This is a genomic window from Nitrosovibrio tenuis (assembly GCF_900109785.1).
GTDB lineage: Bacteria > Pseudomonadota > Gammaproteobacteria > Burkholderiales > Nitrosomonadaceae > Nitrosospira > Nitrosospira tenuis_A.
This window is the reverse complement of record NZ_FOBH01000011.1, coordinates 1-57,671: the sequence shown is the minus strand read 5'-3', so window position 1 is coordinate 57,671 and position 57,671 is coordinate 1. Positions and strand designations below refer to the sequence as shown.

Annotated in this window: 53 protein-coding genes and 1 tRNA gene (1 of these 54 running past the window's edge); 24 read left to right on the top strand and 30 right to left on the bottom strand. The window is 52.8% G+C overall.

The features are described from left to right. On the top strand, nt 1-457 hold the final stretch of the coding sequence (gene alr, locus BMX00_RS11940) for an alanine racemase (RefSeq protein WP_090829240.1). The gene continues 623 nt to the left of window position 1, outside the view; only the last 457 of its 1,080 coding nucleotides appear in the window; its start codon lies beyond the left edge, outside the window; it ends in the stop codon at nt 455-457. A gap of 103 nt (nt 458-560) precedes the next feature. Here alr and BMX00_RS11935 read toward each other — a convergent pair whose 3' ends face one another. From BMX00_RS11935 to BMX00_RS11900, 7 genes are all read right to left on the bottom strand, one after another. Next, nucleotides 561-1,367 carry a peptidylprolyl isomerase gene (locus tag BMX00_RS11935; protein WP_090829239.1) on the bottom strand — a complete coding sequence of 269 codons (807 nt, stop codon included), beginning with the start codon at nt 1,365-1,367 and terminating at the stop codon, nt 561-563. Between the two features lie 12 nt (nt 1,368-1,379). Further along, nucleotides 1,380-1,670 carry a BolA family protein gene (locus BMX00_RS11930; protein ID WP_090829238.1) on the bottom strand — a complete coding sequence of 97 codons (291 nt, stop codon included), beginning with the start codon at nt 1,668-1,670 and terminating at the stop codon, nt 1,380-1,382. Continuing rightward, the gene (locus tag BMX00_RS11925; protein WP_090829237.1) at nt 1,667-1,969 is read right to left on the bottom strand and encodes a YciI family protein; all 303 of its coding nucleotides are present in this window, start codon (nt 1,967-1,969) and stop codon (nt 1,667-1,669) included. Before BMX00_RS11925 ends, BMX00_RS11930 begins: the two co-directional genes overlap by 4 nt. Beyond that, the gene (locus BMX00_RS11920; RefSeq protein ID WP_090829236.1) at nt 1,969-2,514 is read right to left on the bottom strand and encodes a septation protein A; all 546 of its coding nucleotides are present in this window, start codon (nt 2,512-2,514) and stop codon (nt 1,969-1,971) included. Before BMX00_RS11920 ends, BMX00_RS11925 begins: the two co-directional genes overlap by 1 nt. 430 nt (nt 2,515-2,944) lie before the next feature. Then, nucleotides 2,945-3,352, bottom strand: a complete 408-nt coding sequence (gene msrB / locus BMX00_RS11915; RefSeq protein WP_090829235.1) for a peptide-methionine (R)-S-oxide reductase MsrB — start codon at nt 3,350-3,352, stop codon at nt 2,945-2,947. Between the two features lie 69 nt (nt 3,353-3,421). Then, the gene (locus BMX00_RS11910; RefSeq protein ID WP_090829234.1) at nt 3,422-4,642 is read right to left on the bottom strand and encodes a DUF2863 family protein; all 1,221 of its coding nucleotides are present in this window, start codon (nt 4,640-4,642) and stop codon (nt 3,422-3,424) included. Nucleotides 4,643-4,933: 291 nt separating this feature from the next. Then, nucleotides 4,934-5,206 carry an antibiotic biosynthesis monooxygenase gene (locus BMX00_RS11900; protein ID WP_245728033.1) on the bottom strand — a complete coding sequence of 91 codons (273 nt, stop codon included), beginning with the start codon at nt 5,204-5,206 and terminating at the stop codon, nt 4,934-4,936. Between the two features lie 159 nt (nt 5,207-5,365). Between BMX00_RS11900 and BMX00_RS11895 the strand changes: the two genes are divergently transcribed. The 3 genes from BMX00_RS11895 (at nt 5,366) to BMX00_RS11885 (ending at nt 7,862) form a co-directional block, all read left to right on the top strand. Beyond that, nucleotides 5,366-6,328, top strand: coding sequence for a GlxA family transcriptional regulator (locus BMX00_RS11895; protein WP_090829273.1), 963 nt, complete (start codon nt 5,366-5,368; stop codon nt 6,326-6,328). Nucleotides 6,329-6,595: 267 nt separating this feature from the next. After that, nucleotides 6,596-7,015 (top strand): hypothetical protein, encoded by a 420-nt coding sequence (locus BMX00_RS11890; RefSeq protein ID WP_177171856.1) that lies wholly within the window; start codon nt 6,596-6,598, stop codon nt 7,013-7,015. A 106-nt stretch (nt 7,016-7,121) separates the two neighbouring features. Further along, nucleotides 7,122-7,862 carry a DUF2490 domain-containing protein gene (locus BMX00_RS11885; RefSeq protein ID WP_090829231.1) on the top strand — a complete coding sequence of 247 codons (741 nt, stop codon included), beginning with the start codon at nt 7,122-7,124 and terminating at the stop codon, nt 7,860-7,862. Nucleotides 7,863-8,028: 166 nt separating this feature from the next. On the opposite strand, the gene BMX00_RS11880 is transcribed toward BMX00_RS11885, so the two are convergent. The 6 genes from BMX00_RS11880 to BMX00_RS11855 form a co-directional block, all read right to left on the bottom strand. Beyond that, nucleotides 8,029-11,208 carry an efflux RND transporter permease subunit gene (locus BMX00_RS11880; RefSeq protein ID WP_090829230.1) on the bottom strand — a complete coding sequence of 1,060 codons (3,180 nt, stop codon included), beginning with the start codon at nt 11,206-11,208 and terminating at the stop codon, nt 8,029-8,031. A gap of 14 nt (nt 11,209-11,222) precedes the next feature. After that, nucleotides 11,223-12,755, bottom strand: coding sequence for an efflux RND transporter periplasmic adaptor subunit (locus BMX00_RS11875; protein ID WP_177171855.1), 1,533 nt, complete (start codon nt 12,753-12,755; stop codon nt 11,223-11,225). 35 nt (nt 12,756-12,790) lie between these two features. Continuing rightward, a complete protein-coding gene (locus tag BMX00_RS11870; RefSeq protein WP_090829229.1) occupies nt 12,791-14,200 on the bottom strand; it encodes a TolC family protein in 1,410 nt (469 codons plus the stop codon). A gap of 171 nt (nt 14,201-14,371) precedes the next feature. Next, nucleotides 14,372-14,749, bottom strand: a complete 378-nt coding sequence (locus tag BMX00_RS11865; RefSeq protein WP_090829228.1) for a hypothetical protein — start codon at nt 14,747-14,749, stop codon at nt 14,372-14,374. Nucleotides 14,750-14,841: 92 nt separating this feature from the next. Beyond that, on the bottom strand, nt 14,842-16,689 hold the full coding sequence (locus tag BMX00_RS11860) for an alpha-amylase family glycosyl hydrolase (RefSeq protein ID WP_090829227.1): 1,848 nt from the start codon (nt 16,687-16,689) through the stop codon (nt 14,842-14,844). Between the two features lie 149 nt (nt 16,690-16,838). Further along, entirely contained in the window at nt 16,839-17,216 is a 378-nt protein-coding gene (locus tag BMX00_RS11855; protein WP_177171854.1) for a cupin domain-containing protein, read from the bottom strand. A 469-nt stretch (nt 17,217-17,685) separates the two neighbouring features. Between BMX00_RS11855 and lon the strand changes: the two genes are divergently transcribed. Beyond that, complete coding sequence (gene lon, locus BMX00_RS11850; protein ID WP_090829226.1) at nt 17,686-20,061, top strand: endopeptidase La; 2,376 nt, start codon at nt 17,686-17,688, stop codon at nt 20,059-20,061. 31 nt (nt 20,062-20,092) lie between these two features. Here lon and BMX00_RS11845 read toward each other — a convergent pair whose 3' ends face one another. From BMX00_RS11845 to ppa, 3 genes are all read right to left on the bottom strand, one after another. Continuing rightward, nucleotides 20,093-20,812, bottom strand: a complete 720-nt coding sequence (locus BMX00_RS11845; protein ID WP_090829225.1) for an intradiol ring-cleavage dioxygenase — start codon at nt 20,810-20,812, stop codon at nt 20,093-20,095. Nucleotides 20,813-21,059: 247 nt separating this feature from the next. Next, nucleotides 21,060-21,671: a GNAT family N-acetyltransferase gene (locus tag BMX00_RS11840; protein ID WP_090829224.1), complete on the bottom strand. Its 612-nt coding sequence runs from the start codon at nt 21,669-21,671 to the stop codon at nt 21,060-21,062. Nucleotides 21,672-21,863: 192 nt separating this feature from the next. Next, nucleotides 21,864-22,412: an inorganic diphosphatase gene (gene ppa / locus BMX00_RS11835; protein ID WP_090829223.1), complete on the bottom strand. Its 549-nt coding sequence runs from the start codon at nt 22,410-22,412 to the stop codon at nt 21,864-21,866. A gap of 77 nt (nt 22,413-22,489) precedes the next feature. Between ppa and BMX00_RS11830 the strand changes: the two genes are divergently transcribed. Both BMX00_RS11830 and BMX00_RS11825 read left to right on the top strand, forming a co-directional pair. Further along, complete coding sequence (locus tag BMX00_RS11830; protein ID WP_245728032.1) at nt 22,490-23,320, top strand: alpha/beta hydrolase; 831 nt, start codon at nt 22,490-22,492, stop codon at nt 23,318-23,320. Nucleotides 23,321-23,357: 37 nt separating this feature from the next. Beyond that, a complete protein-coding gene (locus tag BMX00_RS11825) occupies nt 23,358-24,020 on the top strand; it encodes a glycerophosphodiester phosphodiesterase (RefSeq protein WP_090829222.1) in 663 nt (220 codons plus the stop codon). 249 nt (nt 24,021-24,269) lie between these two features. On the opposite strand, the gene rpmE is transcribed toward BMX00_RS11825, so the two are convergent. The 4 genes from rpmE to BMX00_RS11805 form a co-directional block, all read right to left on the bottom strand. Continuing rightward, nucleotides 24,270-24,494 (bottom strand): 50S ribosomal protein L31, encoded by a 225-nt coding sequence (gene rpmE, locus BMX00_RS11820; protein WP_090829269.1) that lies wholly within the window; start codon nt 24,492-24,494, stop codon nt 24,270-24,272. 141 nt (nt 24,495-24,635) lie between these two features. Continuing rightward, nucleotides 24,636-25,895 (bottom strand): transcription termination factor Rho, encoded by a 1,260-nt coding sequence (gene rho / locus BMX00_RS11815; RefSeq protein ID WP_090829221.1) that lies wholly within the window; start codon nt 25,893-25,895, stop codon nt 24,636-24,638. A 139-nt stretch (nt 25,896-26,034) separates the two neighbouring features. Further along, nucleotides 26,035-26,361: a thioredoxin TrxA gene (gene trxA, locus BMX00_RS11810; RefSeq protein WP_090829220.1), complete on the bottom strand. Its 327-nt coding sequence runs from the start codon at nt 26,359-26,361 to the stop codon at nt 26,035-26,037. 280 nt (nt 26,362-26,641) lie between these two features. Further along, nucleotides 26,642-28,339, bottom strand: a complete 1,698-nt coding sequence (locus BMX00_RS11805) for a glutamine--tRNA ligase/YqeY domain fusion protein (RefSeq protein WP_090829219.1) — start codon at nt 28,337-28,339, stop codon at nt 26,642-26,644. A gap of 37 nt (nt 28,340-28,376) precedes the next feature. Here BMX00_RS11805 and BMX00_RS11800 point away from each other — a divergent pair, with 37 nt between their 5' ends. The 4 genes from BMX00_RS11800 (at nt 28,377) to hemB (ending at nt 32,074) form a co-directional block, all read left to right on the top strand. Beyond that, entirely contained in the window at nt 28,377-29,432 is a 1,056-nt protein-coding gene (locus BMX00_RS11800; RefSeq protein ID WP_342707158.1) for a biotin--[acetyl-CoA-carboxylase] ligase, read from the top strand. Beyond that, the gene (locus BMX00_RS11795) at nt 29,429-30,217 is read left to right on the top strand and encodes a type III pantothenate kinase (RefSeq protein ID WP_245728031.1); all 789 of its coding nucleotides are present in this window, start codon (nt 29,429-29,431) and stop codon (nt 30,215-30,217) included. The genes BMX00_RS11800 and BMX00_RS11795 overlap by 4 nt, the downstream gene beginning before the upstream one ends. A 6-nt stretch (nt 30,218-30,223) precedes the next feature. Beyond that, nucleotides 30,224-30,931, top strand: coding sequence for a ribosome biogenesis GTP-binding protein YihA/YsxC (gene yihA / locus BMX00_RS11790; protein WP_090829218.1), 708 nt, complete (start codon nt 30,224-30,226; stop codon nt 30,929-30,931). Between the two features lie 138 nt (nt 30,932-31,069). Next, nucleotides 31,070-32,074, top strand: a complete 1,005-nt coding sequence (gene hemB / locus BMX00_RS11785; protein WP_090829266.1) for a porphobilinogen synthase — start codon at nt 31,070-31,072, stop codon at nt 32,072-32,074. A gap of 108 nt (nt 32,075-32,182) precedes the next feature. Here the strand turns inward: hemB and BMX00_RS11780 are convergent, their stop codons facing one another. The 7 genes from BMX00_RS11780 to cysK form a co-directional block, all read right to left on the bottom strand. Beyond that, nucleotides 32,183-34,507 carry a penicillin-binding protein 1A gene (locus tag BMX00_RS11780; protein WP_090829217.1) on the bottom strand — a complete coding sequence of 775 codons (2,325 nt, stop codon included), beginning with the start codon at nt 34,505-34,507 and terminating at the stop codon, nt 32,183-32,185. A gap of 238 nt (nt 34,508-34,745) precedes the next feature. Next, entirely contained in the window at nt 34,746-35,126 is a 381-nt protein-coding gene (locus BMX00_RS11775; protein ID WP_090829216.1) for a SirB2 family protein, read from the bottom strand. 2 nt (nt 35,127-35,128) lie between these two features. Beyond that, complete coding sequence (locus tag BMX00_RS11770; RefSeq protein WP_090829215.1) at nt 35,129-35,608, bottom strand: hypothetical protein; 480 nt, start codon at nt 35,606-35,608, stop codon at nt 35,129-35,131. A gap of 286 nt (nt 35,609-35,894) precedes the next feature. Further along, entirely contained in the window at nt 35,895-37,364 is a 1,470-nt protein-coding gene (locus BMX00_RS11760; RefSeq protein WP_425433898.1) for a dihydrolipoyl dehydrogenase, read from the bottom strand. Nucleotides 37,365-37,477: 113 nt separating this feature from the next. Beyond that, nucleotides 37,478-38,263, bottom strand: a complete 786-nt coding sequence (locus BMX00_RS11755) for a tetratricopeptide repeat protein (protein WP_245728030.1) — start codon at nt 38,261-38,263, stop codon at nt 37,478-37,480. 358 nt (nt 38,264-38,621) lie between these two features. Continuing rightward, nucleotides 38,622-39,584, bottom strand: a complete 963-nt coding sequence (gene epsC / locus BMX00_RS11750) for a serine O-acetyltransferase EpsC (RefSeq protein ID WP_090829212.1) — start codon at nt 39,582-39,584, stop codon at nt 38,622-38,624. Continuing rightward, complete coding sequence (gene cysK, locus BMX00_RS11745) at nt 39,581-40,558, bottom strand: cysteine synthase A (protein ID WP_090829211.1); 978 nt, start codon at nt 40,556-40,558, stop codon at nt 39,581-39,583. The genes epsC and cysK overlap by 4 nt, the downstream gene beginning before the upstream one ends. Nucleotides 40,559-41,031: 473 nt before the next feature. Between cysK and aroA the strand changes: the two genes are divergently transcribed. The 7 genes from aroA to BMX00_RS11705 all read left to right on the top strand — a co-directional run bounded on the left by aroA (nt 41,032) and on the right by BMX00_RS11705 (nt 47,641). Further along, nucleotides 41,032-42,345 (top strand): 3-phosphoshikimate 1-carboxyvinyltransferase, encoded by a 1,314-nt coding sequence (gene aroA / locus BMX00_RS11740; RefSeq protein WP_090829264.1) that lies wholly within the window; start codon nt 41,032-41,034, stop codon nt 42,343-42,345. A 29-nt stretch (nt 42,346-42,374) separates the two neighbouring features. Then, nucleotides 42,375-43,067, top strand: coding sequence for a (d)CMP kinase (gene cmk, locus BMX00_RS11735; RefSeq protein ID WP_218141551.1), 693 nt, complete (start codon nt 42,375-42,377; stop codon nt 43,065-43,067). A 323-nt stretch (nt 43,068-43,390) separates the two neighbouring features. Next, nucleotides 43,391-45,109 (top strand): 30S ribosomal protein S1, encoded by a 1,719-nt coding sequence (gene rpsA / locus BMX00_RS11730; protein WP_090829209.1) that lies wholly within the window; start codon nt 43,391-43,393, stop codon nt 45,107-45,109. Between the two features lie 9 nt (nt 45,110-45,118). Then, on the top strand, nt 45,119-45,403 hold the full coding sequence (locus tag BMX00_RS11725) for an integration host factor subunit beta (protein WP_090829208.1): 285 nt from the start codon (nt 45,119-45,121) through the stop codon (nt 45,401-45,403). 171 nt (nt 45,404-45,574) lie between these two features. Further along, nucleotides 45,575-45,826 (top strand): LapA family protein, encoded by a 252-nt coding sequence (locus tag BMX00_RS11720; protein ID WP_342707157.1) that lies wholly within the window; start codon nt 45,575-45,577, stop codon nt 45,824-45,826. 94 nt (nt 45,827-45,920) lie between these two features. Continuing rightward, nucleotides 45,921-46,655, top strand: coding sequence for an orotidine-5'-phosphate decarboxylase (pyrF, locus tag BMX00_RS11715; RefSeq protein WP_090829206.1), 735 nt, complete (start codon nt 45,921-45,923; stop codon nt 46,653-46,655). 398 nt (nt 46,656-47,053) lie between these two features. After that, a complete protein-coding gene (locus BMX00_RS11705) occupies nt 47,054-47,641 on the top strand; it encodes a CBS domain-containing protein (protein WP_090829204.1) in 588 nt (195 codons plus the stop codon). Nucleotides 47,642-47,772: 131 nt separating this feature from the next. Here the strand turns inward: BMX00_RS11705 and BMX00_RS11700 are convergent, their stop codons facing one another. Beyond that, nucleotides 47,773-48,150, bottom strand: a complete 378-nt coding sequence (locus BMX00_RS11700; RefSeq protein WP_090829263.1) for a dihydroneopterin aldolase — start codon at nt 48,148-48,150, stop codon at nt 47,773-47,775. A 106-nt stretch (nt 48,151-48,256) separates the two neighbouring features. Here BMX00_RS11700 and plsY point away from each other — a divergent pair, with 106 nt between their 5' ends. After that, nucleotides 48,257-48,889 carry a glycerol-3-phosphate 1-O-acyltransferase PlsY gene (plsY, locus tag BMX00_RS11695; RefSeq protein WP_090829203.1) on the top strand — a complete coding sequence of 211 codons (633 nt, stop codon included), beginning with the start codon at nt 48,257-48,259 and terminating at the stop codon, nt 48,887-48,889. 218 nt (nt 48,890-49,107) lie between these two features. Here plsY and tsaD read toward each other — a convergent pair whose 3' ends face one another. Then, on the bottom strand, nt 49,108-50,160 hold the full coding sequence (tsaD, locus tag BMX00_RS11690; RefSeq protein WP_090829202.1) for a tRNA (adenosine(37)-N6)-threonylcarbamoyltransferase complex transferase subunit TsaD: 1,053 nt from the start codon (nt 50,158-50,160) through the stop codon (nt 49,108-49,110). 164 nt (nt 50,161-50,324) lie between these two features. Here tsaD and rpsU point away from each other — a divergent pair, with 164 nt between their 5' ends. From rpsU to BMX00_RS11665, 5 genes are all read left to right on the top strand, one after another. Further along, a complete protein-coding gene (gene rpsU, locus BMX00_RS11685; RefSeq protein ID WP_004179462.1) occupies nt 50,325-50,537 on the top strand; it encodes a 30S ribosomal protein S21 in 213 nt (70 codons plus the stop codon). 94 nt (nt 50,538-50,631) lie between these two features. Further along, a complete protein-coding gene (locus BMX00_RS11680; protein ID WP_090829201.1) occupies nt 50,632-51,078 on the top strand; it encodes a GatB/YqeY domain-containing protein in 447 nt (148 codons plus the stop codon). A 185-nt stretch (nt 51,079-51,263) separates the two neighbouring features. Next, nucleotides 51,264-53,072 (top strand): DNA primase, encoded by a 1,809-nt coding sequence (gene dnaG / locus BMX00_RS11675; protein WP_090829200.1) that lies wholly within the window; start codon nt 51,264-51,266, stop codon nt 53,070-53,072. Nucleotides 53,073-53,366: 294 nt separating this feature from the next. After that, a complete protein-coding gene (rpoD, locus tag BMX00_RS11670; RefSeq protein WP_425433900.1) occupies nt 53,367-55,382 on the top strand; it encodes an RNA polymerase sigma factor RpoD in 2,016 nt (671 codons plus the stop codon). 36 nt (nt 55,383-55,418) lie between these two features. Continuing rightward, a tRNA-Ile gene (locus BMX00_RS11665) sits at nt 55,419-55,495 on the top strand. 973 nt (nt 55,496-56,468) lie between these two features. On the opposite strand, the gene BMX00_RS11660 is transcribed toward BMX00_RS11665, so the two are convergent. Beyond that, the gene (locus BMX00_RS11660) at nt 56,469-57,548 is read right to left on the bottom strand and encodes an SIR2 family protein (protein ID WP_090829199.1); all 1,080 of its coding nucleotides are present in this window, start codon (nt 57,546-57,548) and stop codon (nt 56,469-56,471) included. Nucleotides 57,549-57,671: the final 123 nt, after the last annotated feature.

Sequence of the window (57,671 nt, the reverse complement as noted above, 5' to 3'; positions counted from 1 at the left end):
AGACTGGGTGCGTCCCGGCATCATGCTTTATGGCGGATCGCCTTTTGCCGATAGGACCGCGGCCGAACTGGATCTGCATCCCGCGATGACTGTATCGAGCAAGATTATTGCGGTGCAAACTCTTAAGTCAGGTGAAGGGATTGGGTATGGTCATGCTTTTCGCGCTGACCGGCCAATGCGCGTCGGCATTGTTGCGGGTGGCTACGCCGATGGGTATCCGCGCCATGCTCCGACGGGCACACCCGTACTGGTTAACGGCAGGCGCACCCGTATCGTTGGACGCATATCCATGGATATGCTGCATGTCGATCTGAGCGGAATGGACGATGTAGCTGTGGGCAGTCCGGTGACACTCTGGGGCAAGGGACTGCCTGTGGACGAAGTGGCGCAAGCTGCGGGTACTGTAGGCTATGAACTGCTGTGCGCCTTGGCGCCGCGAATGCAGATCGTCACATAGGAGATTTTTAGAGGGGGTCTCTGGATGTTCCGATGGCAAACAAGCTAAAGGCCGGTTCCAGGCTGTGACGCCCGAAATCATTCAGAGACCCGGTTCCGAAACATTACTCGACTTTCGCCTTGGAACGCAGATCCGTGACGTATGTGGCAAACTGCCGTTGCAATACACGTTGTGCCAGATTCTGCTTGATTTCCTCGAATGGGGGAATTTTCAGGGGGCGCACATCATCCAACCGGATCACATGCCAACCAAATGGGCTTTTTACCGGTTGTTCGGTAAGTTTGCCCTTGCTCAGTTTGGTCAAGGCTTCTGCGAACGGCTGGACGTAGCTTGCGGCGGGACTCCAGTCCAGTTCGCCACCCTTGCTCTTGCTGCCGACATCCAGCGATTTCTCCTGAGCAATCTTTTCAAGCTTTTCCCCTTTCTTAATGCGGGCGATGATATCCTTGGCTTCTGCCTCGCTTCCAACAAGGATATGATGAGCTTTGTATTCCTTGTCGCCCATCTGAGCTTTTACCGCGTCATATTCCTTGTGCAACTCTTCATCGCTAACGGGGTGGCTCTTCACATAATCAATCTGATATGCCCTGACTAAAGCCGTCTGACGGGCGATGTCGAGCTGGGCGGCAAAATCAGGGTCCTTGTCGAGTCCTTTTTTCATCGCGTCCTGTGCGATGACTTCCTCGGATATGAGATCATCACGTAAAGCCTTCCGGGCTTCAGGTGTATCCGGTTGCCCTTGGGCGACCCGCGCTTTCATTATAAATTCGAGCCGCGACTGAGGGATTGTCACGCCGTTCACTTTGGCCATGGTCGAGGGGGACGCACCGGTTTGAGCCTGAACAGTTGTTACAGCAAGCAGGCCGGAAACACCCAATGCCGCGAGTTGAGCAATTTTTTTAAAATGCATAGGACTTCCTTGTCAATGAGTCGGAATCAAATCAAATTCTTCGGGAGTATACGCCTTTAAGCTCAGCGCGTGAATATTCTTATGCATCATCTCGCGCAGCGCATCGTAAACCAGGCGATGCCTCGCTAGCGATGACTTGCCAGCAAATTTCGGTGAAACAATGGTGAGAAGGTAATGTCCACCGCCAGTCCTGGCGCCCGCGTGCCCGGCATGCCGGGCGCTCTCGTCCACAATCCTGATCTGCTGCGGCTCAAGAATGGCGAGCTTCTGGGTGATCAATTCGACAGTGCTCGTTGAATTCATGCCGGCATGATTTTTTTGAACGGCTTGACTGTCAATTTGGCATAAACACCCGCAGTGGCATACGGATCGGCCTCCGCCCATTGGCGCGCTGCTTCCAGCGATTCGAATTCAGCCACGATCAGACTTCCTGAAAATCCCGCTGGACCTGGGTCGGGGCTATCGATTGCGGGATATGGTCCTGCCAGGATGAGGCGTCCTTCCTCCTGCAAGGCATTGATTCGCTCCAGGTGGGCGGGCCGAACGGGCATCCGTTTTTCCAGGCTGTCAGCAACATCTTCTCCATTTATCGCGTACAGCATCAGGTTTCCTTATCCTCCTTGTCTTCCATATATTTTGCGAGCATCAATCCTTGCAATAAGATAAATGCCAGCATTAGTCCCATGAAGCCGAACAGTTTGAAGTTGACCCAGGTTTCAGTGGAGTAATTGAAAGCGACGTAGAGATTGGCTCCTCCCATCAGGGCAAAAAAGCCAGCCCAACTGGCATTCAGACGTGTCCATACCGGCTCGGGCAGGGCGATCTGCTCTTTCATCATGACACGGATCAAGTTCTTCTTGAAAACCGCCTGGGCCGACAGCAGCGCGACGGCAAACAGCCAGTAGAGTACCGACGGCTTCCATTTGATAAATGTTTCATCCTGCAGAATCAGGGTTGCACTGCCAAAAATCACGATAATGACGAGGCTGACCCACAGCATGGTATCGACCTTGCGGTGGCGAAACCATACCCAGCCGATCTGGCCAAAGGTGGCAGCAATGGCGACAGCTGTGGCAGCATAGATGCCATAGATCTTGAACGTGACAAAAAACAGGATTACCGGAAAGAGATCAAATAAAAACTTCATAGATACCGAACAGTTCGAGCTAGGGAACCTCTGAATAAGTCCACGTGGGCGCTACGGCGGCTTTCCGGGATGGGATGCGCGAAAGGCGCCGAAGCGAATGGTCGATCCCCTTCGCCAGGAGCCTGACAAAGCAGACCGCCCGCAAAGCCCCGTCCCTTCGGGTTGCGGCAAAATCTGATGCTCACTGCGTTGCACTCTTTGGCATCGTAGGCCTGGCTACGACCTGCGTCATGCGCCTTGTGATCATTCCGATTTTACCAGCAACGCGCCCCGCGAGGACTTGTTGAGAGGTTCCTGGGGATTAATGCAGCAATTATGGCGGTTACTCATGGAAAAAGCTATTGAGCCCCGGGATTCGGGCGAACGAAAGCGCATTGGAGCAGCTAAAAAGGTTCATGATATGCCGCGGGGGTATCGCCGGGGAAGCTATCTACGCTTTATCGGGTTGACGATCGAGCTGGAGCGAAGCGGAGTTGATGCAGTAGCGCAAGCCGGTCGGTGCAGGGCCGTCGTCGAATACATGTCCCAGATGCGCGTGGCATCGAGCACACACGACTTCAGTTCGTCGCATGAAAAAGCTGTGGTCTTCCTCCGCGGCAACATTAGCCGGATCGATGGGTTGCCAAAAAGAAGGCCAACCCGTGCCGGAATCGAACTTGGTATTTGAGTCGAATAACGGGGAGCCGCAGCAGGCACAGCAGTATATGCCGGCATCATGGCAGTTCCAATATTCTCCGGTAAAGGCAGGTTCCGTGCCTTTTTCACGGCATACATAATACTGTTGTGGCGTAAGCTGTGTTTTCCATTCCTGCTCAGGTTTAATAATCTTTTCGGCCATAATAACTTTTCCGTCCAGAAACGATGCACGTTTGATTCTGTCGTCTTTCCCTTAATGCAAGGTACATATTCAATGCAGGTGTACCGGTACCAATTCACCTTCCTCGGGAAATTCCGCATGGACTACTTCTCCTTCCGGGTTTGGAAAGAGCGGTGCGCCACAATCCTCGCAATACTCCAGGGGAAAGCGATTTTCCAGCAGGGTCATCTCAGTTACACCACACTCTCTTAAGGTTGCTTCAATTTGCGTTACGGTATCAGTATTCTCATCTTCATCCCCGACTAGCGCCCAGACGAGCCCGTACAGCACATTATCACGGTTCCTGAGGGTGAAGCTTACGCGGTATTCCTCCAGCCATTGGTCATAAAAAGGCGCAACTATCGCGCGCAGCCCGCCGGGAGAAATATTCAGGGTCGATTGCAGAAAATCAACGGTCGCATGCATGGAATAAGGCCGGGCAAGGCGATCGGCCATCCGCCACGCTGAAAAAAAACCGTCGGGGCTGAGCACTTCAAATGCGCATCCCGGGAAAAGCGGCCGCATGGCTTCAGTACTCTGAGTCTGCCACGGAGCCAATAATTCTTCCTTCCAACGCCTTGATTCCATCAAGTTGCCGGTCCTTCTGCTTTCGGTTGCTCCGTCAGCCTGCTGCCAGCGAAACATCGGCATCCCCTGTAATACGGCGATTGCCCCGAGTACATATCGGGTATCCGATAGGAAACGCCCGGTTTCGGCCAGATTACGGGGGTTCATATGCAATCCGGGTTCTCCGGCCAGCGCTGCTGTCCATAGCTTCCCAGCCAGTTCATGTGTAAGGTGGTATCCGCGCGGCAGCTGGTCGGGACTGAAGAGACAATCCGCCAGCACAAACTGGGCATTTGCCACCAGTACGTGTGACTGGAGCTGGATCCTGAGATTGGCGAGCACGGTTTCCGTTATAGGCCCGGAAGGGATTGAGAAGCGCGACCATGTCAGTAGCGGTATCGCGAACATCAACACATCGTAACCACGTTCGCCGCGCGTAACGGTACCACATTCGATCGCGGCTTCGATGGCGTAGATGAACTCGCCATAAGCGACGGGATCGGTTTCATAAAGCTGATCCAGAGCCGCTTCAAGATTCTGATCGTCACCCGTACGCAATTGCGTGCGTATTTTTACAGCCAGCCGGTTCTCCCAGAACGCATCCTCGATACGACTGCCTGAAGCGGCAAGCCCTACCGCCAGTCGGTAAAGCTCCTGAACTACCCGGGGGGATTTCGTGCGATGGGGGGCGCGAAGCTTTTTCATGAATTGCCGGCGCGTAATGATCGATCAAACATTTTATCCTAAATCCCCCCGATGCAAGGAAGATCTGGAATTATTGCCCAGTATTGCTCCAACATATCCATTGAGTTTGCAGAGCAGACCAACCCACGAAGGACAACAAGAGTTTCAGGTCGCGGAAGCGTTACTGGTCACGGCAGACTGCCAAACAATCGGGCACGGCCGAATCGGACCCGGTGGAACGGCTTCCTTCAAGGCCTCCTTGCCCATGTAAAGATAGCGAACCAGGCCATTAATATGATTGATCGGATTGCACTACGGACGCAGACTCTTTTTTGCCAGAGGGTCAGGCACGAAGCTTCGCGGCAAGCACGTCACATGCTCGATTTGCGGTGCTTCGGCCAGTAAATCAGCTGCATTAGCCATCAGTGCGGCAGCGATAGGGCCGGACAAATGGGCAGAACAGCCTGATTCATCGGCGAATGCATCAAAAATGCCGAAAGTCGATGGGCCCAGACGCAGAGCAAACCAGACCGGGGTGGCGGCTTCCTGATTTGCCAGTGCAAGACCCTTTTCAAGAAAGCTCATTACATCTGCTTCTCTTCCTGGCTTGGCCTGTACCGCACAAACAGAGCAACTTTTACCATGATTATTTCCCTTCCGTGGTTGAACAGCGGACTAAGACTTTAGAGGGTCCGCCAGCTTTTGCCAAATGGCAGGATCGATAAATTTGATATAATTCTCGCCATGCGTATTCACGTCCTTGCGCTCGACGGGGCTTTTGATACCGGCCTGGCGACTATCCTTGATACTCTAAGCATCGCGAATGATCTGGCAGCCTCCGCGGGTGCTGCGTCGACTTCTTTCGAAATAACTGTCACGGGTGTTCGCCGTAATGTCCGTACAAGCCATCGGCTATCGGTGCCTGCCGTGCCTGTAGGACGATGTGGCCGTCCGGATGTGGTTTTGATTCCCGCGCTCGGCGCGAAAACGCCCGAAACCTTGCAACCGGCGCTCGAGCGCCCTGATATAGCTGATGCTGGCGCATATTTGCGCGAGTGGGCTGAGGACGGTGTCTTGATAGGAGCCGCCTGTACGGGCACATTCGTTCTTGCAGGCACTCTCCTTCTCAATGGGCAAAGTGCCACTACATCCTGGTGGCTTGCTCCCCTGTTCCGCAAGCATTATCCTGGTGTCAATCTGGAAGACTCGCGCATGGTAGTAAGTTCATCCGGTTTTGTTACCGCAGGCGCCGCGCTTGCTCACGTTGATCTTGCGCTATGGCTTATCAGACGCGGCAGCCCAACCCTGGCAGCGTTAACTGCCCGCTTTCTATCGATCGAGCCGCGTTCGTCGCAGGCGGTTTTTGCGATTTCCGATCACCTTATGCATAGCGACCCACTGGTCGAGCGGTTTGAGCGCTGGGCGCGGCATAATTTGGCCAAAGGCTTCTCGCTGGCCGATGCAGCGAGAGCAACAGGTACCAGCGAGAGAACGTTATCCCGCCGATTGCGAGCAGTACTGGATAAAACGCCGCTTTCGTATTTTCAGGATCTGCGCGTCGAGCGCGCCGTACATCTTTTGCGGACGAGCACCGATAGTATCGATCTCATTGCTTCTCAGGTCGGTTATGCTGACGGAGCGACATTGCGTGTCCTTCTCCGGCGCAAGGTCGGCCGCGCTGCAAGCGAGCTGAGAACGCGGTACTGATCAATCTAATTCTCCGCGTCGTCTTCTCGTTGATATATCCTTTCCATTACCCATGAAACGGGCACGGATGGCCTTGGAGCGCGATCATGGCATCCCTGGATTCGAGTCTCCTTCACTGGGTCGCCGTTATGCGGAGAAAATAAAATCATGAGAATCCAGCCTCTAGGTTTCATAATGACGGGATTTAGTCTGCTTATCTTGTCTCTATTTTTTTTATACCCCGCATTTGCCAGGGAAGGCGTCGAGGTTTCGGTCAAAGAGATTCCCATGAGAGCCTTCAAATACCTTCAAACGCACTACCCTGAAGCAAGCAAAGTAAAATACTTTATGGAGCTTGATGAGGCTGGCAAAACGAGATACGAAGTCAAACTAAAATATAAAGGCGACAAATTTGACCTGACATTTGATAGTTCAGGGGGAATTATTGAAGTGGAAAAAGAGATTGACTGCGCGGTCATTGAAGACGCTGCTCATCATAAAATCATTGATTATTTCAATAGTAACTTTACCCGCTACCACATCTATAAATGCGAAGAAGTCGCTTCAGGAGGGGAAATTTTTTTCGAAATAAAATTAAGGGGAAAACGACCTGACGGGGAGCATTTTTTTGAGGCTTTTTTCACCCGGGCGGGAGATTTAAAAGAAATAACAAAGGAAGAGGTGCCGAGTCTTCCGATACTGAATTAATGGCGCTCAGCAAAGCGGGGTTGCGTACCAATTGACATGAGCTTTTTCTTCAGTTAAACCTCATCAGTCGCCTGCATGCTATTCTCATAATGAAATACAGGTATTCATGATTATCTTCAGGATGAAAATTGTCATTATTTTCATCCTGCTTATACATGTGGATATTTCCCGGGCCGGGGACGCGAATTTGGTCGGTGTTCTGCCTGCAATTTCTCAGACAGGCAGGGTCACCGATGTTTTTGACTACAATTTATTCGTCTCCACCACTCTGAACGCCACGGACCGGACCGTTGATGGAAGACGCTTTCCCGCCCGGGATATTCAGTCCTATTTTCAGCCCAGCCTCATCTATAAATACAGCCCGCAATTGAATTTTGCTGTTGCGTATGTATATCAGCGCACGGATCCTTTCAATAACGATTCAACAAACGAAAACCGGATATTCCAGCAGGCTATCTTCAGTACTCCTGTTTTAATGGGAAATCTCTATCAGCGGGTTCGTTTCGAAGAACGGTTCGTTACCAACAACCGGACTCATGAAACACCTCTATCAACGCGGCTCAGATATATGGTTGGGTATAACCTTCCGTTGCAAGGCGAGAGGCTCGATCCGGGCGAATTTTACGTGAACACTTATAACGAGTTTTATTTCAGCACCTCAGGACAACGAAATGCTGTTTATAGCGAGGACTGGCTATATGGCGGTATCGGTTACAGTACAGGACACATGGGAAATATTGAAATAGGGCCAATGCTGCAAACCTCCGTTATCGATACGTTCGGACACAGAAGAAACCTTTTCTTGTTACAAGTCCTCTGGAGCACAAATTTCGATATTTTTAGATGACGATATCAAGTGAGCAACGCTACGGCATGATGGCGATGTGTCCTTGCCCCCTCGCCGAACCAGGCTCGATAACATAAGAAAACATAGGCAGCGTGTATGCAATGGAGCAAAGGCTCCTACATGAGTTTAAAGAGTATATGCATTGCGACACTTGCCCGTCTGCCCCTCACACAGGTCCAACACCGCTGTTTGCGCTATTCCTTCCGTGGACCAGGCGATATAGAACCGGGAGTACCAGCAGAGTCAGTACGGTGGACGACAATATGCCTCCGATGACGACTGTCGCCAGCGGGCGTTGCACTTCCGCACCCGTTCCGGTGGCCAGCGCCATGGGAACGAACCCGAGGGCTGCCACCAGCGCCGTCATCAACACGGGGCGCAAGCGGGTGAGGGCGCCATTATGAATGGCATCATCCAGCGTCAGGCCTTGCGCTCGCAGGTCCCTGATAAACGCCAGCATGACCAAGCCGTTCAGTACTGCTACGCCGGAGAGGGCAATGAATCCCACCGCAGCGGAGATGGACAAAGGGATACCACGCAGCCACAAAGCCAGCACTCCACCGCTGAGCGCGAACGGAACTCCGGTAAACATAAGCAATCCATCGCGGATATTTCCGAACATCGAGTAAAGCAGGATAAAGATCAGTCCGAGAGCGAGCGGGACCACAATTTGAAGGCGCTGAGCAGCAGAAATCAATTGTTCGAATTGCCCTCCCCAAGTTACCCAATATCCGGGGGGGATCTCCACTTGCTCAGTGATGAGTGTTTCCGCTTCATTGACAAATGAGCCCAGATCTCGGCCCCGTACATTTGCGGTTACCACGACTCTGCGTTTGCCATTTTCGCGGCTGACCTGGTTAGGGCCCTGGACAACTTCAAAATTAGCGACCTCACCCAATGCAATGTAGGCGGGCAGGGCAGCCAAGGCAGGATTTGCTCCTAAGCCCATACCTGTGCTTGCAGCAGGGAGCCGGATAGGCAAACGCTTGAGTGCCTCCATATCGCCCCGTTGCTGCTCCGGCAACCTGACCTGCAGCTCAAAACGGCGATCACCTTCATAAATAGTGCCGGTAACTCTTCCAGCGATAGAAATAGACACGGCATCCTGTACGTCAGCTACATTCAAACCATAGCGCGCCATTTTTGCGCGATCCATTTGAATGGAGAGTACGGGCAAGCCGGTGATCTGCTCGGTTTTCGCATCCGCCGCGCCCGGAACAGTTTCGATAATTTTTTCGATCTGTTCCCCTACGGCGAGTAGGGTGTCCATGTCATCGCCGAAAACTTTTACTGCGACATCCGCACGCACACCCGAAAGCAGTTCATTGAAACGCATCTGTATCGGCTGGGTGAATTCATAATTGTTTCCCGGCACTTCCCGCACCGCCTGTTCCATTGCCGCTACTAATTCCGCTTTGGTGTGGCGCGGCCCCGGCCATTCCGATTGGGGTTTGAGAATGACGAAGGTGTCCGCGACGCTCGGCGGCATGGGATCAGTCGCAATCTCGGCGGTGCCGATCTTGGAGAAAACCCTTTCCACTTCGGGAAATGTCTTGAGGGTCTTCTCCAGTTCGTCTTGCATTTCGATGGCCGTGGTCAGGCTTGTGCCGGGAATACGCAGCGCATGCAGGGCGATATCTCCTTCGTTGAGGCTGGGCACGAATTCGCTGCCCATGCGCGTGGTCAGCAGGCCGGAGAGCACCACAATCACCACGGCGAGCGTGACCGTGAGTCCCTTGTTGCGCATTGCTCCGTTCAATGCGGGCACATAGATATCCTTTGCCCATGCCACTGCCGGGCTTTCTTTTTCCGACACTTTGCCGGAAAGGAAGAGCGCGATCGCTGCCGGAACAAACGTTACGGAAAGAATCATGGCGCCCAGCAGGGCGGTTACGACCGTGAAGGCCATGGGGTGAAACATCTTCCCCTCCACACCCGTCAGTGCGAAGATGGGCAGATAGACCACCATGATAATCAGCTCTCCATAGATGAGCACCCGCCGCGCTTCCCTGGTTGCATCGAAGACCACCGTAAAACGCTCAGCCGGCGTCAGGATACGCCCCAGCCGCTTCTGTTCATGGGCCAGGCGCCGGATACTGTTTTCAACAATGACGATGGCGCCATCCACGATGAGACCGAAGTCAAGGGCGCCCAGACTCATTAGGTTGGCGCTGATATGGTTGGCCATCATCCCGCTGAAGGTGAACAGCATCGAGAGCGGGATCACGAGCGAAGTGATGATTGCCGCACGCAGGTTGCCCAGAAACACGAATAACACCGCAATGACCAGTACAGCACCTTCAAACAGATTGGTCGCGACTGTTCGAATGGTTTTATCGACCAGTATGGTGCGGTTATAAACAGGGGTTGCAACAACGCCGTCAGGCAGATTGCGGCTGATCTCCAGCAGTTTTTTTTCAGCCGCTTGGGAAACGACACGGCTGTTTTCGCCGATCAGCATATGTACCGTGCCGACAACTACCTCTTTACCATTTTGCGTAGCGGCGCCATTGCGCAATTCCCTGCCTATCAGGATATCCGCAACGTCCTTGATGCGTATGGGTATCCCTAGCCTGGAACCGAGAATAATGTTGCCGATCTCCTCCAAATCTGTGACCTGGCCGGGCAATCGAACCAGATACTGTTCGCCGCTTTTTTCTATATAACCGGCGCCAATGTTGAGATTGTTGCGCCCCAGCGCGGCGACGACGTCCTGTAGCGTCAAGCCGAAAGAGATCAGCTTTTCAGGGTAAGGTGCGACGTGAAACTGTTTGACGAAGCCGCCGACTGAATTGACCTCGGTCACCCCTGGAACCATGCGCAACTGGGGCCTGATAATCCAATCCTGAATTTCGCGCAGGTCGGTCAGGTCATATTCGGTACCATCCGCTTTTCTTGCATCTTTCTCGGCATCGACGGTCCACATGAAGATTTCACCCAAGCCGGTAGAGATAGGCCCCATCGTTGGCTCGACGCCGGCAGGCAGCCTGTCTCTTGCTTCCTGGATTCTTTGGCTCACTAACTGGCGAGCTAGGTAGATATCGGTACCATCCTGGAAAATGACGGTAACCTGAGACAGCCCATAGCGCGATATGGAACGGGTATAGTGCAAGTTGGGAAGCCCGGCCATGATCGTCTCGATCGGGAAGGTCACGCGCTGTTCCGCCTCAACCGGTGAATAACCAGTCGCACGGGTATTGATTTGCACCTGCACATTGGTAATGTCCGGCACCGCGTCAATGGACAGGTTCTGGTAGCTATAGACGCCGAGCATGGCCATTCCCAGCACCGCCATCAGGACGAGCCCGCGCTGGTATATGGACATGCGTAAAATACGTTCGAACATGATAGTCAACCTTCTTAATGGTCGTGTCTTGCGCCGGACTTGCCCAGCTCGGCCTTGATGGCAAAGCTGTTGCCCGCGGCGTACTGTTCTCCTGCGGATAAGCCCTTGATGACCTCTATCATCCGACCATCGCTGCGCCCCAGCTCCAGAAGGCGCGCTTCGAAGTATTTGCCGTAGCGGCCGAATGCCACCGTCCAGTCACGTATGGTCTGAATCGCATCCGCCGCTATGGCCACGGGTACGCTGATTTCTTCGGTGGCCAGTTCAGCGTTAACAAACATGCCGGGTCGCCACCTGCCGACCTTGTTGTCAAGCTCCACCCGCGCTGTGGCGGTACGGGTTTGTCCCCCGATGAGTGTAGTGATATAGGTGACAGCGCCTTCGCCCTCGACGTCCAATGCAGTCGCCTTCACCACTGCCTTTTGCCCAACCTTGACCACGGCCAGATCTTTGGGATAAGCCGTGATAGCCGCCCAGACCGTCGATACGTCGGCAATGGTATAAATATTGGTGTCTTCTTTGAGCGTCTCGCCCAGCGCGATGGCTTTGGCAGTGATGAGTCCGGAGATCGGTGCTTGAATTTCGTAGCGAGCTAGATTTTCTCCTGAACGAGAGTCAGGCCGCACCCCCAGTGAGCGCAGTTTTACTGCAGCAAGATCCACCGCGATTTCTGCTTCGTTCAACAACTCCTGGGCGGTTAAATAGTCCTGCTTGGCGGAAATCTTTTCTTCCCATAACCGCTTTTCCCGCTCGAAGGTGGTTTGCGCCAGCCCCAATCGTTTCCGGGCGACACGATATTGACTGCGTAATTCAGCCAGCATCTGGCTTTCGATTACCGCAAGCACCTCACCTTTTTTCACCTGCTGGCCATGGTGGCCGTAAACAGCCATTACTATGCCCGGCAGGCGGGGCACGACCTGTACGATGGTATGTTCGTTGAAGATGATCTCGCCTGGCAGCTTGAGGGCGGGCTTGATTGTCGCTGGCCCGGCAGTGTGTATTTCGACCCCGATGCTCTTCAGCATTTCGTCCGGCATCTCCACCCGCGCTTCCACCTGGCTATAACCCCAGCGAAAGACTTTTCCCTTCCTTTCGGCGGCAATCGCTACATCGAATGAATGGGGCTCCTCCACTATCTGATCGCCGATCAGATAGTCAGCCTCAGGTTTAAATTTAAATACCTGTACCGATGTACCGAGCCGTGAAAGCGTGATCGTGACATTGGCGGCAGAGGGTGGAAGCGGCTTTCCATTCTCATAGAGATAGAGCCGGAATTGAGGAGGCACCCCTTTTTCGAAAATGGTAATTTCGACACCGAAGCCATCCGTTACAAAGAGCTTTCCTCCCTTGGGGCCCCTTAGCTCCTTTTGAGGCTCAGGCTGCCCCTTGCTTCCTTTTGCTTCTGGCTTATCCTTGCCTTCAGACGTGTGCCGTGCAGTATCAGTTGGTGTAGACGAAGCGGTTTCGTCCAGAGTAAGAATTAATCCACCCAGCACGGCCCCTATCGCGATGACAGTCACTATTGAAATCAGTTGGCGCCTATTCACAATCACTCCTTAAATCCGTATTTGGGCTACGCTCATTAATTGCCGAGTGGACTTGATACTTCGGATACTTCGTCGGGTACGCCCCCGAGGGGGGCTGCAATCAGGCGCTCTATCTCATTGACCAGGCGCTGGTAGTTCGCGAGCGCACGCACGTACAGGACCTGATTCTGAAACAAGGTACGCTGCGCATCGAGCACTTCAAGAAAGCCGAATTTTCCTAATTCGTAGCCTTTATTTGTGACTTCGAAAGCACTTCTGGCTCTGGGTAATATGTCATTGGCTAAAATGTGGATTTCATCCTGTGATGCCGACAAAGCCTCATAGGCCTGAGTAAGCTCCGTTTTAAGCCGCAACTCGGTGGCCATTTGCTCATCAACAGCCTTATCGACGCGTTGGTGGGCTTCCCGGAGGTTGCCCTGGTTGCGGTCGAACAATGGCAGCGGTACCGCCAGGCTAACCACGGGGGTGTTGCCTCCAAGCTGCGCATGGTGAACAACACCGGCGCTAACGGTGACATCCGGTATGCGCCGTGTTCTCTGCACGTCCAGCAGAGCCTTTCGCTGCTCAATACCTTTCATGCCGCGAAGCGCCATGGGACTGGTGAGGACCCGCTGCGCGAGTGCCTCAAAGCTCGGCAGGGTAACGAACGATTGAAGGTCACCCAGCGCCTTTCCAAATTGGGGGGACGAATTGCCCCATAACAGTGTCAACCGTTTGCGCGCCGCCGCCAGATCGCGTTGCGCTTGCACCAATGCGATTTGCGTGGTGGAAAACGCTACCTCGACCCTGGTTTCCTCGATGGGGGGAACTTTGCCGGCCTGAACGCGTTTTGCAACCGCGTTCACCACCTTTCGTGCCAGTTTCTGACTCTCTTCCGCAAGCCGCAACTGCTCCTGTGCCGCGAGCACGTCGGTAAATACATTTGCCACCCGCGCTATGAGTTCTGTGCGCTTGGCTTCGTAGTCTTTCCCCGCCACTTCCTGACCCAACAAAGCTGCACTAACCCTTGCGGCGCGTTTTCCGCCGACCTCTATCAGTTGATAGATCCGAATGGTCGTGAGTTGCTGCACAACTTCTTGCGCAACGTTTTTTTGAGAGTTGATATCACCTCGAAGAGCCTGAGTATTTCCCACATTCTCAACGTTCACGGACAACTCAGGGTTTCGAAGCAGTCCGGCTTGAAGCGTCGCTCCCTGAAGCGCGCGTATCTCCTTGGCAAAAGCCGCCAATTCAGGGTTGTGCTGTAACGCAAAATGCGCGGCTTCGCGCAAGGTGAGTTCGGCTTTTTCCTCGGGTAAGGATAGAGCGTGGTCATCTGGCGTCCCGCTGGAAAAGACGAGGGGAGAAATATCTTCGGCGCTTGTCGCAGACGAGCAACTGAGCACCAGAATAAGCAAACCTGCCAGCGCCAAATATCGAGACGCCAACAACACGTTAGTGTTCATGGAATACTCCGCAAATGCCATGCATCAATCAGGAGCGCAATAAGCGAAACCGATTCAATGCGAATAAACGTGCAACAACAAGCCACAAAGCGGAATATCTAGCGCTGCTTGGGAGGATGACAAAGCCGCGCCAAGTAACCTTAAGGACTAGGTCCGGTGTGACTTGAAGATTTAGCTTGCGAAGTTGATTCGGGGAGGATGCAGGGGGGAATCCGGAACGGATTCGGGAACGAGGACAGAGACAAATGTGCTTAAAACCTGCACATTGGCTGAAGCGGGCACCAACGGAGGAGCTGTGAAGAAAAACGGCTGATACTGCCCAGCCGCATGAAGACACAGATGGGTCGCGGCATCGAGATGGCCGTCATCACGGGCGACAGCATGTTGATGCGCCTCGAGATGCGCGGTGGGATCAAGCGAGAGAACGTGATGCTCATGATCAAGCTCGTGAGCGAATACCTCGCCATTAAACGCCCAGCCAAACGAGTTCGTCAGCATGCTGATGAACAATGCAAACACGACGGAAAAAATATGGAGGCGCTTATTCATGGCGTGTCGATTGTATACCCCTATGGGGGATAATGCCAATGTTTGTTTCCTCAGGTTTTATAGACGTATGGGCGTGGGGTAACGTTAAACCTTCAAGCACTTCGCCAGATGCGGCCGTAACTGGACGGGACAGTGAGCCAGCGCTCGTCTCTTTCCCCAACAGTGAAATTATTCAGCCCGTGCAGCTGTTCGATATAGTTGCCACGTCGTGTAAATGTGAACGGCACGCTCTGGTCGGTATCAGTGAAGTTTACTGCGATCACGCTCACTGCATTGGGGGTTTCGCGCTGGAAAAGCAGAATGCCGCGCGATAGATAACGGCTGTAATCATTATGGAAATAATGACTTCCCCGGCGCAGCTCGACGCAACTGTTACGCAGCTTCACCAAACTTCGGGTCAGCCTGACCAGGTTTTTGCCAGCGTCATCATAAAAATAGTCCCAGCGCAGCGGCCGCAGCAGCAGTACCCGGCCAAGGCCCGCCTCTGGCACAAAGTAATTCTCGCCAAATTCCTGGCCCTGCCATAGCATGGGGATGCCCTTCGAGGCGAGCAGGGCGATCAGATAGGGCTGGAGGCGATACCATTGCGCGCGGTCGCCTTCGGCGAACAACGGATTCCAGTCGCGATAACGAAGGTCGAACTCGCACAGGAAGCGGCTGTGGTCGTGGTTCTCGATGTATTGCAGCGGGGCCTTGGCCATTGTGTTGCCATTTTGGGTTGCCTGTTCAATGTAGCCCAACGCGCCGAGTCGCTGGCCGAGATTCTCGACCGCGCCCGCCGCGGCATGAGCGCAGGCTTCTGCCGCTCCAAAGGTCGCGTTCTGCCAGGTGGCATTGCTGTAGCTCTGTTCAAGAATCTGCTCGGGAGCTTCCAGTTGCTCCGCAATCTGGATCAGCCGCGGTCCATCCGGCGCATCGAACCTTTTGAGGTTGACGATCGAGCTTTTGACATATTCGTAAGTGTTAAAGACCAGGTTGGCGTAACCCACGCCCAAGGCACCATCCCAATAGTTTGGGACGCAGTCGTAGCGGAAGCCGTCAATATGGTATGTATTCAACCAGTGTAGATTGACGGTGTAGAAAAAATCACGGGTCAGAGCACGATTGAAATCGGTGCTGATACCGAGATCATTGAAATAATCCTTGGCAAAGGGTCCCATGAACGGGTTTTCGTCATACTGGAGCCTCTGGTAGAGATCGGCATAAGGAAAATCCCTGCCGGTGTGCCCATAAACCACATCAACGATTATCGCCAGGCCACGCTGGTGCGCGGCATCGACGAAACCCTGAAAATCATTTCTTTTGCCAAAACGCTCATCGACGCCAAAATAGCCCAGCGGCAAATAGCCCCAGTCGACTTCCAGGGAAACGTTGTTGACGGGCATTAATGACAGCGCATTCACACCGAGATCCGCGAGGTAATCGAGTCGGTCAATCGCACCTTGCAGGCTGCCGCCGAATTCGGCGACATTCAATTCATACAGGATGAGGTCGTGCAGCGCGGGCGTTTTCCAGTTCGCCTCTTCGGCACTCCACGCATAAGGAATGTAACCGAGCGTAAAGGCGGACAGTTTGCCAACGGCATATTCGCGAGCATAAGGATCCACGATCCAATCCAGTACACCCGCGTTTGGATTGTGCAGTTCGAAGCGATAAACATGCCGCCCGGGTGAACCGAAATGCGAGCCCGGCTGCGTATCAGTAGTGCTGGTGAAATTCACCGTCACGGACCACATATCGCCGTAATCGGCATTGATGCCGTGCTGCAACTCGAAGGCCAGCGGCTGAATCGCTTGGATGAATTGGTCGCGTTCGTGAATGATTTTCACGAACAGGCGATTGCGATACGCAGCCGAGATCCATGGCAACAGTATGCCGAAATCCACCACGCCGGGGCTGATTTCACGGGGACCAAGCTGATCCAGAGGGAGTTGTTTCATGGCTTGAACCTTAAATGATAGGCTGGCTTTCGATTATTTCCAGGTTCAAGCATAGGTGAGCTTAGGGGCTTTCGCCACCCCTTTCTCCCCCTTCTTTCCGTTCTCCCCTTCTCCCCGTTGTCCCCCTTCTCCCCCTTCTCCCCCTCAGGTCAATCGCCCCCTTTAAGTCCTTTTCCTCCTGTAGGTCCTTCCCCGCCTTTAGGTCCCCAGAAAACCACCCATGTGCCAAAGTCGCCGGAGAAATTCTCGAACCGGTGCTCGACGTTGGCCGGTACAAACAGGCAATCCCCTTCCTTGAACGGGTGGCGCTCCTTGTTTATGACAAGCACACCCGTTCCTTTATGGATGAAATAGACCTCATCCTGCTCATGCGGCGTTTGCGGATCGTTGCCGACCGGAGCGTAATATTCCACTGACATAGAGCCATGGGCGAGCCCTACGGCGAATGGTTCTCCCATTGGCCACTCTACCGTGGCCGGACCCGGAATGCGGGAGAGCACTTCTTCTACGGTTGCCTTAACTTTCAACGGAGGACCCCTGCACGATGATTGATGAACCCCAGATTTCTCTTATCCGGGGAGGTTGGCCGTTCAACAAACGGCTGGGGCACTACGGTGCTGTTGCCCTGTTTCCGATTGTATGGAGTCGGTGCCGGGTATGCAATGTCCTGGGTAACACGTGCTATGTAAGATGCCCGCTCTGGGGGGGGTGCATATCGTCCAGTTTGGCAAATGGAGATCGCCATTGCGGAGATCGCCATTGATCAGGCTTTGCCAGGCTGCTGGAGTTGGGCGAGTCCGATATTAAAAGCTGATCGGGTTGACGTGAGGTCGCTCCGTGCTAGACTGGGATAAGGGATAACTGCATCGGATAATTCTACTGCAACGGTTGCCTGTCATCTTTCTTGAATGACGGGATCGCGGAAGGACGGCAGCGCGAGCGGGAGCTTCCGCGCAAGTAATCTAGAAACCTTTTTTTATAGCCGAGGGAGTCGCCATGGGAGAGCTTATCGTAGCCAGGCACGAATTACCCGAGGACGTCATCCCGCTGGTGCCCATGCGCAACGTAGTATTGTTTCCCCATGTATTGACTGCCGTCACCGTCGGGCGTGCGAAATCGATTGCCGCGCTGGAGCATGCGCTGCGCGCTAACGCCCCGCTAGGCATCGTTTTGCAACGGGATCCGGCCCTGGACGATCCCGGGCTGGATGCGTTGTTCAACATGGGTACAGTGGTCAGTGTCGTTCGCCATCTCGCATCCTCTGATGGGCTTCGTCATGCAGTATGCCAGGGCAACGAGCGCTTCGTCATCGAAGAACTGGTGGAGGGATATCCGTTTTTGGCCGCCCGTATACGCCATATCGCGGAACCGTCAGAGGTGTCGACCGAGGCGGAGGCGCTTGCCATGCAACTGCGCGAGCGTGCGGTCGAGATTCTGTCGCTGTTGCCCGGTGTGCCCGCGGAACTCGCGCATGCGCTGCAAGCCGCGCGTGCACCATCGCATCTCGCAGATATAGTCGCCAGTCTTCTCGATACCGAAGTGAATGAGAAGCAGGTATTGCTGGAAACCGTGAGTACCGAAGAACGGTTACAGAAAGTGCTCCAGATTCTGTCGCGACGGATCGAAGTACTCAGGCTGTCGCACGAAATTGGCGAACGTACTAAAGAACAACTTGAAGACCGCGAACGCAAATTTTTGTTGCGTGAGCAATTGAAAACGATTCAGAAAGAGCTTGGTGAAACTGAAGGCGACGATGAGGAAATTGCCAAGCTGAGCGAGGCTATCGACAAAGCCGGCATGCCTGAGGAAATCGAAGCGCAGGCGCGTAAAGAGTTGCAGCGGCTACAGAGAATGCCTGCGGCATCGAGCGAATATTCGATGCTGCACACTTATCTTGAGTGGATGACCGAGCTGCCCTGGCGGTTGCCGGCTGATACACCGATTGATCTGGATGCCGCACGCCAGATTCTGGAAGCGGATCACTTCGGGCTTGAGCGTGTCAAGCAACGCATTGTCGAATTCCTGGCGGTACAAAAGTTAAAACCGCAGGGACGCGCGCCGATCCTGTGTTTCGTCGGACCGCCTGGAGTTGGCAAAACTTCTCTCGGTCAAAGTATCGCGCGTGCATTGCAGCGGCCATTCGTGCGTGTGTCATTGGGCGGTGTGCACGACGAGGCCGAAATGCGCGGCCACCGCCGCACATATATCGGCGCGATGCCGGGAAACATCATGCAGAGCCTGCGCAAGGCCCAAGCCCGCAACTGTGTCATGATGCTAGACGAGGTCGACAAAATGTCTGCCAGTCTTCATGGCGATCCATCGGCCGCATTGCTCGAAGTGCTGGACCCGGAGCAGAACTCTACTTTCCGCGACAATTATTTAGGTGTGCCTTTTGATCTGAGCCGTGTTGTCTTCATCGCCACGGCCAATGTAATTGATAACGTGCCGCCTCCCGTGCGCGACCGCATGGAGATAATTGACCTGCCAGGCTATACGCGCGAGGAAAAACTTCAGATTGCGCTGCGCTACCTGGTGAACCGGCAACGCGAGGCCAATGGTTTGAGCGAAGGGCAATGCGAAATAACGGTCGCGGCACTGGAGAGTATTATTGCGAATTACACCCGTGAGGCCGGCGTACGCCAGTTCGAACGTGAGATCGGTCGCGTCATGCGCCATGCCGCCATGCGTGTCGCCGAGAATGCGCAGGTCCAGGTGCGTGTCGATGCGGAGGATCTGGATGCCATACTCGGCCCCGCGAAATACGAGCATGAGATCGGGTTGCGCGCCAGCCTGCCAGGTGTGGCCACCGGTCTGGCATGGACACCCGTAGGCGGCGATATTCTTTTTATTGAAGCGACCCGAGTGAGCGGGCGCGGGCAACTGATTCTGACCGGACAGCTCGGCGGCGTCATGAAGGAAAGCGCTCAGGCGGCGCTCACCTTGATGAAAGCGCGTGCGGACGATCTCAATATTCCTGCATCAACATTCGATTATTTCGACGTGCATGTGCACGTGCCGGCAGGTGCCATTCCAAAAGATGGCCCAAGCGCCGGGGTGGCTATGTTCATAGCGCTTGCTTCGCTTTTTACCGACCGGCCAGTGCATCACGATGTGGCCATGACTGGCGAGATCAGTTTGCGCGGTCTGGTACTGCCTGTAGGGGGCATCAAGGAGAAAGTGCTTGCCGCGCAACGCGCAGGTCTGCGTGCGGTGCTGCTGCCGGCGCGCAACGAGAAAGATCTGCGTGAGGTACCGGAAGCGGCGCGTGCCTCATTGCAATTTATTTTTCTTGAAACGGTGGATGATGCGATCCAGGCATCGCTGGGTCAGCGGGGCGCCCGGCGCGCCGGGTCTGAGTTCAAGCTGGTCTGAGCATGGGACGACCCCCGTGCGAGCGTATGAACTATTTCGCGTAGCCCATCTCAAGCCCGACGTCGAACGATCCGGTATAACCCTGGTCGACCTGGGCTAGCTTGAGCATGAGTTGGTTTCCTCCTCGCAGGTATATGCTGTCGTCTTCATTTCTCGTTCTGGATGGCCGCGGGTTTTTTCTGGCATAAGCCGGCTGCTCATGCACCCGGTCCGTAATTAAATCATCGAAGTAAAATTGCGACGTAAACTCGTAGGCCTGCATCGTTTTCGGGTCGGTACGGATCTTGAAATGAATATGAACCGTTCTGCCCGGGTACCATCCGGGATAAATCGTGGTAAATCGCACGCCGCCGTTTGTGTCCGTGATTTGATATCCACGCAGGAATTTTTTTCCAACGGTATTAAAATGACTATCCATGACATCTGAATAGATCCCCTGGGCGTCGCAATGCCAGATATCCACCACAGCGCCGACGAGCGGCTTGCAGCCGGTCTTGCCTACCGAAAAGACGCGTATATCGAGCGTGAGCGGCAACCCTTCCTTTATCGAACCATCGGAAGGATCGGAACGGATATCCGCGCGACGTAAATGCTCATCAACGAAGTAGGGTCCCTCCGTCTGCTGGGGTGTTGCGATACAAGAGAACATTTTTCGAGTTACCTCCCCGTCGCCAGAGCTAGCCGACGAATGTCCATTAAGCATGGTTATGCCGGTAGCACCGAGCAGCGCAAGCATTTTTCGCCGATTCATCGTTCACCCATTGGCAGCAGTTATGAAACGTTGCCGGTTTCTGACATAGTTGGATGACTTTTACGCTTTTGAAGTTCCGAAAACTCAGTATAGTCTGGACCAGAAGTAACGTACAGTAAGGGCAGGCCCATCCAGGCATGAGAAACGGTTTGGGGGAATTCCACTGATACGATTCACCGGATTGACCCGTCCAGGTAGGGGAGTTTTTTAGGGGGAGTTTTGGCTTAACAGAGGCGTTGTGAGGGGGTCAGGAAGCGCGATGGGTACCGTCACCGTTCAGCAGGAGTTTGCTCAACAGGTTGTTTTTCACCGAAGGCCATTCATGCTGAAGTATTGAATAGACGACCGTATCACGGATGGAGCCATCACGCATTACTTGATGACTCCGTAAAATGCCGTCCTGTTTGGCGCCAAGTCGTTCAATTGCGGCTCTGGAAACCTGGTTGAAGTAATGCGTTCGAAACTCTACCGCAATGGCTGCTTTTTGCTCAAAAACATATTGAAGGAGCAAAAACTTGCTTTCGGTATTTACGCCTGTTTTACAGGCTGATCTTGCGTACCAGGTATAGCCGAGCATTGGCCTTCTGTTGGTTTCGTCCACATTATAGAAACGTGTAGTGCCCACGATTCTGTTGGTATCGTTAAGCCTGACAGCATATGCGGTATGGCCTTTTTTTGCATTCTCGATGGCTTTAGCTACATAGTTTTCCATGTCATCCGGGGAGGGGACGTTGGCAAACCAGAGTTTCCAAAATTCTCCGTCCCTCACTGCGGACTTCAAGGGTTCGACATGATCCATGCCGAGGGGATCAAGCGTTACAACAGTCCCCTCCAGTTTTATCGGTTCAAGCCAGCTCATCTTTTCAAGGCTTTATGCTTCGCATCGTCCAACCCTTTGCAAGGTCAGGAAATAGACGCATTGCGTCATTGAGGGCTTAGCCCCGGAATCAGTCAAAACCAGCGGCAAAGCGCTGCACCGCATGGAACCCTTTCCCGTATTTGTCTAAGCTGCTTGCTCCGCGGAAGCTGATAACATATTCACTCCTGTCTCTCAGAACATCGGTTTCTTCTTGGCCGAGTTATAGCGCTTGACCCCGCCCATAATCTCGGCTGTCGCTCCCTTGACTCCGACCCATCCTTTTATCTTGACCCATTTGCCGGATTCCAGGTCTTTGTAGTGAGCAAAAAAGTGCGCGATTTGTGAAAGCACCAGTTCAGGCAAATCGTCATAGGACTTTTTCTTACGATAGAGACCGCACAGCTTGTCGATAGGCACAGCCAATATTTTGGCGTCTTCGCCGGCCTCATCGGTCATGGTCAACATGCCCAGCGGCCTGCAACGCACGACTACGCCGGAGATGAGCGGCACCGGCGAGATAACCAGCACATCCACCGGATCACCATCTTTCGAAAGCGTATGAGGGATATAACCATAGTTGCAAGGGTAGTGCATGGACGTTGACATGAAACGATCAACAAACATCGCGCCTGTTTCCTTGTCTACTTCGTATTTGATGGGATCGGCGTTCATAGGTATTTCTATGATGACGTTGAAATCATTGGGCACGTCACGGCCAGAATTGACCCGATCGAGATTCATTTGTGTTCCTGGCTCCTTGCAACTAAAGAACTGTCTATTATAACCCCGAGTCCGAGGATCAAACCCAATTTCAATCCATGCCGCCCCTGCGTATGCTATTCAACTTCGCTGTCATGGCCGTGATTGCTTATGTCTTACTGGCAGGGGTCCTGTTTTTTTTCCAATCGCGCCTCATCTATTATCCCGATTACGGCCGTCACATTGCCATAACGCCTGTTGATGCGGGGCTCGCCTACGAGCCCGTCGAAATTTCCACTGTTGATGGTGAAACGCTGCACGGCTGGTTTGTGCCGGCGCCTGCCGCAACAGGAACGGTGCTGTTTTTTCATGGCAATGCCGGCAACATTTCTCATCGTATGGAATACGTTTCGATGTTTCACAGGCTTCATTACAATACATTCATTTTCGATTACCGCGGCTATGGGGATAGCACCGGGGCGCCTTCAGAACCCGGCACTTATCGTGATGCTCAGGCCGCATGGGAATATCTTACGAAAAAACGGAACACCCAGCCCGACCGCATCGTATTGTTCGGTGAATCCCTTGGGGGCGCGGTTGCTGCGTGGCTCGCAGTGAGGGAACGACCCGCATTGCTGGTGCTGGCTTCCGTATTCACTTCGATACCGGACATGGGAGCAAAACTTTATCCATTCTTGCCAGTGCGGTTGCTGTCCCGCTTCGAATACAACACTCTGGAGTCCCTGAGGTCAGTTACCAGTCCAGTTTTCGTCGCGCATAGTCCGAGTGATGAAATCGTGCCGTTCACGCAGGGTCAGGCATTGTATGAGGCGGCACCGCATCCCAAGCAGTTTCTTGAGTTGCAGGGCGGGCATAACAATGGGTTCATTTTCATGAGGAAAGAATGGGCGGATGCACTGGATGAATTTATTCGCATGAACCTGAGATGAAATGGCGTCGAAATCCTGCTTACCCCAACACTAAATTATGTTGATACTCGCTCATCGCGGCTATCACGCCGCAGTTCCTGAAAACACCTTGGCGGCCTTTGAAGCGGCAGTAACGGTAGGCGCCAACGGTATCGAAACCGATGTGCGCATCAGCCGCGATGGTCTGCCCATATTGATCCATGATCGCGTGGCGCCATCCGGCGAGGCAGTGGCCAATCTTACCCGAGCTGAAATTGAACAGATTCTCGGCCATGAAATACCGACCTTGGATGAAGCGCTGGAAAGCTTTCCCGACATCCTCTGGAATATCGAGATCAAATCCTCGGCGACGCTGTCTTCAGTGATAAGCGTGATTAAAAAGCATCAGGCCCGCCACCGTATTATCATCACATCCTTCTGCCATGACCTGGTGGCGGTCTGCGCGTCCTTGCTTAAAGTCAATTGCGGCTTCCTGTTGGCTCATCGGCCGCGGACGCTGGATTCCCTGCTGGCTGATTTCAACGCTAACGGCAATCCCAGGATCAACCATATTGTGTGGGACTATGAGGTTCTGGATGGTGTTCTGTTGAAGCAGGCGGCCGAGAATGGCTTTCGCAATTTTGTGTACGGTCCGGTGACTAAAACGGAGCACGACAATTGCCGGGAATTGGGCGTGGATGGGGTAATTACCGATTATCCACTTTTGGCGCAAACTGCGTAGTCAGAGTCGCGGAGTTGCTGTGCTTGCGCTCAGCGCCTACAGATACCATTCCGGGAAAGATGATTCGAAAGGTGCTGTTTGGTCCCTTTGATCCTCATGGGAGCATTTGTCGCGGAAAATAAAAGTCATTAAAACGAAAGGGCAGCTTGAAGCTGCCCTTTCAGTTGCCCCTAATGCCCATTTATTTTCTTCATAACTCCAGTGTGTTCCTTCGCTACAGATCAAACGGAAAACCCAAGGCGAAGTGGATCAAGCTGTTGCCTGTTTTTCAGGCTTTTTACCGTATTTCTGACGGAATTTTTCAACCCGCCCGGCGGTATCGACTATTTTTTGCTTGCCGGTATAGAACGGATGGCACACCGAGCAAACTTCGATATGCAACGGCTTGGTCATGGTGGAACGTGTCTGGAACGTGTTGCCGCAACTGCAGGTGACGGTAATTTCCTGATAATTCGGGTGAATGGCTACTTTCATGGCAATTAATCCTTGAGCTGCATCGCCCGGCAACATGAGTGGCGGACGAGCGGAAAAAACGTATATTATCTTATAATCGGGTGGTGGTTTGCAACAAGAGTGTCCTGAGTGAGCAAGGGTCTTCTCAAGCACGAGGTGTATCTATACCCGCCGCATCGAGTCGAAGAAATCCGCGTTGTTTTTGGTGGCCTTGATCTTGTCGAGCAGAAATTCCATTGCTTCCATGTCGTCCATGGGGTAGAGCAGTTTGCGTAGCACCCAGATCTTCTGCAGTACCTCCGGCTTGATCAGCAACTCTTCCCTGCGCGTACCAGAGCGGTTGACGTTGATCGCGGGGTAGGTGCGTTTTTCCGCCATGCGTCGGTCAAGGTGGATTTCCATGTTGCCGGTGCCTTTGAACTCTTCGTAGATGACGTCATCCATGCGCGAGCCGGTATCAACCAGCGCGGTGGCGATGATGGTAAGAGACCCGCCTTCTTCGATATTCCGCGCTGCACCAAAAAACCGCTTGGGGCGCTGCAATGCGTTGGCATCGACGCCGCCAGTCAATACTTTACCGGAAGCGGGCACAACCGTATTGTATGCACGCGCCAGACGCGTGATCGAGTCCAGCAGTATGACAACATCCTTCTTATGCTCTACCAGCCGCTTCGCCTTTTCAATTACCATGTCGGCAACTTGCACATGGCGTACGGCGGGTTCATCAAACGTGGAAGAAATAACTTCGCCTCTGACCGAGCGGATCATCTCGGTGACTTCTTCGGGGCGCTCGTCTATCAGCAATACCATTAGGATAACGTCAGGGTGATTGGCCGCGATCGCGTGGGCGATATGTTGAAGCATGACCGTTTTTCCCGATTTTGGGCTTGCTACCAGCAGGCCGCGCTGCCCCTTGCCAATGGGAGCGATGAGGTCGATGATGCGGCTGGTAATGTTTTCTTCGGCTTTGATGTCGCGCTCAAGCTGCAACCGTCCGGTGGGGAATAGCGGGGTGAGATTTTCAAACAGTATCTTATGCTTGGAGTTTTCCGGCGGTTCGCTGTTGACCTTATCCACCTTGACCAGGGCAAAATAGCGTTCGCCATCTTTTGGGGTACGGATTTCGCCTTCAATCGAGTCCCCCGTATGCAGGTTGAAGCGCCTTATCTGGCTGGGCGAGACATAAATGTCATCAGGTCCGGCCAAATATGACGTATCCGGTGAACGCAAGAAACCGAAGCCATCCTGCAAGACTTCCAGAGTACCTTCGCCGAAAATACTTTCGCCTTTCCGCGCTTGGTTTTTCAGCAGTGCGAAAATGAGATCCTGCTTTCGCAGACGGTTGGCACCATCGATTTCATTGGCGATGGCCATCTCTACCAGTTCGGTGACATGGAAGTTCTTGAGGTCGGATAGATGCATGAGTGAAACTCGCGGGTGAAGAACGGGAAACGTAACGCGTCAGAGAACGTTGGGGGAAACTGATGGGGCAGGGCTAGAATTAGAAGCGGCGAATTGGCTCGGATTCCGCTTTAGGGAGACAGCTATAAGATTAGCGTGTTTAGATATGACTGTCAATAAATGCAGTCAGCTGGGACTTGGATAGAGCGCCAACCTTCGTTGCCTCGATATTACCATTTTTGAACAGCATGAGCGTAGGAATACCCCGAATGCCGTATTTTGGCGGCGTAGCCTGATTTTCATCAATATTGAGCTTAGCTACTTTCAAACGGCCTCCATATTCCTTCGCAACCTCATCAAGGATGGGTGCGATCATCTTGCACGGCCCACACCACTCCGCCCAATAATCCACTAGCACAGGTACGGCTGACTGCAATACTTCGGTTTCAAATGTTCCATCGGAGACGGAATGAATATGCTGACTCATGAGGCTCTCATTCAAAAGTTAATGTATTGAGGCTAGGGGGGTGGGCGCAAACCGAGGATATTGATTTCAGTCTGACATTACGTTGCCAATTCGTTGCCAATTTCTCAACAGTAATATTATATGCTAGCGAAAAAATATGTGAAAGGGAAGCTTTATCAGGCAGCAGCACCGGCGTAATAAAGTGGCGCCCGGGCAACCCATGGAAAAGGAACTTCATTATAACCACATTGCATCTGCATGTGAACTATGGCCTGACGCATTGAGGCCAAAATCGCTGCTCTTACCCGGCTTTTCCCCATGAATCCCTCAGCGTCACCGCACGGTTGAACACCGGCTTCCCCGGCACAGTATCCTTATGGTCGGCGACGAAGTACCCGTGGCGCTCGAATTGAAAGCGTTCTTCCGGCTGAACCCGGCTGAGCGAGGGTTCCACATAGGCGGTAATAACCTTCTTGGAGTGGGGATTGAGAAAACCTTTGTAATCCTGGCCTCCTGCGTCGGGATGAGCATGGGTAAACAGACGGTCATAAAGCCGTACTTCGGCTTGCTGCGCATGTATGGCGGAGAGCCAGTGAATATTCCCCTTGACCTTGCGCTTGTCCGCTCCCTCTGTGCCACTCTTGGTGCCAGGGTCATAGGTACAGTGAATTTCCATGACTTCACCATCGGCATTTTTTACCACATTCGTGCACTTTATTACATAAGCATAGCGCAGCCGGACTTCGACGCCCGGCGAGAGGCGGAAGTAGCCTTTCGGCGGCGATTCCATAAAATCGTTGCGTTCGATATAGATCTCTTTTGACAGAGGTATTACGCGATTCCCCCACTCGGGCTTTTGCGGATGGTTCGGCGCTAAACAGTCTTCCACGCCGTTTTCCGGATAATTGTCGATAATGACCTTCACTGGCTCTAGGATGGCGAGGCGTCGGGGGGCACGCTCATTCAGGTCTTCGCGAAGGCAATCTTCCAACACACCCATATCGATCCAGGAGTCGGCTTTGCTGACCCCGATCCGTTCGGCGAAGAGGCGGATGGACTCCGGGGTATATCCTCGGCGCCGCACGCCTGCCAGCGTATTCATGCGGGGATCATCCCAGCTATCGGCGAACCCATCCTCAACCAGTTCAATCAGTTTGCGTTTGCTCATCACGGTATAGGTGAGATTGAGCCGCGCAAATTCTATTTGCTGCGGATGGCATGGCACCACATCTGCCAATTGATCCAATACCCAGTCATAAAGCGGACGGTGATCCTCGAATTCAAGTGTGCAAAGCGAATGCGTTATTTTCTCCAGCGCATCGGAAATGCAATGGGTGTAATCATACATGGGGTAGATACACCACGTATTCCCGGTGCGGTGATGGCGAACATGGCGAATACGGTAGAGGACTGGGTCGCGCAGGTTGATGTTGGGAGAAGCCATGTCGATTTTGGCGCGAAGGACGTGCTTGCCATCGGGAAATTCTCCGGATTTCATTCGGCGAAACAATTCAAGATTTTCTTCGATGGTGCGTTCGCGGTATGGGCTGTTCTCCCCAGCCTCGGTCAGGGTGCCGCGGAGCGCGCGAATCTCCTCGGCAGTAAGACTGTCCACATATGCCTTGCCTTGCCTGATAAGGTATTCGGCGCATTCGTAAAGCTTGTCGAAATAATCGGAAGCGTAGTGAAGGTGCGTGCCCCACTCGAAGCCAAGCCATCTGACGGACTCACATATCGAATCGACATATTCCTGCTCTTCCTTTTCCGGATTGGTATCGTCGAAGCGCAGATGGCATATTCCGTTATATTCCTGGGCAAGACCGAAGTTCAAGCAAATGCTTTTAGCATGCCCGATATGTAAATAGCCGTTGGGTTCTGGTGGAAAACGGGTTTCGACTCGCCCGTTCCACTTGCCAGTGCGATTGTCTTCATCGATGATGCTGCGAATGAAATTGGAAGCGGACGGTGCGGGAGAGTCGGTCGCAAGCTTATCTTTCAAGTGAGCCTCTCATGAGATATACGAGCCGATCATTATAATGGCAATTGCGTTTTCGCTTGATTTACACATCACCTTGGGATATTGCACTACACTGACTATCATGAAGCCGCTTACCTTTTCCGTTCTGCGCCTCTTGAGCGACAGCGAATTTCGTTCCGGGGAAACCATTGCCCAAGGCTTGGGAATTTCGCGCACGAGCGTATCCTACGCGCTTCGCGGCGTGCAGGAAGCCGGCGTGACGGTACAAAAAATCCACGGTCGGGGTTACCGCCTGCTTGATCCGGTGCAATGGCTGGACCGGGATATCATTCTGAAGCATCTCGGCCAAGAAAAGGCGGACAATTTTAACCTTGAAGTCATGGACATTATCGGGTCGACCAACAGCTTCCTGTTGCAGAGAATCCCTATGGAATTGAATTCCGGCGATACTCGTGTTCATGCGGTAGCGGCGGAGTTGCAGACAAACGGACGTGGACGGCGGGGCCGGCAATGGCATTCCGGTCTGGGTGACGGACTTACCTTTTCTTTGTTATGGCAATTCCAGCAGGGCGCGAGTTTCCTGTCGGGTTTAAGCCTTGCGGTTGGGGTAGCAATGATACGGGCGCTTGAGTCCAGCGAAATCAAAGGCGCATCACTTAAGTGGCCTAACGACGTGATGTTCAATTTCTGCAAACTCGCAGGCATACTGATCGAATTGCAGGGAGATATGTTTGGGCCCACAGTTGCCGCGATCGGTATCGGGATCAACTTGAAATTGCCGAAAAGCGTACAGGCGCGCATAGATCAGGGTGCGACGGATGTGTTTTCAGTCACCGGTGAACTGCCTGATCGAAATAAACTGCTCGCTGCGCTGCTGGTTAATCTCGCGATGGCCTTGAGAGAATTCGAGCGGGGTGGGCTTGCGCCGTTCATGGAAGAATGGGAAAGATACCACATTTTCAAGAATAAACCCGCGACACTCCGGTTGCCCGATGGCACAACTCAGGAAGGAGTGGTAGATAGCGTCGCCAATGATGGCTCTCTCCTGTTGCGAACTGCATCAGGGATTCAGCGTTACAGCACCGGCGAGATCACTCTGCGCCGGACGACATGATAAAGTCTCTTTTGCTCACGGTGGATTCAGGCAACACAAATATCAAGTGGGGCCTGCATGATGGGCGCGGATGGCTGAGGCAAGGGGTAACAGGGCAAGGCAATAAGGCACTGCTGGAGCGGGAGTGGGGTGATCTTCGAGAGCCCGCGCGCGTTATCATATCGAATGTAGCAAACGCTCAAGCAAAATCCGATCTGTCGGAATTATTGTCCCGTTGGGAAATTGAGCCGCAATGGGCTAACGCTACCGCCTATCAGTGCGGCGTGCGCAATTACTACCAGGACCCCGCGCAGCTCGGTAGCGATCGCTGGGCGGCGCTGCTTGCAGCGTGGCAATTGCAGCGGCAAGGTTGCCTCATTGTGGATGCGGGCACGGCCGTGACTATTGATGCCTTATCCGATACAGGAGAATTTCTTGGCGGCATCATTATTCCCGGTATTGATCTGATGCAGAAAGCATTAACAGGGAATACCGCTTCCCTGAAATCTGAAACAGGTAAATTTCGCGATTATCCTGACAGTACCGCCGACGCCATCTACAGCGGCGCATTACATGCGATCACAGGTGCCGTTGAGCGCATGACCACGCTCCTCAGCGTCACCCTCGGCCGCGTGCCTGACTGTATACTCAGCGGCGGCGCCGCGCCGCAGTTGCAACCCCAGCTTCACGTAAACGCTATAGTGGTGGATAATCTGGTTCTTGAAGGTCTGGTAGTGATTGCTCAGGAAAATTCTGAAGTCTTGAAATTACCTGAGGAGGAACACGAGAAGAGGTCGTCAGGTTGATAGTACATGTCTGTTTTTCAGCGCGCAGCATTCTACACCACCGTTAACCGGTTGGTGGACCTGCCCGCGCCTGATGGAGTGGAAATAGCCTTCGCCGGGCGGTCCAATGCAGGCAAGTCGAGCGCTATCAACTCTCTGGCCCATCGCGGCCGTCTCGCTTTCGTCAGCAAAACACCCGGGCGTACCCAGCACATAAATTACTACCAGCTCGGAAATAGTCGTTTTCTCGTAGACCTTCCAGGCTACGGTTATGCTAGAGTGCCACCCGAAGTGCGGCGGCATTGGGAACATCTGATCGGAGGGTATCTTCAAACCCGGACATCCCTCTACGGCATGGTACTCATCATGGATGTGCGGCATCCACTCACTCCGCTTGATCGCCAGATGCTGGCGTGGTTCGCGTCAACCGGTAAACCCGTCCATGTGCTGCTGACGAAGTCAGACAAGCTTACCAGGCAGCAGGCAGGGCGAGCCCTTAAGGATGTGCTTGCTTTTTTGCGTGAAAGTTATCCGCAATGCACCGTACAATTATTTTCCAGTATGACCAGTGAAGGTGTCGAAGAAGCTGCCGCCTTGCTTGGTGCATGGCTGGGACTGGGTACAGTCGACTCCGGGATGAGTCTCGCTTCAAAAACAGATATTAATGGAGAAGTCGCGCCAGAAATAAAAAACCCCCGGTTAAAGGGGAATAAAACCGGGGGCAAACTACCTTAATTAGGGATTAAGGTACCCGCTCAGGGAGGAAAAGCGGGAGACAAATAAACAACGTCTGCCAATAAGATAGATAATTTGGGGATAAGTTCCCCCTTTTTGATTTTTTATCCATTTATTTCATTTTTCCGCGAAAATCATATGTCGGTTTTCAGTCAATTTCCCCAGAAAAGAATGAGGCGCATGCGCCGTGACGAATTTTCGCGTCGTTTGATGCGTGAGAATTATTTGTGTTCAGATGACCTGATCTATCCTGTGTTTGTGCTCGACGGGACGAAGCGTGAGGAGGCGGTGTCTTCAATGCCCGGCGTGATGCGGCAGAGCCTCGACATACTGATTTACCAAGCGGAAAAATGTCTGCAACTGGGAGTGCCAGCGATGGCAATTTTTCCAGTTATCGATCGCGATCTTAAAACTCTGGACGCCGCCGAGGCCCTTAATCCCCACGGGCTTGTGCCAAAGACAGTGAGCGAGCTGAAGAAACGTTTTCCTGAACTTGGCATTATCACGGACATTGCTTTGGATCCTTACACCAGCCATGGGCAGGATGGGTTGATCGATGCGAACGGCTATGTCATGAATGATGAAACTGTAACGGTGCTGGCGCAGCAGGCGCTGACACATGCTCAAGCAGGCGCCGATGTGGTGGCGCCATCAGATATGATGGATGGGCGCATCGCCGCGATTCGGGTCGCGCTTGAGGGCCGCAAGTACATCCATACCCGTATTCTTGCTTATTCGGCGAAATATGCTTCCAGTTTTTACGGTCCTTTTCGAGACGCGGTAGGCTCTGCCGCCAGCTTGGGCACAGGCAATAAATACACCTATCAGATGGACCCTGCCAATTCGGACGAGGCATTATGCGAGGTGGGCCTGGATCTGGAAGAGGGTGCGGATATGGTAATGATAAAGCCTGGCTTGCCTTATCTTGATATCGTGCGTCGCGTCAAAGACCGGTTCGGGGTGCCAACCTTTGTTTATCAGGTCAGCGGCGAATACGCCATGCTCAAGGCGGCTGCACAGAATGGCTGGCTGGACGAGAAAACCTGTGTTCTTGAATCCTTACTGGCGTTCAAGCGAGCGGGCGCCGACGGTATCTTGACCTATTATGCACTGGATGCGGCGGAGTGGTTAAAGCGGGACTAGGGAGGAGGGACTAGGAAGACTAGGGACCTCTGAGCGGTCCGCCCCGACTTGGGGGCGGATCCAGGAACGTTGATTTTCGGTTGATCGAAAGTCACCTAAAATTGCGGGTCATTGCGAGAAAAATTCCTTTATCAAATCCTCAGCCGACTTCAGCGCCTCCTCCACTTTATTTTCAGTCTCAGGTGGAAGCTGCTCATCTAGGAAATACTCCGTCATAGTTCCTTCACGTTCTCTCAAGCCGGTCGCCGGATTGATTTTGGCTATTGTGATGCCCGAAGGCGGCGCGTATGACGCCATCGGGACGCCTTTCAATACCTTGCTCATATAACTCATCCACATCGGCAACGCCGCGTGGCTGCCGGTTTCGTTATTGCCTAACGTACGCGGGGTATCAAAGCCAATCCAGGCGATTGCAACCAGATCGGCCTGGTAACCGCAGAACCACGCGTCTACATAATTGCTGGTGGTACCTGTTTTTCCGGCCAGATCAGGACGGCCTAACTGTTTTGCCTTGGTGGCAGTGCCTCGTTGCACCACATCCTGCATCATGCTGGTCATAAGAAACGCATTGCGCGGATCGATGATCTGCTTGGCATTCTCCCTTGCCAACACGGGGTTTGCCTGTTCCAGTATCTTGCCTTTCTCATCCTCTATGCGTTGGATGAAATAGGGCGCTATACGAAAACCGCCATTGGCAAACGCAGCATAGCCTACCGCCATCTGTATCGGCGTTACGGACCCGGCGCCTAACGCCATAGGTAGATAGGGCGGGTGCAGCTTTGGGTCGAAACCAAACCGGGCGATATAATCCTGTGCGTATTGAACACCCATGGCTTGAAGAATACGAATCGATACCAGATTTTTTGATTTTGCCAAGGCTTCGCGCATGCGTAACGGACCTTCATAGTTTCCATCGAAATTTCGCGGGTCCCATTGATCGCTTCCAGTTTCCTCGGCAGTAAAAGAAAGCGGCGCATCATTGATGACCGTGGCCGGCGTAAAACCCTTTTCCAGGGAGGCGGAATAAATGAAAGGTTTGAAACTGGAGCCTGGCTGGCGCCAGGCCTGTGTAACGTGATTGAACTGGTTGCGGCTGAAGTCGAATCCGCCCACCATGGCGCGAATTGCGCCATCCCTTGGATCGATGGAAACCAGCGAGGCTTCGACCTGAGGAAGCTGCACGATTTGCCACGCGCCCTTTTCACCCTTCTTTATACGAATTAACGAGCCCGGGTGAATGTTTTGTTTACCGGCGCTCCCTTTGCCATTCAGAAATTTGTGTGCAAACTTGAGGCCGTCGCCGGTGATTTCGACAATTTCTCCACCTTTACGATAAGCCCGCACCAGCTTGTTGTCCGCTGCCAGCGCCACCGCAGCATGAATGTCATCGCTGTCGGCAACTTCCTGTAGTGCATCTTCGAGAAACTCTTCCCGGTCCGCGCCATTATTTGGCAATTCAATGGAGGCTTCCGGGCCCCGGTAACCGTGGCGCCTGTCGTAATCTATCACGCCTTGGCGTACAGCTTTATACGCGGCCTCCTGATCCAGTCGCCGTACCGTGGTAAAGACCTTGAATCCTTTGGTATAGGCATCTTCCTGATGGCGTTCATAGACGGCTTGACGGGCCATTTCCGCCACATAATCCGCACGCATCGTGAATTCTTGTGATTCCCGCTTGGCGCGTACGGGCTCCTTTTCCGCTGTCTTGAACTCCTGGTTGGAGATATAGCCCAGTTCGTGCATGCGCCGAAGCACATAAAGTTGCCGCGTCTTGGCGCGTTTGGGATTGACTACCGGATTATAGCGAGAAGGTGCTTTAGGCAAACCGGCAAGCATTGCGGCTTCAGGAAGGTTAATCTCGCGCAGCGGCTTGCCAAAATAAACCTGTGCCGCGGCAGCAAATCCGTAAGCACGTTGACCCAAATAAATCTGGTTGAAGTAGAGTTCGAGGATTTCGTCCTTGCTCAAACTATGTTCAATCTTGAAGGCAAGCAGCGCTTCGCTGAATTTTCGAGATAAGGTTTTTTCTTTTGTCAGGAAAAAATTGCGCGCTACCTGCATAGTGATCGTGCTCGCGCCTTGCCGCATTCCGCCGGAAGTGAAATTTGAATAGGCTGCGCGTAATATACCGACGTAATCGACCCCACCATGCTGATAAAACCGGTCATCCTCCGCAGCCAGGATTGCCTGCTTGAGCCGTTGCGGTGCTGCACTGATCTTGATGACCTCGCGGCGTTCTTCGCCAAATTCACCAATCAGCAGCCCTTCAGCGCTATACACGCGCAGGGGAACTTTCGGACGGTAATCGGTCAGCGCTTCAAGCGAGGGTAGCGTAGGAATAGCAACCAATGCAGCAAAACCGGCCAGCAAAATGCCAAGCAGAGCGAGTGCAAAAAAAGCGGCGAGCGCGTAAACCCACCAACGCGCTAGCATGGGCAGATAAATTTCAAGGAGGGGGTCAAAATGAACATATGCAATTATAACAAGTCGATCCGACCCTCATACCAAAAATCGAGATGGTTGAGTCGAGATGATCGAGCCCAAGGATGATCGAGCCAAAGATAATAGGGCTTAAGGCGATTTGAATTGGCCGCTCACTGGACCAGTTGACCAGTCGAACTGCACTATTGGGATATGCTTGTATGTTTACCAGAGGAGCAAGGCTAGTTGCCTAGAAAAGCAGTACAGGATTTTTAGTCAGGGCAACCAGAACGATATAAAGAAAGACAGCCTGAGCCCCGATCCATGCGGAAATTCTAGTCTTGCGGGTTCTTCCGAACTTCAACGCCATCATGCCGAGACCGATATAAACGAATAATCCGGCGACCTTGGCACTCAGCCATGGATCATGGATCGGGTCTTGCTGGATCCGGGTAGCCAGGGTAATGGCGCTTACCAGTAATACTGTATCTACCAGGTGCGGAGTTATTTTTACCCAGCGCTGTTGCAGGACGGCCGATCCCTGCATCATCCACATGCTGCGCAAAGAAAATAGCAGATAACTGATTATCACGCTGGTGACATGAATCATTTTTAGTACCGCATAGCTCATGTCTATCCTCCATGCATCCAGCCGTGGCTGCCCGCCACAGCTCCGGCAACCGCGACTAGGCTCAGGCTCAGCATTATCCAATGCATGCGCTGCATTCTCGCAAAGGTTTTTCGGGGGTCGTGCTCCGCCATATTATTGATCTGACGCCGCAGCACGAACGGTTCCACCACGAATAACATCAAGGTAAAGATCAGCCATACCAGCACCATGGCGTGCATCCACCAGAAGCGCAATTCGGTAAAGCGATGCCACGCATCGAGTATGTGAACCATGTAAAAACCGCTCAAGCCAACCACTAACGTAGTAAAGCGCGCCTGAGGAGCGAAACGGCTTTCGATGCGGCCGAAAAACCCTGTTCGCTCGGATGCCGAGCTCATCTGTGCCATAGCCGGAATCAGGACCGTCGTAACCATTGCCACACCGCCGATCCACAATATTACGCCTAGCACATGGAGTACCCTGGCAAATGCAAACTCATTCATAAAAAATGCCTCCTTGTTGGTCCCAATATTTATTCATAAATGGGTATTCTTCTCTGAATGGGCTCGCCTGTGAGGTGAATGGTACGATCATGCTGTGCACCCGGAATTACACGAGGTTCACACTGGGGTTCACACAGTCTGGTCGCGATTTGGACCGGATATTCGGTAAGGAATTCCTGGTTTCATTGACAATCTCAATCTTTCTTAAAATTAACGGTCGGGTTTTTACGATGGTTCGCTGGGCACAGACCGTGGTGTTTCTCAAAACCCAATTGATCTGACCATCTCAATCCAGTGCCTCAACGTTAAAGGCGCTGCAGCTGCCGAGGTCGGATTCATTTCCAGCGGGCAATTGTGCCGCCAGATCGCGCAGTGCAGTTCGCAGACCTTCTTCCAGAACGGGATGGTAGAACGGCAGGCGCAAAAGATCCTGCACCGTAAGAGAGCGTTCTATGGCCAGCGCCAGCAAATGTGCCATATGTTCCGCTGCAGGGGCGCACATTTCCGCACCCAGCAGCCGACCACATTCGGGCTCGGCATACAAACGCAAGATGCCCTGGTTGCGCTGGCCAGCCCGGGCGCGGCTTTGATGCTCGAACCGTACTTCCCCTACCAGTATATTTTTGCCATTCAGCGATTGGAAGGGGCTGCCTACGGTTGCCATCTCAGGTTCGGAGAAGACAATCGCAAGTGGAACTCGGCGGGCAAAGCAAAACGGCATAGTACGAGTGGCGTTGATCCCGGCTATATGCCCTTCGTCGGCCGCTTCATGCAACAGAGGTTTGCACCCGTCAACATCCCCGGCCATGAAAATCGGGAGATCGCCTATTTGCATCGTATGAGGATCGACCGGGGGCAGACCGTGCTCATTGAGCCCAATGCCCAAGGTTTCGAGTCCGAGATTATCGATATTGGGCTGCCGACCCAAGGCAACGAGAATGCTGTCAACCACAATTTCCTCAGTGCCAGCAGCACGCACGCGCAACTCGCTCCCAAAAGTATCCAGATCAGCCTTTTCGCCTGAATGCAGCGAAAACTCATGTTTTAAAAGCTCTATCGCAACAGCATTGACTTGCGGGTCGCTGAGGCCTGCAATGGCGGCTTGCTCCGAAAAAGCTACTACATTCACGCCGAGCCGAGAGAGGGCCTGTGCCATTTCGACGCCGACAGGCCCCAAGCCTATCACCGCCATGCGGGAAGGCAGGGTTATCTGTTCGAATAAAGTATCCGTAGTAAGTACTTGCTTGCTAAAAGCACGCCAAGGGGCCGGTATCACCGGCCGCGATCCGGTGGCGATGATAATGCTGCGGGATCGGAGCTCTCGCCCATTGACTTCTACCCTCCCAACACCAAGCAAACGGGCACGGCCCGAGATGGCGCGATCGCCCAGCGCGTCGGTAGTTTTCAGTGTGCCTGCAACAAAGCTGTCCCGTAGCCGGCGTACGCGCCGCATCACGGCGGCAATATCGAGCGTGAGGTGTTCCGCGCCCCGGATACCGAATTCAGGGAACGTATGACGATGATGAAAAGCGTTTGCTGCCTCGATCAGCGTCTTGGAGGGCATGCAACCCACTCGGGCACAGACTGTTCCCCATTGCCCATCATTAATGAGAACAAAATTGCATGTACGTTTCTCCACTTCCCGCAACGCGGCCAGACCTGCACTGCCGGCCCCGATAATAATGACATCCAATATTTCATCCATGGCGGTTGCTCCGTCGGCGCTGGCGTTTAAACGGAAATCCTTCGCAGTCACGAACCCTCGGGACTTCCCCTGGATTATTTCAAACTTTCAATTGAGGCGTCAAAAAGCGGATGGGTCCGGGCTTTTGTTCGAAGGTGAGGCACCGGGGAAAGCTATCGGATCAGCTATTGTAGTGATCCCGCTTCGGATTCTGGCTCAGCCTTGGCGGCACTATTATTAGGTATTCTGGATTTTGCCCGCGAAGTGAGCCATTCCCGCGAAGTTTTTTGCGCTTGGGCAAGCTGTTTACTGCTGAGAGATCGCATGACTTCATCCCGGGCCGCCACAGCCTGCTGTATGCCCGCGGCAGCGGCGAGATTCAGCCAGACATAACTCTGCACATGGTCAATAGCCAGACCATAACCCGTGCGATAGATGAGACCCAGTTCATACTGGGCAAGAGCGTAGCCTTGTTCCGCCGCTCGTTTGAGCCATTTTGCAGCCTCGGCGAAATCCTGAAGGGCGCCGTTTCCGGTTAAATACAGCAGCCCAAGCTTATACTGTGCGTCGGCCTCCCCATTTTCGGCGTTCTCCTGGTACAACTGCACCGTGAAATGATGGTCATCCATGCGATTTTTTAATGGAGGGGGAGATGACTGGGGAGATGGCTTGGCATTGGCCGCCGGTTGTGCGCCTTTTAATGGTTTCGCGTCGGCAGGGGGGGTGCTCACGAGTTCCCCTGCACTCAGAGACGATTTGCCAGCGCCAGGCATGGCAACGTGTTCCGGTTCGCTCTTAGATGCCGCCACGATCGGCTGGCTACCCATATTTTGTTCGATAATGAGCCAAACCGCTGCAATCAACATGGCGCCGAGGCCCAATAGTGCCCCCGCAGCATAATATGCGTTGGGATTTCGTACCCAAAAGCGTTCTTTGCATTCGCGGCAGCGGATTGGTCTGAGGAACAGCATCCCCCCTGTACGTTCCCCCGGCCTTACACGAGAGCTGTGCGTTTTATCACTTCCGCACTTAATGCATTTCGTGTACATAATGCTCCGTATCGTTTGCCGTCCTGATGGAATCCAATTTATTCCATTGGTTTCCGGACAGTCTAAGTATTGGCCAGTTAGGCGTCAACCTGGATTGAAAAACGCCACTGGCTGAATGTCATGGACAGCTTAAACAGCTTGAATCTCTTCTCTCCAGTTGCCCAAGAGCAGTAGGCAAACATACTACACTATAGGGACTGCAGTCTCGAGTCGAGATAGCGTCCACTCAGGTGTCAAGGCGTGCAGCGGCCAACCTCGATCTCGATCTTGCCCTCGATTTTTAGATTCCCGCGCCCTGGTCGAATACCTCATTTCGAGTCTGCGCCTGAGAGACGTTGCTGCCGGGCGGCACGCTGCGCGTGAGCCATACATTGCCACCAATGGTCGAGCCACGGCCGATGGTAATACGGCCGAGAATAGTGGCGCCAGCATAAATAACCACATCATCCTCGACAATGGGATGACGTAAGTTGCCTTTTACCAGGGCACCATGCTCATCCACAGGGAAACGCTTCGCGCCCAGGGTTACGGCTTGATAAAGCCGTACATGTTCGCCAATGATGGCGGTTTCCCCGATCACGACTCCTGTACCGTGATCAATGAAAAAGCTGCCGCCTATCTTCGCTCCCGGATGAATTTCAATACCCGTTGCGGAATGGGCAATTTCCGAGATCATGCGAGCGATCAAGGGTGCACCCAGACAGTGCAGTTCGTGGGCAAGCCGGTAGTGTGTAATTGCAGTGATGCCCGGATAGCAGACCAGTACCTCGTCTATGCTTCGCGCCGCGGGATCCCCTTCGTACGCTGCCTGGATATCGCTCTCCAGCAGACTGCGTACATGTGGCAGTCGCTTGGCAAACGCCCGGATAATGGCGGCGGCCTGCTCCCGATCGGCAATGCCGGCATTGCTTGTCGCCTCCAGTCCCGATACAAATCGAAGTTCACGGCGCACCTGTACCAATAGATCGCGGAGCGTCACATCCAGCATATGCCCGACATAATAATCCACGCTTTCATCGGTAAGATCGGGCAAGCCCAAACGGTTCGGGAAAAGCACTGCCCGCAAGCCATCCGCGATGCCCACTAATATCTTGCGGGAAGGTAGCTTGGGAGGCCTGTCACGTCTCTGCCGATCTTCCAGCGATCTTAAGCGCAAGGTTCTAAGCTCGGAAACAACCCTATCGATTTGGAAGCTTGGTGTTGCTAAAGATGAGCTGGCGTCTTGCCTGGTCTTTGGTGTCATTGTAGCGATCCGTCTGTGTCAAACGCATCCTCGAAGAGGATGGAGCTCAAGTAGCGTTCTCCCGAGTCGGGCAGGACGACCACTATCGTTTTACCGGCGTTTTCAGCACGGATGGCATAGCGCACCGCCACGGCTACCGCAGCGCCGCATGAGATTCCCGAAATAATACCCTCCTCGCGCGCAAGGCGGCGAGCATAGCGTATCGCCTCTTCATTGCTGACCTGCTGAATGTCATCCACCAGTGACAGATCCAGATTTCCCGGTACGAAGCCCGCTCCGATTCCAGGTATTTTATGCGGTCCGGGTTTTAACGGCTCACCGGCGCGCTGTTGGGTAAGTACCGGGCTTTCGGATGGCTCAACAGCAACGGAAGTGATCGATTTTCCCCTGGTTTTCTTGATGTAGCGCGAGACGCCGGTTATCGTGCCCCCTGTGCCTACACCGGCAATAAAAATATCGATGACGCCGTCCGTATCATTCCATATTTCAGGTCCTGTCGTGCGCTCATGGATGGCGGGGTTGGCGGGATTGGTGAATTGTTGAAGCAATACATACCGGTCGGGGTCGGAGCCGACAATTTCCTCGGCTTTTGCTACTGCGCCTTTCATGCCCCGTGCACCTTCCGTAAGAATCAATTTTGCACCATAAGCAGTGAGAAGTTTGCGCCGTTCCTGGCTCATGGTTTCAGGCATGGTCAAGGTCAACGGTATCCCGCGCGCAGCCGCTACAGAGGCAAGGGCGATGCCGGTATTACCGCTGGTCGGCTCCACCAGTTCTTTTCCCGGATAAAGCAGTCCCCGGGATTCCGCATCCTCTATCATTGCCGCGCCGATGCGGCATTTCACCGAATAGGCGGGGTTGCGGCCCTCAATTTTAGCCAACACTGTCGCTGGCGCATCGATTGCAACGCGGTTGAGTCGTACCAGCGGAGTGTGTCCGATGGATTGCGAGTTATCTTTGAACCAGTGCGCCATCTGGACTTCCTTCCATGTGATGCCTGCGAATCTCGGAATAAGTCCTGCGACTTATTTTCAGGTGTTTCTTTGTACTTTGTAGCACGAGGAATAAAGTGAAAATCGAGTATTAAAGGCTCCCCCTTATGAAATGCCTTTGTATATTAAGCAGATATTAAACAGTCGAGTAGTTAGTTGCAACGCGTTCTGAAGAAAATGGGCCGTGACGAAAATTTCGGTAAATTCCATTATTGTGCCGTCGCATTGCTGAGCTGGTCAATCATATATCTATCTCAGCCAGTTACGCGACTGGAAGGGTATCACCATCAGTCGGGAAAACCGGGGATACGTCAGTCGGAATTGTTATAATGCGGGGTTTGCCGTTTAGCGCCAAACTCGAAACTGGACGGCGCCTGGCATTGCTCGGAAGACGGCCGACGTCCCAGGCAAATCTCAGGCGAAAATCATCCGTTAATAAAGATTTAATATGCATAATGAATTTTATTGATCTGCCGGCGGTCAAGACTGCTCAAGGCGTGGTGCGCTTGCCCGGCTCCAAAAGCATTTCGAATCGCATATTGCTACTTGCCGCGCTGGCTGATGGTTTCACTGACATTCGCGATTTGCTGCTTTCCGATGATACGGCACGTATGCTGGACGCGCTAGGAGGTTTGGGGGTCGGCATCGTTCAGGCTGATGGGAATCATTATTGTATACGGGGTGTGGCGGGGCGGTTTCCGCTGCGGTTCCCGGTAGGCGAAGCAGATTTATTTCTGGGCAATGCAGGCACCGCGTTTCGTCCGTTGACCGCGATACTGGCGCTGGCGCAAGGTAATTACCGCTTATCCGGAGTACCCCGCATGCATGAACGTCCGATCGGCGATCTGGTGGACGCGCTGCGCCAGTTGGGTGCGGATATCACCTATCTTGATAAGGAGGGTTTTCCTCCGCTGCAAATTAAGCCTGCCAGAATTCATCCAAATGCGATAACGGTTAAAGGCGACGTGTCCAGTCAGTTCCTGACCGGCTTGCTCATGGCGTTGCCCTTATCCGCATCCGTTGCGGGCGAAAAACCAAGCATAACAGTGGTGGGAGAACTGATTTCACAGCCTTATATCGAACTGACCATTGCCCTGATGGCCCGTTTCGGCGTAAAGGTTGAGCGTGACGAGTGGCGTCGCTTCACTCTGCGCGCTGGCCAAAGCTATCGCAGCCCAGGCGAGATTTTTGTAGAAGGGGATGCCTCCTCCGCTTCGTACTTTCTCGCCGCAGGTGTTATCGGTACAGGCCCTGTCCGGGTGGAAGGGATAGGGCAGGGCAGTCTTCAGGGCGACCTTCGTTTTGTCGATGTGCTGCAAGAAATGGGAGCCGATATCAGGCTAGGCAATAATTGGATCGAAGCGCGGGCACCCAGATCCGGGTATCTGCGGCCGGTGAATCTTGATTGCAACCATATTCCCGATGCCGCCATGACGCTCGCTGTCGCGGCGTTGTTCGCTCGCGGTACTACCATACTCAGGAATATCGCCAGTTGGCGGGTAAAGGAAACCGATCGCCTTGCGGCGATGGCGAAAGAGTTACGGAAGCTGGGCGCTAGCGTTGAGGAAGGCCGTGATTTTCTGCGTATCACGCCTCCAGCCGGGGGGCTGATTGCGCATAGCGCGATCGACACCTATGAGGACCACCGGATGGCCATGTGCTTCTCGTTGGCGTCGTTAGGGGCGGCGGTGAGGATCAACAATCCTGATTGCGTGAGTAAGACGTTTCCTGATTATTTCGAGAAGTTCGCATCAGTAGTACAAGCCTGATCATAACTGTTTGATCATAACTGTTTCTCATGAAAGGATTTATGCGTATCGACAATGTACCGGTTATTGCGATTGACGGTCCGTCGGCTTCCGGGAAGGGCACTGTTGCACAACGCGTCGCGGAAAAGCTGGGATTTCACTATCTCGACAGTGGAGCGCTTTACCGCTTGGTGGCGCTGGCGGCAATGCGATCCGGAGTCGATCTGAGCAATGAAAATACGCTGAGCGATGTTGCTGCCCAACTCGATGTTGTTTTTGAGGGTGCGGATATCCGTTTCCAGAGCGAAAACGTCACCAGTGCAATTCGTACCGAGGCGTGCAGTAACGCCGCGTCAAGGATTGCCGCGTACCCAAAGGTCAGGACGGCTCTTTTGGCCCGGCAGCGCGAGTTTCGTCAGATTCCCGGCCTGGTCGCGGACGGGCGCGATATGGGGTCGGTGGTATTTCCCGACGCCGTTCTCAAAATCTTTCTCACCGCCAGTGCTGAGACGCGGGCGCAACGGAGGCTTAAACAGTTGATGGAAAAAGGGATAGATGCTAATATTGCCACCCTCTTGCAGGATATACGGGATCGCGATGCGCGTGACAGCAATCGAACCGTAGCGCCCTTGCAACAGGGCACAGATACGAATCTACTGGACACAACTTCATTGAATATCGCAGAAGCGGTGGATAGCGTACTAAAGCAATACGCCGGTGTTTGTGCAAAAAAGCATCTCTAGAAATTCAAGTTCCAAGCCAGGCCCTTCATTCATTAACCCGTTGGCCTCAGCTCAGTCTACTCAGTCTGTTTGGGCTCGGCTGGCCTCGGAGGGCAGAGCGGCCAAGCTGCCGCGGCAAGAGCGGCTTAGCTCTTATGGCTACTTATGAATGGATGAGATTACGGCAATTGAAATTCCTTGATGCAAAAAGTAAGTGCTGACGAATTGCTGCCTTGCTGCCCCCTCTTGGCAAATATAAGGGGGCGTTCTGCCCAGGCAGTTTTATTAACCTTTAACCCCGTCAATTGTCTCGCCGACGGGATTCCAAATCAGGTATTTTTTACATGACCACAGCCATTGCTTCCGCTATAGATTCCTCTGAAAGTTTTGCAGCTCTATTCGAAGAAAGCCTTTCCCGACAGGAAATGCGGGTGGGTGAAGTCATCACCGCCCAGGTTGTCCGTGTCGATTACAACGTCGTGGTTGTAAATGCGGGCCTGAAATCGGAAAGTTTCATACCTGTCGAAGAATTCAAGAATGATAAAGGCGAAATCGAAGTCAAGCCCGGCGATTTTGTCAGTGTTGCCATCGAGGCGCTTGAAGATGGTTATGGTGAAACGCGCTTGTCACGCGACAAGGCCAAGCGTCTTACCGCCTGGCATGATCTCGAAGCAGCCATGGAAAGCGGCGCTATCGTATCCGGCCTGGTAACCGGCAAGGTCAAAGGTGGCCTTACTGCAATGATTAACGGTATTCGCGCATTTCTCCCCGGCTCGCTCGTGGATATTCGCCCGGTCAAGGATACGACCCCTTACGAAAACAAGGAGATGGAATTCAAGGTTATCAAGCTGGATCGCAAGCGCAATAACGTCGTGGTATCGCGCCGTGCGGTTCTGGAAGAGACCCAAGGCGCGGATCGCCAGACATTGCTTGAAAACCTGACCGAAGGCGCTGTGGTCAAGGGCATTGTCAAGAATATCACCGATTACGGCGCATTCGTTGACCTGGGCGGTATAGATGGCCTGTTGCACATCACCGATCTCGCATGGAGGCGGGTGAAACATCCTTCCGAAGTCATCAGTGTCGGGGACGAAGTGACCGCCAAAGTGCTTAAATTCGATCAGGAGAAGAATCGGGTATCGCTGGGAATGAAGCAGTTGACCGAAGATCCGTGGGTCGGGCTCTCACGGCGTTATCCACCCCACACCCGTCTGTTCGGCAAAGTCAGTAATCTTACCGATTATGGCGCATTCGTGGAGATTGAGCAGGGTATTGAAGGGCTGGTGCATGTGTCTGAAATGGATTGGACCAACAAGAACGTGTATCCCTCCAAGATTGTGCAACTGGGCGATGAAGTCGAAGTAATGATCCTGGAAATCGATGAGGAGCGCCGGCGTATTTCTCTCGGCATGAAGCAGTGCAAAGTAAATCCCTGGGAAGACTTTGCAATGAACCATCAGAAAGGCGACAAGGTCCGCGGCCAGATCAAATCCATTACCGACTTCGGTGTTTTTATCGGATTGCAGGGCGGCATAGATGGGTTGGTGCATTTGTCTGATCTTTCCTGGAGCCAACCGGGTGAAGAAGCCGTACGCAATTACAAGAAAGGCGATGAAGTTGAGGCAGTTGTATTGTCCATCGATGTCGAGCGTGAGCGAATATCGCTCGGAATCAAGCAACTGGAAGGTGATCCGTTCAACAGCTTTGTCTCCGTAAACGATAAGAACAGTATTGTCAAAGGCACAGTCAAGTCCATTGATGCCAAGGGCGCTGTCATTGCATTGGAGAATGATGTCGAAGGGTATCTGCGCGCGTCTGAAGTGTCCAGGGATAGGGTTGAAGATATTCGCACGCACTTAAAAGAAGGCGATACGGTTGAGGCAATGATCATTAATATCGATCGCAAGAACCGGACGATCAATCTTTCGATAAAGGCCAAGGATTTAGCGGAAGAATCGGATGCCATTCAGAAAGTTGCGGTCGACAGTTCCGCTAACGCCGGGACCACCAGCCTGGGCGCGTTACTTAAAGCCAAGATGGACGTAAAAAATACTGAGCCATAAAGGGTAGCCATGACAAAGTCTGAACTGATCGCGAGGCTTGCAGCTCGCTATCCGCAGTTGGTAGCAAAGGATGCTGAGCTCGCGGTCAAGGTAATACTTGACGCCATGGCCAAGAGTTTGTCACAGGGTCAACGTATCGAAATTCGGGGATTTGGCAGCTTCGATCTGAACTATCGCCCTCCGCGCGTCGGACGAAATCCGAAGTCGGGGGAAAAGGTGCGGGTGCCGGAGAAGTATGTGCCGCATTTCAAGGCGGGTAAAGAAATGCGAGAGCGCGTCGACCAGAAAGACTGAAGATTGGCAACATGGGATATAAAATGGCGGCAGATCGAAAGATCATGCCGCCTTTTTATGGGTTTTCCGGGTAATGTCCGCGCGAATCCGGTCTATTGCGAAATACGCGAGATTGTTATCCGCTTGTTACTCCCTTCTGCTATGTCAACGGGCAGTCGGCTTCCGGGATAAATGATGCGTTACCCCATCTGGTTCCTACGTATCGTGGTGTTTTTGCTGCTGTTCGGTTTTACCGTGAGGAATACCGAAACGGTAACCCTGCGCTATTATTTTGGCTATGAATGGCAGGCGCCGCTTGTATTGATAATATTGCTTTTTTTTGCGCTTGGCATAGCGATTGGGGCCGCCTCCTGCCTTGGCAAATTGTTCAGGCAGAGGCGTGAAATCGCCAGCTACAGAAAAAAATATCATATAGATGATTAATATTTAATATGAGTAGTCTCATGGCGCATTGGTCAGCTTTTAGTCAGAGATTATTGAAGGAATGAGAGATTATTGGAGGAACAGCACTCATCTTATGAGCGATCCGCGCATTATCGTCGCCCTGGATTTTCCCGACGCGGAAGAGGCAATATCCTTTACAGCGAAGCTTGATCCAACCGAATGCAGAGTCAAAGTGGGAAAGGAGCTTTTTACCGCTGCCGGACCGCGGCTGGTAGAAAAAATAATAGGTAGGGGTTTCGACGTTTTCCTCGACTTGAAATTTCACGATATCCCCAGCACGGTGGCTAATGCATGCAAGGCTGCGGCTAGGCTCGGCGTATGGATGATGAACGTCCATGCGTTGGGTGGCAGGAAGATGCTCCACGCAGCCCGGGAGGCTGTACCAACAGGATCCGCTAAACTTATCGCCGTAACCCTGCTCACCAGCATGGAACACAGCGATTTGGACGATGTAGGACTGAAGGGCGAGCCGCAAGATGTGGTGCGACGACTCGCCATGCTTGCCCAGGATTGTGGCCTGGATGGTGTGGTGAGTTCCGCGCTGGAAGCCGCGGAACTCAGGAAAGCCATGGGTGAGCGTTTTTGCCTTGTCACGCCAGGAATACGTCCGGCTGGCGCTTCATTGGATGAGCAGAAGCGGGTGACCACCCCGCGTCAGGCGATTATAAACGGGTCGAATTATCTCGTAATCGGAAGGCCGATTACGCAGGCAAGCGATCCGGCATCGCTATTGCGACGGCTGAATCAAGAAATCGCAGGAGTGGAAATCACCCCCCTCCCGGATCGAACTCGGAATGATCATGCTTGATACCTTATCTTTGGCTGGGGTCGAGGTCGGTGCCAGCTCCCGGATCGTAGAGTCACGTTCACTCATCCGGACTCTGGAACTCCTAATCTTTCATCTCCATACGTATCAACTCTGTATATACCAACCCGTACTTATCAACTCTTCTCTCTCAGCGCCTTAACCTGCCCACTCAGTTAAGACACCTTTAGCGCATTCGCTATCTCATCCGGTATCTCATCCGACAAAACTGTTGGCAGTTCATCGGGCAACCCGGTGCTGCAGAATTTAGCCCCCTCGAATCTTGCGGAGCCCCCTACTTGGGCGTAGAGTAAACAAGGTGGCCGAAGGGGGCCGGGGTATTCTAGGAGTGTTCCAGGTAGTATCAAGTATCCCATCCACAAACGCTGGAGGATAATGCCATGCCCGACTATCATGTTCTTCCTGCACAGCGCCTGACGGGCGCCGTTCGGGTAGTTTGTCCCGCTGCGCCTGCATCTGTAACCCTCACATCACCTGCACTTGAAGTCATGACCGATTTACGGCATATCCATGCGGGCGTAACCGAACCTCATACCACAATGGAATCCGCTAATGCATATATGATGCAGCGCGGTATACGCTCGTTGCTTGTGTTGGATCAAGACGAGATCCTCTGCGGTATTCTCACCGCAACCGATATTCTCGGCGAGAAACCGCTCCGTTTCATCCAGCAGCGCCAGATAAAGCACAATGAGATCCTGGTCTCGGATATCATGACCCCGCTTGATCGGCTGGAAGCTATTCCCATGAAAGAAGTTCAGAACGCCAAGGTGGGCAACGTTATCGCCAGTCTGCGTGATAGCGGGCGCCAGCATACCCTGGTGGTAGAGAATGACGCTGATGGCAAACCGGTAGTGTGCGGGATTTTTTCCTTGACACAAATCGAGAAGCAGCTCGGAGCCGCCATTCCGCCCACCGAGGTTGCGAAAACTTTTGTTGAAATTGAGGAAACGTTAATTGCCGGTTAATCACCGGTTAATTTGCGGGTGCAATCCCAAGCCCGAATCATGCTACCTGAGCCAACAGCTCAGGTAGCATGGAAAACTTGCACGGGCTCATTCAAACACTCTCCATGCTGCCCACCCACCTGGACCAGATCTTAGTCCATCATCTTTGGCGCCGTATCCTCGCGCCGGCGTTCAATGCATACACCCAGTCTTTTTACGCCGCGTATCGCGCTGAGTTTGGCCACGCTAATCTTGGTCCACGGTGATTTGAATTCCATCAGGATTATTTGAGCGATGTGCTCGGCCAGAGCTTCCAGCAGAGAAAAATGCCTTTGCGAAAGCGTTTCATTGATGCGCTGGACAACAAGCGCATAATCCAGCGCATCCTCGAAGTTATCCGTCAGGCAGGCGCGGCTTGTCGGCAGTGCGATTTCCAGGTCGAGCTGTATCGTTTGCGCAGCGCTGCGTTCCCAGGGATAGATTCCAATCAAGGTTTTGACCTTGAGTTCATGCAAGAAAATAATGTCCATCACGGCAATTCTGGATAAGCCCACATGCGCATCCGCTGGCATATATAAGCTGTTTTTCACGTAGAATCAGCGATTTTATTCTATTTGCGGGAATGGCGCTAATTAGATGACGCTGACGGTGTCAATCCTTCTGGCATATTTGCTCGGGTCTGTTTCCTTTGGCGTCCTGGCAAGCTGGATCTTTAAGCTGCCCGATCCACGTACCTATGGCTCGAAGAACCCTGGGGCTACCAACGTACTGCGTAGTGGAAAAAAAGCAGCGGCCGTGTTTACGCTGCTGGGGGATGCCGGTAAAGGCTGGCTGTCCGTAGCGCTGGCGCAACACTTCGCGCCTGTCCTTGGATTTGGCCCGGCGGCGATCGCGGCAGTAGCGCTGGCGGTTTTTTTAGGTCATCTATTTCCAATATTTTTACGCTTTCAAGGAGGGAAAGGTGTTGCGACCGCATTGGGCATATTGCTGGGTTTCAATCCATGGATGGGGCTGTTGGCGGTTACAATCTGGATTACCGTTGCGGCGATCTGGCGCATTTCGTCGTTATCTGCCTTAGCGGCCGCTGCATTAGCCCCTATTTATGCGGTATTTTTTCTTGGCTTGGATGCACGGACACTCGCAGTTCTTATGATGTCCTTATTGCTCATCTGGCGGCACAAGTCCAATATTACGAACTTGATCGCAGGCACCGAGGGCCGTATCGGCAAGGGGGAACGCCTTAAGCGCCCCTCTAAGCGCCCCGAGTGATCGAGGTACCCCTGGCGCTCGTAATCAGCTCCAGGGAACCTCTGCACAAGTCAGCGCGGTCGGACACCCGTGCCCGCCCCGGGCTTCGCGGAACCCCCAGGCGAAGCTTTGGAGTCCCACCGCATTGCAATCTTGGCAGTAGACCGAGTTATGATCTGCGTGCGCCTTGTGATCCTAATTTTGCCAGCAAGCGACCGCGGGGGAGTTCTTCAGAGGCCCTAGGTGCACAATCCCTGCATTTCAAGATCCCACCTGGCGTTTATCGTAAATACATCGGTTCTTTTATCCTGGTCCGAGGTCTCTTGCATCCGCATGGCCCCTGCAAATGCAATCATTGCACCGTTATCCGTGCAAAATTCGAATTCGGGGAAAAAAACGGTCGCGCCTATTTGCTCGGCTTTGCGGCACAGGGTATTGCGCAGTTGGCGGTTGGCTCCCACGCCGCCCGCCACGACCAGTTGGGTAAGTCCTGTCTTTGCAAGGGCTGCCAGCGACTTTTCCGCCAGGACGTCTACCACGGCCTCCTGAAATGCAAAGGCCATCGCGCCTCGGGTGTCAGGGGTCATCTCATGTTTATGCATCAGCGTCAGAACGGCGGTTTTTAACCCGCTGAAGCTGAAATTGAGATCGCCGCTATGGAGCATGGGACGAGGAAGCTCAAAATATTTAGAATGACCCGAGTGGACAAATTCATCGGCAAGTTTAGAGAGCGCCGGTCCTCCAGGATAACCCAGCCCCAGCAGTTTTGCGGTTTTGTCGAAGGCTTCCCCCGCTGCATCATCGACTGTTTCTCCCAATAGCGTATATAGCCCGAGACCATTCACTTCCATCAACTGGGTGTGCCCGCCCGAGACCAGTAGCGCCACGAACGGAAAAGCGGGTGCGGGCTTGGAAAGCAACGGGGAAAGGAGGTGGCCCTCGAGGTGATGAATGCCCAGCACAGGGATATTCAACGCAAAGCCAAGCGCGGCGGAGATGCTCGCGCCCACCAGCAATGCGCCTGCCAATCCTGGGCCTTGGGTATAAGCGATGGCATCGAGATCTGCCAGGTCGACCCCAGCGGCGCTTAGTATTTGCCTGATCAGCGGCAGTACCCGCCGTATGTGATCACGAGAGGCGAGCTCCGGTACTACGCCACCGTATTCACTGTGCATTTCGCTTTGTGAATAGAGTGCATGGCTCAGCAGGCCCCGGTGCGTGTCGTAAAGTGCGACCCCGGTTTCATCGCACGAAGTTTCAATGCCAAGAACAAGTAATGGATGCGAGAACAAGAAAAGGCAACTCTTTTAAATAGTATTGGGGACTTGCTATAGTATAATAGTAAGCTTTTTATAACGCGCATCATTCAGACGGCAATACAAACAGCAACACTACTACAACGGCAATGCTGCTTGTCTGCCATTCATTTTATTTTTAAGAAAGGAACCGTATCTTCATGACAACTATTAAAGTTAAGGAAAACGAGCCATTTGAAGTCGCCATGCGCCGCTTTAAGCGAACCATAGAAAAAACCGGCCTGCTCACCGAATTGCGCGCCCGGGAATTTTATGAAAAACCTACTGCTGAACGCAAGCGCAAGCTGGCCGCAGCCGTCAAACGCACGTACAAACGCCTGCGCAGTCAATTGCTTCCACCGAAACTTTATTAGTCAAAGTCAGTCGAAAAGCCTACGTAAATAATCCCTGAGCTCTACCAAATATTCCTGAGCTCTACGTAAAATTCCTGTTTGGGCCGGCTACAATTTGAATCTGAAACAGCAAATTACCGACGATATGAAGGCTGCGATGCGCGCAGGCGATACCAAGCGGCGCGACGCCATCCGTTTATTGCAAGCGGCGATCAAGCAGCGAGAGGTGGATGAACGCATAACGCTGGATGATGCCGCGGTAGTGGCTGTGATAGAAAAAATGCTGAAGCAGCGGCGGGATTCCATTGCCCAATACGAGTCGGCCAATCGTCACGATCTGGCCGATGCGGAAAAATATGAAGTGAGCGTATTGCAGGCTTACATGCCTCAGGCATTAAGCGATGCCGAAGTGGAAGATGCTGTAAGCGAAGCAATCAACGCGGCCGGAGCCAAAGAACAACAAGATATCGGGCGCGTAATGGCTATACTCAAGCCCAGGCTTTCCGGCCGTGCCGATATGAGCAAAGTGTCCGCCCTGGTCAAAGCGAAACTTTCTGTCTGATTCGATCTCTGCCATTACGGAATAATTTGGAATTGGTTGCGCTCAATTGTTAATTTATCGCGGCACCGTGTAGAAGCATTTGTTTCAGTATCTGCAGTATCTTTGTATCTGCAGTATCTTTTTTTACCTGGTTTGATTTTTCCTGATTGAGGCCTCCATAGTTGGGATTGGGTTTTTCATCGTAAATGATTTCACAATCATTCATTCAGGACTTACTCGACCGCGTAGATATTGTTGATGTCATCGAGCGTGAGGTGCCGCTCAAGAAGGCCGGCACAAACTATTCCGCCTGTTGCCCCTTCCATAGTGAAAAGACGCCCTCGTTCACGGTAAGCCCTACCAAGCAGTTTTATCACTGTTTTGGTTGTAGTGCGCACGGCAACGCCATTGGTTTTCTGATGGAATACAGCGGCATGAGTTTTGTCGAGGCGGTGAATGATCTTGCGGCGCGTGTAGGAATGCAGGTTCCCGCGCAACAATCTGAACCCCGATCTGGAGCAACAGGAGCCGAATCTCAATCTGCCGAGTCTCAATCGGTCTTGGCGCAAAACCAATCCCAGGATGGCAAAAATTCCTTGCAGGATCTGGTTGGGGTAATGGATGCGGCCGGCCGATTTTACCGGCAGCAGCTCAGGTCTTCAAAAGTCGCCATTGCTTATTTGAAGAAGCGCGGGTTGACGGGCAAAACCGCTGCCCGTTTTGGTATTGGCTATGCGCCGACTGGCTGGCAAAACCTGGATGCCGCATTTTCCGATCCTGAAACGCAGACGCGGACAACTCTGCTGGTAAACGCCGGACTGTTAATCCGGAATGATGACGGCAAATGTTACAGCCGATTCCGCGATCGCATCATGTTTCCCATCCTGAACCTTAAAGGAATGCTGGTGGGGTTCGGTGGCAGGGTGCTGGAACAGGGAGAACCTAAGTATCTCAATTCTCCCGAGACGCCTTTGTTTCAGAAGGGCCGTGAACTCTACAACCTGTTCGATGCTCGCAGGGCCATTCGCCAGGCAGGGCGCGTCATTGTGGTGGAAGGATATATGGACGTGGTGGCGCTCGCCCAGCATGGCGTTGAATATGTGGTCGCCACGCTGGGTACAGCCGTTACGCCCTTCCATGTGCAAAAACTGTTGCGCCAGACCGATGATGTGGTGTTTTGTTTCGACGGCGATAACGCAGGCAGGAAGGCGGCGTGGCGCGCATTGGAAGACAGCCTTGGACAGCTTGTCGATGGCAAGAATGTCAGTTTTCTTTTTTTACCCGAGGGCGAGGATCCGGACAGTTATATTCGTAATTTCGGGAAAGAAGCCTTTGAACAACTATCCAGACAATCCCTGCCGTTATCTATTTTTTTATTCAGGGAACTGTCGGCACGCGTCGATCTCAAAACCAGCGAAGGTCGCGCCAAGCTGGTGCAGGACGCAAAACCACTGCTGTCAAGAGTTGCAGCGCCGGGACTGGCACTGATGCTGTTAAAGCAATTAGCGGAGATCAGTGGTTTCACTCAAAGAGAATTGGAGGATTTACTAAAGATCAGGCGAGTGTCATCGGAACGGGCTCGTGAACGAGCGCCACGGCCAAAACCTGCCTCACCTTACCGCTGGCTGATGCAAATATTGTTGCACGACCCGAATCACATCCGCAAGCTGGAGAGAGAACTGCTCATACAGGATCGTGAATATGGCGATGAAATAGCAGCGCTGACGGCACTGGTTGAATTTATCGACGCTCACCCCCACATTAAAGAAAACACCGCAATACCATCGGCTATCGCTTATTTTCACGAAAGCCCCCATGGCATATTGCTGCAAAAGGCTGAGAGCGAAACGCTGACATGGGATAGCGATATCGACCTGGAAGCGGAGTTTTCCGGAGCAATGGCACGATTGCGGGACATGAAACGAAAACAGCGCATGACCAACTTGCAAAACAAATCCTTGAGCGCACTTACTCCCGAGGAAAAACAGGAACTCCAGCGACTGGCGGTCTCCTGAATGCGGAGAAGCCAGTTTAGCTTTAGCATAAGCTAATCTTGATATAATAGGAAAATTTGACGTTTCAACACTACCATATTATTGGAAAAGGACATGGTAAAACCAAAAGCGCAAGTCAAACCGGCGGTAAAAGCAAAACCCAAGGCTGGGATTTCGCCTGACACGGGTGCCGAACGCTCAACCGATAAGATCGGCACGGTACTGGGAAATGATGCCGGAAAACCATCGAGAGGATCGGCGAAAGCGGAACAGGTAAAAGCACCGGAGACGGAAACACTGGTAAATAAAATTACAGTGGTTGCGAAGTCATCGGGTAAAACCACGGCCGGCGTGACCGAGATTGCGAGGGCGGTTATGGAGGCGAAGGAACCCAATCCGTTGTCGGCAAAAATAGCTCGAGTCAAGGCGGTAAAGGAAGGTAAGCCTGTTCCGCCGAAGGATGTAGACAAATCATCGCCCGGACAACAGGACATCGAGGCGCGGCGCATGCGCCTCAAGAATCTGATCGTACAGGGCAAGGAGCGCGGCTATCTGACTTACGCCGAGATCAATGACCACCTTCCCGACGATATGCTGGATGCCGAGCAGATCGAGAACATCATCAGCATGATCAATGACGTTGGCATCTCGGTTTATGATGAGGCGCCCGATGCCGAAACGTTGCTCATGTCGGAAACCGCGCCTACGGTGGCGGACGAGGATGTGGTGGAAGAAGCGGAAGCTGCGCTTTCTACCGTGGATTCGGAATTTGGCCGGACCACCGATCCCGTACGCATGTATATGCGCGAAATGGGTTCGGTTGAATTGCTCACGCGCGAGAGTGAAATCGAGATCGCGAAGCGTATCGAGGATGGGCTGAAGCATATGATTCAGGCGATATCCGCCTGCCCGACCACCATCGCCGGAATTCTCGACCTTGCGAATAAAGTCTCGAAGGATGAGATGCGCATTGATGAGCTGATCGACGGGTTGCTGGACCCTGATGTCGAGGAAATGGTCAGCGAAGATATCTCGGACGAATCGCTGGAGCAGGAACTGAGCGCGGAAAATGGGGAAGACGAAGACACTACCGCAATAGCAAATGCCAATTTACTCAAGTTGAAAAATGATGCTCTGGATCGGTTCGCGGTGATTCACGAGGCCTATGCCGAGATGCAGAAAGCGCTTGAAAAAAGAGGCCCCTCAAACAAGGCATACAAAGACATACAGGAAAAAATTTCGGCTGAACTGATGGCCATCCGTTTTTCCGCCAAAATGGTTGAAAAGCTGTGCGATACCCAACGCGGACTGGTGGATGAAATGCGCGGGTATGAGCGCAGGATCATGGAGCTGTGTGTAACCAAGGCGGGAATGCCGCGCAATCACTTCATCAAGGTTTTTCCAGGCAACGAAAGCAATGTGGATTGGGTCGGACAGGAAGTCGCACTTGCCAAACCTTATAGTCAAGCCCTGGAACGTTATCTTCCGGCTATCCTGGAGCAGCAGCAAAACTTGCTGACGTTGCAGAAGCAGGTTGGTATTCCATTGAAAGACCTCAAGGAAATCAATCGCCGTATGTCCACAGGCGAGGCCAAGGCGCGTCGGGCCAAACGTGAAATGACCGAAGCCAATTTGCGGCTGGTGATTTCAATCGCCAAAAAATACACCAACCGCGGATTGCAGTTCCTCGATCTTATCCAGGAAGGCAATATTGGGCTCATGAAGGCGGTGGATAAATTCGAATACCGGCGCGGGTACAAATTTTCAACCTACGCAACCTGGTGGATTCGCCAGGCGATCACCCGTTCCATTGCCGATCAGGCACGCACCATTCGCATTCCGGTCCATATGATCGAGACCATCAACAAGATGAACCGGATTTCGCGCCAGATTTTGCAGGAAACAGGCCAGGAGCCCGAGCCGGCATTGCTGGCGCAGAAAATGGAAATGCCGGAAGAGAAAATCCGCAAAATCCTCAAGATTTCCAAGGAACCCATTTCCATGGAAACACCCATAGGGGATGATGAAGATTCCCACCTGGGCGATTTTATCGAGGATTCGGCTACCATGGCACCGGCGGACGCTGCGGTTTATGCCAGTCTCCGGGATGTGACGAAGGATATACTGGACTCTCTGACGCCACGTGAGGCGAAAGTGCTACGTATGCGTTTCGGCATCGAAATGAATACCGACCACACGCTGGAAGAAGTCGGCAAACAATTCGACGTGACCCGCGAGCGCATCCGTCAGATCGAAGCCAAGGCGTTGCGCAAGCTGCGCCATCCGTCGCGATCCGAGCGGTTGCGCAGTTTCCTGGATACCGAAGGCTGACCGGCCTCTGCAACTGTTATACTTCAGTTATTGCCGGGGTCTGTAGCTCAGTCGGTTAGAGCAGGGGACTCATAATCCCTTGGTCGTTGGTTCGAGTCCAACCAGACCCACCATGAAAACAAGGAGTTATAGGAAAATTCTTGTAGCTCCTTTTTGTTTCCCTAGCGAATGTAACTGGTGTGTAACCGGCTCAGTTGAAATAAGTGTATGAAACCTAAACATACGTGGCGGTGAAACAGGCTCAACTGCAGCGATTATGATGTACTTCCCATGCTCGTCTTACACAATCGTCAAAGGCAGCTTCAAAGTTACCACGTAACACATCTCGCACTGTTGCTTCTTGGTACCGTCATCCTCCATCCGCTGTATGCATTAAAATATTGCACAGCTGATCCACAGCAAGGATTGACAGCAAGAGCAGCGGGGCAAAATCTCCAACCTCTACCTTGATACCTGCGCGACACCCTTTCCCTTCTTAACGTAATCGGTTTCCAGTAAATACGGCCATCATTAGGATGGCAAGGAAGGGGCCGTTTGGCCGGAAACGTGAGAATGTTGCGCATTTCGTTTGCTAGCGACGCAACAACGCAACAAGCGTTTCCAATGAATATCACCAGAGCTGAAACCTTTTTCAATAATGGCTCTCGCTTATCGTTAAGCAAAAAAATACCGCGCAACAACCACCGGTTTTATTCATGCATTAGTTGCGCGTGATTCGTGGTGTGGAGGAACGATTTAAACACCTTAGAATCGATTTGAACCAGATGATAACTACCTTTCTTCGTATTACCGAGATGAAAAGGAATCAGTTATGGAGCGGCTGAGTCGGGCGGAAGCAAGTACGGATTCCACCCTCTCCGCCACTTCCTTTTGCTGCGCCATACTTGCCCGCTCATTCGCGCAAAGGAATGTTAAGAGGGTGTTCAGGTCTTTTTTGTTTCAACTATTGGCAGGTTGCTCGAACTCGGCGTTACTCCAATGCCCCCTTCCATGGCTCAAATCTCCTCGCTCAGATTAACAGTGTTCACCCAACGCACTTTTCAATTGTGCTTGTGACGAGAAGCCAAGAGATTATTGCACGGACATTTACGCCGTAACTTGCTCTCCCTTCACGAATAAATCGTAATATTTATATGCCTCAACCTTGATTCCGCCCGGTAATAAACTGCTCCAGGGCAAAAATCGGCCGATAAACTTCTTGCGAAGGACATCAGCCTGATTTCTGTTGTTGAAGCCTGCAACCTCCGGGTTTATGATAATAAGTTTGCGACACCGTGCTTCCGGTGACCAAACGTGACCCATGAGCCAACGGCTCCAATGATCCGTAACAGGAAGGCTATAACCCCACACAATTACTTCTTCGGCCTGTTGTATCAACTTGCTGGCCAGCATCCAAGCACGGCGAATGTGATGGAATTGCCGAATCGGCTTGTTCTGCACCGGGGGCACGATGAAGGGAGCAACCTTTTCATAACAATCTTGACAATGATGAGCGCCCGTGCAATCTGCTACCCTAAAGGGCAGTAGATAATTTCGGCATTGGTCGTTCTTGCAAACCACTACGTCAATTGAGCCATGGAGCTTCAGGTATGCTGGTTTAGCGACAAACGTTTTCTGTGGAGGTGGGCGATCTTCACTGTAAAAGCTATTCACCGATGTTTCTGCAGTGCATATGCGCAAGAATTCCCAGTGAAGACCAGGAGTTTTTTTGATTGAAGTCCCCGGGGCGAAATAGTCAGGTAGCGCCTCATCAAGCAGTGTGTCCCAGTTAAACGATATCACGCTTGTTTGTTCCTTCAGTATGTCCCTAACGAAATTAGAGTAATTGCCCCCTGTCTTCACCTCCTTCGAACAGGTAACAATAGTTTTCCTAATTAGCTCTGTTAAATGACCAACCCGCTTATCGTTTGAATCCATTTCTGCTTCAAGACTAGCTAGAGTAAAAAGGTCTTCGATATTTAGTTTGTCCAACGCCCTTAGCGAGCCAAGATCCGACATTGATAAGGGAAGCAAAGACGTTAAAGCGTCCTGAAGCTGCCGTGACTGAAGCTCATTATTAAGTTCAGGATGACGGCGAATACAACCGAAGAAATTTGCTGCTCCCGGCAGTTTTGAATGGGACGCGTCAATCGATGCCCCCGCCCCAATAATTATTACTCTGGACATTGGTCTCTTTTTTATATGCTTCAGTAACTGACGTCATCCCCAAAAACCTGGGCAATTCTAAATTAGAGTAAAGTCGCATCTGGCTCCCCTATTGAAGGAGTTTGAAGCGATGAAGAGATCCCG

What these genes read in the sequence shown, in the direction of transcription:
- cysK (WP_090829211.1), bottom strand. Translation starts at nt 40,558, where the DNA reads ATGGCGCACTGGTTCAAAGATAACTCGCAATCCATCGGACACACTCCG.
- BMX00_RS11895 (WP_090829273.1), top strand. Translation starts at nt 5,366, where the DNA reads ATGCGTATTCACGTCCTTGCGCTCGACGGGGCTTTTGATACCGGCCTG.
- BMX00_RS11880 (WP_090829230.1), bottom strand. Translation starts at nt 11,208, where the DNA reads ATGTTCGAACGTATTTTACGCATGTCCATATACCAGCGCGGGCTCGTC.
- BMX00_RS11825 (WP_090829222.1), top strand. Translation starts at nt 23,358, where the DNA reads ATGTTGATACTCGCTCATCGCGGCTATCACGCCGCAGTTCCTGAAAAC.
- BMX00_RS11935 (WP_090829239.1), bottom strand. Translation starts at nt 1,367, where the DNA reads ATGCATTTTAAAAAAATTGCTCAACTCGCGGCATTGGGTGTTTCCGGC.
- BMX00_RS11700 (WP_090829263.1), bottom strand. Translation starts at nt 48,150, where the DNA reads ATGGACATTATTTTCTTGCATGAACTCAAGGTCAAAACCTTGATTGGA.
- BMX00_RS11755 (WP_245728030.1), bottom strand. Translation starts at nt 38,263, where the DNA reads ATGCTGTTCCTCAGACCAATCCGCTGCCGCGAATGCAAAGAACGCTTT.
- rpsU (WP_004179462.1), top strand. Translation starts at nt 50,325, where the DNA reads ATGACAACTATTAAAGTTAAGGAAAACGAGCCATTTGAAGTCGCCATG.
- BMX00_RS11770 (WP_090829215.1), bottom strand. Translation starts at nt 35,608, where the DNA reads ATGAATGAGTTTGCATTTGCCAGGGTACTCCATGTGCTAGGCGTAATA.
- BMX00_RS11920 (WP_090829236.1), bottom strand. Translation starts at nt 2,514, where the DNA reads ATGAAGTTTTTATTTGATCTCTTTCCGGTAATCCTGTTTTTTGTCACG.
- hemB (WP_090829266.1), top strand. Translation starts at nt 31,070, where the DNA reads ATGTCGGTTTTCAGTCAATTTCCCCAGAAAAGAATGAGGCGCATGCGC.
- BMX00_RS11860 (WP_090829227.1), bottom strand. Translation starts at nt 16,689, where the DNA reads ATGAAACAACTCCCTCTGGATCAGCTTGGTCCCCGTGAAATCAGCCCC.
- dnaG (WP_090829200.1), top strand. Translation starts at nt 51,264, where the DNA reads ATGATTTCACAATCATTCATTCAGGACTTACTCGACCGCGTAGATATT.
- BMX00_RS11800 (WP_342707158.1), top strand. Translation starts at nt 28,377, where the DNA reads ATGGCAATTGCGTTTTCGCTTGATTTACACATCACCTTGGGATATTGC.
- trxA (WP_090829220.1), bottom strand. Translation starts at nt 26,361, where the DNA reads ATGAGTCAGCATATTCATTCCGTCTCCGATGGAACATTTGAAACCGAA.
- BMX00_RS11890 (WP_177171856.1), top strand. Translation starts at nt 6,596, where the DNA reads ATGAGAGCCTTCAAATACCTTCAAACGCACTACCCTGAAGCAAGCAAA.
- BMX00_RS11885 (WP_090829231.1), top strand. Translation starts at nt 7,122, where the DNA reads ATGATTATCTTCAGGATGAAAATTGTCATTATTTTCATCCTGCTTATA.
- BMX00_RS11795 (WP_245728031.1), top strand. Translation starts at nt 29,429, where the DNA reads ATGATAAAGTCTCTTTTGCTCACGGTGGATTCAGGCAACACAAATATC.
- pyrF (WP_090829206.1), top strand. Translation starts at nt 45,921, where the DNA reads ATGAGCGATCCGCGCATTATCGTCGCCCTGGATTTTCCCGACGCGGAA.
- BMX00_RS11725 (WP_090829208.1), top strand. Translation starts at nt 45,119, where the DNA reads ATGACAAAGTCTGAACTGATCGCGAGGCTTGCAGCTCGCTATCCGCAG.
- msrB (WP_090829235.1), bottom strand. Translation starts at nt 3,352, where the DNA reads ATGGCCGAAAAGATTATTAAACCTGAGCAGGAATGGAAAACACAGCTT.
- rho (WP_090829221.1), bottom strand. Translation starts at nt 25,895, where the DNA reads ATGCATCTATCCGACCTCAAGAACTTCCATGTCACCGAACTGGTAGAG.
- BMX00_RS11900 (WP_245728033.1), bottom strand. Translation starts at nt 5,206, where the DNA reads ATGAGCTTTCTTGAAAAGGGTCTTGCACTGGCAAATCAGGAAGCCGCC.
- BMX00_RS11870 (WP_090829229.1), bottom strand. Translation starts at nt 14,200, where the DNA reads ATGAACACTAACGTGTTGTTGGCGTCTCGATATTTGGCGCTGGCAGGT.
- BMX00_RS11830 (WP_245728032.1), top strand. Translation starts at nt 22,490, where the DNA reads ATGCCGCCCCTGCGTATGCTATTCAACTTCGCTGTCATGGCCGTGATT.
- BMX00_RS11780 (WP_090829217.1), bottom strand. Translation starts at nt 34,507, where the DNA reads ATGCTAGCGCGTTGGTGGGTTTACGCGCTCGCCGCTTTTTTTGCACTC.
- BMX00_RS11840 (WP_090829224.1), bottom strand. Translation starts at nt 21,671, where the DNA reads ATGAGCTGGCTTGAACCGATAAAACTGGAGGGGACTGTTGTAACGCTT.
- lon (WP_090829226.1), top strand. Translation starts at nt 17,686, where the DNA reads ATGGGAGAGCTTATCGTAGCCAGGCACGAATTACCCGAGGACGTCATC.
- epsC (WP_090829212.1), bottom strand. Translation starts at nt 39,584, where the DNA reads ATGACACCAAAGACCAGGCAAGACGCCAGCTCATCTTTAGCAACACCA.
- aroA (WP_090829264.1), top strand. Translation starts at nt 41,032, where the DNA reads ATGAATTTTATTGATCTGCCGGCGGTCAAGACTGCTCAAGGCGTGGTG.
- rpmE (WP_090829269.1), bottom strand. Translation starts at nt 24,494, where the DNA reads ATGAAAGTAGCCATTCACCCGAATTATCAGGAAATTACCGTCACCTGC.
- plsY (WP_090829203.1), top strand. Translation starts at nt 48,257, where the DNA reads ATGACGCTGACGGTGTCAATCCTTCTGGCATATTTGCTCGGGTCTGTT.
- ppa (WP_090829223.1), bottom strand. Translation starts at nt 22,412, where the DNA reads ATGAATCTCGATCGGGTCAATTCTGGCCGTGACGTGCCCAATGATTTC.
- rpsA (WP_090829209.1), top strand. Translation starts at nt 43,391, where the DNA reads ATGACCACAGCCATTGCTTCCGCTATAGATTCCTCTGAAAGTTTTGCA.
- BMX00_RS11910 (WP_090829234.1), bottom strand. Translation starts at nt 4,642, where the DNA reads ATGAAAAAGCTTCGCGCCCCCCATCGCACGAAATCCCCCCGGGTAGTT.
- BMX00_RS11925 (WP_090829237.1), bottom strand. Translation starts at nt 1,969, where the DNA reads ATGCTGTACGCGATAAATGGAGAAGATGTTGCTGACAGCCTGGAAAAA.
- BMX00_RS11775 (WP_090829216.1), bottom strand. Translation starts at nt 35,126, where the DNA reads ATGAGCTATGCGGTACTAAAAATGATTCATGTCACCAGCGTGATAATC.
- BMX00_RS11930 (WP_090829238.1), bottom strand. Translation starts at nt 1,670, where the DNA reads ATGAATTCAACGAGCACTGTCGAATTGATCACCCAGAAGCTCGCCATT.
- BMX00_RS11845 (WP_090829225.1), bottom strand. Translation starts at nt 20,812, where the DNA reads ATGAATCGGCGAAAAATGCTTGCGCTGCTCGGTGCTACCGGCATAACC.
- BMX00_RS11720 (WP_342707157.1), top strand. Translation starts at nt 45,575, where the DNA reads ATGATGCGTTACCCCATCTGGTTCCTACGTATCGTGGTGTTTTTGCTG.
- BMX00_RS11705 (WP_090829204.1), top strand. Translation starts at nt 47,054, where the DNA reads ATGCCCGACTATCATGTTCTTCCTGCACAGCGCCTGACGGGCGCCGTT.
- yihA (WP_090829218.1), top strand. Translation starts at nt 30,224, where the DNA reads ATGTCTGTTTTTCAGCGCGCAGCATTCTACACCACCGTTAACCGGTTG.
- BMX00_RS11865 (WP_090829228.1), bottom strand. Translation starts at nt 14,749, where the DNA reads ATGAATAAGCGCCTCCATATTTTTTCCGTCGTGTTTGCATTGTTCATC.
- BMX00_RS11660 (WP_090829199.1), bottom strand. Translation starts at nt 57,548, where the DNA reads ATGTCCAGAGTAATAATTATTGGGGCGGGGGCATCGATTGACGCGTCC.
- cmk (WP_218141551.1), top strand. Translation starts at nt 42,375, where the DNA reads ATGAAAGGATTTATGCGTATCGACAATGTACCGGTTATTGCGATTGAC.